This is a genomic window from Rhizobium sp. 10N414 (genome assembly GCF_056394785.1).
In genome coordinates, this window is sequence record NZ_JBFTIN010000021.1 from 1 (window position 1) to 56940 (window position 56940).

Annotated in this window: 53 protein-coding genes and 1 pseudogene (1 of these 54 only partly in view); 32 read left to right on the forward strand and 22 right to left on the reverse strand. The window is 60.3% G+C overall.

Annotated elements, in window-relative coordinates:
* Positions 1–127: 127 nt before the first annotated feature.
* Positions 128–430 carry a hypothetical protein gene (locus tag AC1DE4_RS18870; RefSeq protein ID WP_477882469.1) on the reverse strand — a complete coding sequence of 101 codons (303 nt, stop codon included), beginning with the start codon at positions 428–430 and terminating at the stop codon, positions 128–130.
* 5 nt (positions 431–435) lie between these two features.
* Positions 436–771, reverse strand: a complete 336-nt coding sequence (locus tag AC1DE4_RS18875; protein ID WP_477882471.1) for a Rap1a/Tai family immunity protein — start codon at positions 769–771, stop codon at positions 436–438.
* Positions 772–1362: 591 nt separating this feature from the next.
* On the opposite strand from AC1DE4_RS18875, the gene AC1DE4_RS18880 reads away from it, so the two are divergent.
* The 13 genes and pseudogenes from AC1DE4_RS18880 to AC1DE4_RS18940 all read left to right on the forward strand — a co-directional run bounded on the left by AC1DE4_RS18880 (position 1363) and on the right by AC1DE4_RS18940 (position 16416).
* Positions 1363–2010, forward strand: coding sequence for a hypothetical protein (locus AC1DE4_RS18880; protein WP_477882473.1), 648 nt, complete (start codon positions 1363–1365; stop codon positions 2008–2010).
* 202 nt (positions 2011–2212) lie between these two features.
* Positions 2213–2260 (forward strand): annotated as a pseudogene (locus AC1DE4_RS18885) (hypothetical protein); the annotation flags it as partial.
* Positions 2261–2293: 33 nt separating this feature from the next.
* Positions 2294–2488: a hypothetical protein gene (locus AC1DE4_RS18890; RefSeq protein ID WP_477882475.1), complete on the forward strand. Its 195-nt coding sequence runs from the start codon at positions 2294–2296 to the stop codon at positions 2486–2488.
* A gap of 193 nt (positions 2489–2681) precedes the next feature.
* The gene (locus AC1DE4_RS18895; protein ID WP_477882477.1) at positions 2682–3965 is read left to right on the forward strand and encodes an ATP-binding protein; all 1284 of its coding nucleotides are present in this window, start codon (positions 2682–2684) and stop codon (positions 3963–3965) included.
* 739 nt (positions 3966–4704) lie between these two features.
* Positions 4705–5733 (forward strand): substrate-binding domain-containing protein, encoded by a 1029-nt coding sequence (locus AC1DE4_RS18900; protein WP_025660625.1) that lies wholly within the window; start codon positions 4705–4707, stop codon positions 5731–5733.
* 187 nt (positions 5734–5920) lie between these two features.
* Positions 5921–7444 carry a sugar ABC transporter ATP-binding protein gene (locus tag AC1DE4_RS18905; RefSeq protein WP_477882590.1) on the forward strand — a complete coding sequence of 508 codons (1524 nt, stop codon included), beginning with the start codon at positions 5921–5923 and terminating at the stop codon, positions 7442–7444.
* Positions 7445–7460: 16 nt separating this feature from the next.
* Positions 7461–8450, forward strand: coding sequence for an ABC transporter permease (locus AC1DE4_RS18910; RefSeq protein WP_025660627.1), 990 nt, complete (start codon positions 7461–7463; stop codon positions 8448–8450).
* A 1-nt stretch (position 8451) separates the two neighbouring features.
* Entirely contained in the window at positions 8452–9459 is a 1008-nt protein-coding gene (locus AC1DE4_RS18915; protein ID WP_477882480.1) for a sugar-binding transcriptional regulator, read from the forward strand.
* Positions 9456–10451 (forward strand): aldo/keto reductase, encoded by a 996-nt coding sequence (locus AC1DE4_RS18920; protein ID WP_477882482.1) that lies wholly within the window; start codon positions 9456–9458, stop codon positions 10449–10451. Before AC1DE4_RS18915 ends, AC1DE4_RS18920 begins: the two co-directional genes overlap by 4 nt.
* Positions 10452–10463: 12 nt before the next feature.
* The gene (locus tag AC1DE4_RS18925) at positions 10464–12227 is read left to right on the forward strand and encodes a glycerol-3-phosphate dehydrogenase/oxidase (RefSeq protein ID WP_477882484.1); all 1764 of its coding nucleotides are present in this window, start codon (positions 10464–10466) and stop codon (positions 12225–12227) included.
* Positions 12200–13042 carry a class I fructose-bisphosphate aldolase gene (locus AC1DE4_RS18930; RefSeq protein ID WP_477882486.1) on the forward strand — a complete coding sequence of 281 codons (843 nt, stop codon included), beginning with the start codon at positions 12200–12202 and terminating at the stop codon, positions 13040–13042. The genes AC1DE4_RS18925 and AC1DE4_RS18930 overlap by 28 nt, the downstream gene beginning before the upstream one ends.
* Positions 13043–13249: 207 nt before the next feature.
* Entirely contained in the window at positions 13250–14779 is a 1530-nt protein-coding gene (locus tag AC1DE4_RS18935) for an FGGY-family carbohydrate kinase (protein ID WP_477882488.1), read from the forward strand.
* A gap of 38 nt (positions 14780–14817) precedes the next feature.
* Positions 14818–16416, forward strand: a complete 1599-nt coding sequence (locus AC1DE4_RS18940) for a GMC family oxidoreductase (RefSeq protein WP_477882592.1) — start codon at positions 14818–14820, stop codon at positions 16414–16416.
* A gap of 217 nt (positions 16417–16633) precedes the next feature.
* On the opposite strand, the gene AC1DE4_RS18945 is transcribed toward AC1DE4_RS18940, so the two are convergent.
* Genes AC1DE4_RS18945 through AC1DE4_RS18955 form a run of 3 tightly spaced genes read right to left on the reverse strand, consistent with a single transcriptional unit; the run spans position 16634 to position 19844 of the window.
* Entirely contained in the window at positions 16634–17500 is an 867-nt protein-coding gene (locus AC1DE4_RS18945; RefSeq protein ID WP_477882490.1) for a TIGR01459 family HAD-type hydrolase, read from the reverse strand.
* Positions 17497–18780: an FGGY-family carbohydrate kinase gene (locus AC1DE4_RS18950; RefSeq protein ID WP_477882492.1), complete on the reverse strand. Its 1284-nt coding sequence runs from the start codon at positions 18778–18780 to the stop codon at positions 17497–17499. Before AC1DE4_RS18950 ends, AC1DE4_RS18945 begins: the two co-directional genes overlap by 4 nt.
* Positions 18777–19844, reverse strand: a complete 1068-nt coding sequence (locus AC1DE4_RS18955) for a class II aldolase/adducin family protein (RefSeq protein WP_477882494.1) — start codon at positions 19842–19844, stop codon at positions 18777–18779. The genes AC1DE4_RS18950 and AC1DE4_RS18955 overlap by 4 nt, the downstream gene beginning before the upstream one ends.
* A gap of 175 nt (positions 19845–20019) precedes the next feature.
* On the opposite strand from AC1DE4_RS18955, the gene AC1DE4_RS18960 reads away from it, so the two are divergent.
* The 6 genes from AC1DE4_RS18960 (at position 20020) to AC1DE4_RS18985 (ending at position 26739) form a co-directional block, all read left to right on the forward strand.
* A complete protein-coding gene (locus AC1DE4_RS18960; RefSeq protein ID WP_025660637.1) occupies positions 20020–20793 on the forward strand; it encodes a DeoR/GlpR family DNA-binding transcription regulator in 774 nt (257 codons plus the stop codon).
* Complete coding sequence (locus AC1DE4_RS18965; protein WP_477882497.1) at positions 20790–22196, forward strand: FGGY-family carbohydrate kinase; 1407 nt, start codon at positions 20790–20792, stop codon at positions 22194–22196. Before AC1DE4_RS18960 ends, AC1DE4_RS18965 begins: the two co-directional genes overlap by 4 nt.
* Positions 22193–23755: a sugar ABC transporter ATP-binding protein gene (locus tag AC1DE4_RS18970; protein ID WP_477882499.1), complete on the forward strand. Its 1563-nt coding sequence runs from the start codon at positions 22193–22195 to the stop codon at positions 23753–23755. The genes AC1DE4_RS18965 and AC1DE4_RS18970 overlap by 4 nt, the downstream gene beginning before the upstream one ends.
* A 22-nt stretch (positions 23756–23777) precedes the next feature.
* Positions 23778–24752: an ABC transporter permease subunit gene (locus tag AC1DE4_RS18975; protein WP_037217105.1), complete on the forward strand. Its 975-nt coding sequence runs from the start codon at positions 23778–23780 to the stop codon at positions 24750–24752.
* A 65-nt stretch (positions 24753–24817) separates the two neighbouring features.
* Positions 24818–25756, forward strand: coding sequence for an ABC transporter substrate-binding protein (locus AC1DE4_RS18980; protein ID WP_018856007.1), 939 nt, complete (start codon positions 24818–24820; stop codon positions 25754–25756).
* An 83-nt stretch (positions 25757–25839) separates the two neighbouring features.
* Positions 25840–26739, forward strand: coding sequence for a sugar phosphate isomerase/epimerase family protein (locus AC1DE4_RS18985; RefSeq protein WP_025660641.1), 900 nt, complete (start codon positions 25840–25842; stop codon positions 26737–26739).
* 242 nt (positions 26740–26981) lie between these two features.
* Here AC1DE4_RS18985 and AC1DE4_RS18990 read toward each other — a convergent pair whose 3' ends face one another.
* The 6 genes from AC1DE4_RS18990 to AC1DE4_RS19015 all read right to left on the reverse strand — a co-directional run bounded on the left by AC1DE4_RS18990 (position 26982) and on the right by AC1DE4_RS19015 (position 33453).
* Complete coding sequence (locus AC1DE4_RS18990) at positions 26982–27728, reverse strand: ribonuclease activity regulator RraA (protein ID WP_025660642.1); 747 nt, start codon at positions 27726–27728, stop codon at positions 26982–26984.
* 22 nt (positions 27729–27750) lie between these two features.
* Positions 27751–28914, reverse strand: a complete 1164-nt coding sequence (locus AC1DE4_RS18995; protein WP_477882501.1) for a mandelate racemase/muconate lactonizing enzyme family protein — start codon at positions 28912–28914, stop codon at positions 27751–27753.
* Positions 28915–28947: 33 nt separating this feature from the next.
* On the reverse strand, positions 28948–30045 hold the full coding sequence (locus tag AC1DE4_RS19000) for an ABC transporter ATP-binding protein (RefSeq protein ID WP_477882503.1): 1098 nt from the start codon (positions 30043–30045) through the stop codon (positions 28948–28950).
* 11 nt (positions 30046–30056) lie between these two features.
* A complete protein-coding gene (locus AC1DE4_RS19005; protein WP_477882505.1) occupies positions 30057–30947 on the reverse strand; it encodes a carbohydrate ABC transporter permease in 891 nt (296 codons plus the stop codon).
* Positions 30944–31903: a carbohydrate ABC transporter permease gene (locus AC1DE4_RS19010; protein ID WP_477882508.1), complete on the reverse strand. Its 960-nt coding sequence runs from the start codon at positions 31901–31903 to the stop codon at positions 30944–30946. Before AC1DE4_RS19010 ends, AC1DE4_RS19005 begins: the two co-directional genes overlap by 4 nt.
* Positions 31904–31974: 71 nt before the next feature.
* Positions 31975–33453, reverse strand: a complete 1479-nt coding sequence (locus tag AC1DE4_RS19015) for an ABC transporter substrate-binding protein (protein WP_025660647.1) — start codon at positions 33451–33453, stop codon at positions 31975–31977.
* A gap of 210 nt (positions 33454–33663) precedes the next feature.
* Between AC1DE4_RS19015 and AC1DE4_RS19020 the strand changes: the two genes are divergently transcribed.
* The 4 genes from AC1DE4_RS19020 to AC1DE4_RS19035 all read left to right on the forward strand — a co-directional run bounded on the left by AC1DE4_RS19020 (position 33664) and on the right by AC1DE4_RS19035 (position 38238).
* Positions 33664–34374: a GntR family transcriptional regulator gene (locus tag AC1DE4_RS19020; protein WP_025660648.1), complete on the forward strand. Its 711-nt coding sequence runs from the start codon at positions 33664–33666 to the stop codon at positions 34372–34374.
* 54 nt (positions 34375–34428) lie between these two features.
* The gene (locus tag AC1DE4_RS19025; protein ID WP_025660649.1) at positions 34429–35595 is read left to right on the forward strand and encodes a mandelate racemase/muconate lactonizing enzyme family protein; all 1167 of its coding nucleotides are present in this window, start codon (positions 34429–34431) and stop codon (positions 35593–35595) included.
* 64 nt (positions 35596–35659) lie between these two features.
* Entirely contained in the window at positions 35660–37021 is a 1362-nt protein-coding gene (locus tag AC1DE4_RS19030) for a mandelate racemase/muconate lactonizing enzyme family protein (protein ID WP_477882511.1), read from the forward strand.
* Positions 37022–37038: 17 nt separating this feature from the next.
* A complete protein-coding gene (locus AC1DE4_RS19035; RefSeq protein WP_477882513.1) occupies positions 37039–38238 on the forward strand; it encodes a mandelate racemase/muconate lactonizing enzyme family protein in 1200 nt (399 codons plus the stop codon).
* Between the two features lie 115 nt (positions 38239–38353).
* Here the strand turns inward: AC1DE4_RS19035 and hutC are convergent, their stop codons facing one another.
* Entirely contained in the window at positions 38354–39100 is a 747-nt protein-coding gene (gene hutC, locus AC1DE4_RS19040) for a histidine utilization repressor (protein WP_025660652.1), read from the reverse strand.
* 189 nt (positions 39101–39289) lie between these two features.
* Here hutC and AC1DE4_RS19045 point away from each other — a divergent pair, with 189 nt between their 5' ends.
* The 6 genes from AC1DE4_RS19045 to solA all read left to right on the forward strand — a co-directional run bounded on the left by AC1DE4_RS19045 (position 39290) and on the right by solA (position 45137).
* Positions 39290–40132: a transporter substrate-binding domain-containing protein gene (locus AC1DE4_RS19045; protein WP_018856020.1), complete on the forward strand. Its 843-nt coding sequence runs from the start codon at positions 39290–39292 to the stop codon at positions 40130–40132.
* 100 nt (positions 40133–40232) lie between these two features.
* Positions 40233–40958: an ABC transporter permease gene (locus tag AC1DE4_RS19050; RefSeq protein ID WP_018856021.1), complete on the forward strand. Its 726-nt coding sequence runs from the start codon at positions 40233–40235 to the stop codon at positions 40956–40958.
* 9 nt (positions 40959–40967) lie between these two features.
* Positions 40968–41672 (forward strand): ABC transporter permease, encoded by a 705-nt coding sequence (locus AC1DE4_RS19055; protein WP_025660653.1) that lies wholly within the window; start codon positions 40968–40970, stop codon positions 41670–41672.
* A gap of 28 nt (positions 41673–41700) precedes the next feature.
* The gene (locus tag AC1DE4_RS19060) at positions 41701–42477 is read left to right on the forward strand and encodes an ABC transporter ATP-binding protein (protein WP_477882516.1); all 777 of its coding nucleotides are present in this window, start codon (positions 41701–41703) and stop codon (positions 42475–42477) included.
* Entirely contained in the window at positions 42474–43967 is a 1494-nt protein-coding gene (locus tag AC1DE4_RS19065) for an HAL/PAL/TAL family ammonia-lyase (RefSeq protein ID WP_477882518.1), read from the forward strand. Before AC1DE4_RS19060 ends, AC1DE4_RS19065 begins: the two co-directional genes overlap by 4 nt.
* A 9-nt stretch (positions 43968–43976) precedes the next feature.
* Positions 43977–45137 (forward strand): N-methyl-L-tryptophan oxidase, encoded by a 1161-nt coding sequence (solA, locus tag AC1DE4_RS19070; RefSeq protein WP_477882520.1) that lies wholly within the window; start codon positions 43977–43979, stop codon positions 45135–45137.
* A gap of 9 nt (positions 45138–45146) precedes the next feature.
* Here solA and AC1DE4_RS19075 read toward each other — a convergent pair whose 3' ends face one another.
* The 6 genes from AC1DE4_RS19075 to AC1DE4_RS19100 form a co-directional block, all read right to left on the reverse strand.
* Positions 45147–46217 carry an ABC transporter ATP-binding protein gene (locus AC1DE4_RS19075; RefSeq protein WP_477882522.1) on the reverse strand — a complete coding sequence of 357 codons (1071 nt, stop codon included), beginning with the start codon at positions 46215–46217 and terminating at the stop codon, positions 45147–45149.
* Positions 46214–47143: a carbohydrate kinase family protein gene (locus AC1DE4_RS19080; protein WP_477882524.1), complete on the reverse strand. Its 930-nt coding sequence runs from the start codon at positions 47141–47143 to the stop codon at positions 46214–46216. Before AC1DE4_RS19080 ends, AC1DE4_RS19075 begins: the two co-directional genes overlap by 4 nt.
* Positions 47143–48165 (reverse strand): SIS domain-containing protein, encoded by a 1023-nt coding sequence (locus AC1DE4_RS19085; RefSeq protein ID WP_477882526.1) that lies wholly within the window; start codon positions 48163–48165, stop codon positions 47143–47145. Before AC1DE4_RS19085 ends, AC1DE4_RS19080 begins: the two co-directional genes overlap by 1 nt.
* Positions 48162–49007, reverse strand: a complete 846-nt coding sequence (locus tag AC1DE4_RS19090; RefSeq protein WP_025660660.1) for a carbohydrate ABC transporter permease — start codon at positions 49005–49007, stop codon at positions 48162–48164. Before AC1DE4_RS19090 ends, AC1DE4_RS19085 begins: the two co-directional genes overlap by 4 nt.
* Positions 49007–49891, reverse strand: a complete 885-nt coding sequence (locus tag AC1DE4_RS19095) for a carbohydrate ABC transporter permease (protein WP_018856030.1) — start codon at positions 49889–49891, stop codon at positions 49007–49009. The genes AC1DE4_RS19090 and AC1DE4_RS19095 overlap by 1 nt, the downstream gene beginning before the upstream one ends.
* A 75-nt stretch (positions 49892–49966) precedes the next feature.
* Entirely contained in the window at positions 49967–51202 is a 1236-nt protein-coding gene (locus tag AC1DE4_RS19100) for an extracellular solute-binding protein (RefSeq protein ID WP_477882528.1), read from the reverse strand.
* Between the two features lie 224 nt (positions 51203–51426).
* On the opposite strand from AC1DE4_RS19100, the gene AC1DE4_RS19105 reads away from it, so the two are divergent.
* A complete protein-coding gene (locus AC1DE4_RS19105) occupies positions 51427–52632 on the forward strand; it encodes an ROK family transcriptional regulator (RefSeq protein WP_025660663.1) in 1206 nt (401 codons plus the stop codon).
* A gap of 6 nt (positions 52633–52638) precedes the next feature.
* Here the strand turns inward: AC1DE4_RS19105 and AC1DE4_RS19110 are convergent, their stop codons facing one another.
* The 4 genes from AC1DE4_RS19110 to AC1DE4_RS19125 all read right to left on the reverse strand — a co-directional run bounded on the left by AC1DE4_RS19110 (position 52639) and on the right by AC1DE4_RS19125 (position 55022).
* Positions 52639–53124, reverse strand: a complete 486-nt coding sequence (locus AC1DE4_RS19110) for a cupin domain-containing protein (RefSeq protein ID WP_025660664.1) — start codon at positions 53122–53124, stop codon at positions 52639–52641.
* 44 nt (positions 53125–53168) lie between these two features.
* Positions 53169–53501, reverse strand: a complete 333-nt coding sequence (locus tag AC1DE4_RS19115; RefSeq protein WP_025660665.1) for a chaperone modulator CbpM — start codon at positions 53499–53501, stop codon at positions 53169–53171.
* A 2-nt stretch (positions 53502–53503) separates the two neighbouring features.
* Positions 53504–54418 carry a DnaJ C-terminal domain-containing protein gene (locus AC1DE4_RS19120; protein ID WP_477882532.1) on the reverse strand — a complete coding sequence of 305 codons (915 nt, stop codon included), beginning with the start codon at positions 54416–54418 and terminating at the stop codon, positions 53504–53506.
* 97 nt (positions 54419–54515) lie between these two features.
* The gene (locus AC1DE4_RS19125) at positions 54516–55022 is read right to left on the reverse strand and encodes a hypothetical protein (protein WP_025660667.1); all 507 of its coding nucleotides are present in this window, start codon (positions 55020–55022) and stop codon (positions 54516–54518) included.
* A gap of 224 nt (positions 55023–55246) precedes the next feature.
* Between AC1DE4_RS19125 and AC1DE4_RS19130 the strand changes: the two genes are divergently transcribed.
* Entirely contained in the window at positions 55247–56332 is a 1086-nt protein-coding gene (locus AC1DE4_RS19130; protein ID WP_113161628.1) for a patatin-like phospholipase family protein, read from the forward strand.
* 23 nt (positions 56333–56355) lie between these two features.
* Positions 56356–56940 carry the beginning of a GntP family permease gene (locus AC1DE4_RS19135; RefSeq protein WP_025660669.1) on the forward strand. It continues 870 nt past the right edge of the window, so only the first 585 of its 1455 coding nucleotides appear in the window; it begins with the start codon at positions 56356–56358; the stop codon falls past the right edge of the window.

A 56940-nucleotide genomic window follows, 5' to 3' on the forward strand; every position in this document is an offset into this window, starting at 1 on the left:
TGACCGTCGAAGCCTTCAAATGCGAGCTGAGCGGAGATACAGTGTGTTTGCATCGGGCCTCCGTAACGAATCTGGTAAGCCTTTGTCGCAAAAGCAGTTTCTCAGATTCGCGGGCCCGATGCACCCTTTACTTTGAGAGATTCAGGCTAAGCCACGCGAGATTTTTAGCGTTACGACAGGCTTGCCCATTCGGCCAATCCAAAAGCCCATCGCATGTGGTAGCCACTGAGCCACTCGCCACCAACTCGTTGCGAAACAGAGCGGCATAGTACGCGTCTGCCCTGTCAGTAGCCCACATCGATGTGAGCGCGGCGACGGCCAGCATCGTGACGGCCCCCAACACCCATTTCCAGAAATGCCACGTCACATAGGCCACACCAGCGGCAGCAAACACCCCAAGCGCGGGCAAAAAGCCATCCCAGAACGTCATTTACTTCACCCCGGACAAAAGGCTTTCGTGATTGCCGCTATACTGCGGGTCGCCGCCAGTTTGTCCCGTTCTTCCGGGTGGTCGCGCAAGCTATTGGTCACAACATCGACCACCTGCTTCTCACTCACTCCCGCTCGCAAGCAACTGTCGCCCATTACATCGGCCACACCATCAACATAGGCGACGCATAACGCAGTGCGCTCATCACTTGCCGTGCACCAACCGTATAATTCGTTTCCGTTGATAAACCCGCCATAGATGTTCGTATTAGCGAAGGCAGGCGCAGTCGGAATGGCGCACGCCATGGCCAAGCCCACGGCAGCCGATAGATACTTTTTCATGACAATCCCCAGTGATGCGGTAGCGGTGTCAGCATTCGAATGCCAAGCCAACACCATCCGGCGACGTGAGGATACCACGAGGTATGGGTTTCGTGCCCCCTGCTGTGCCCCCTGCTGAAAAATCGGGATTTCTGCTTGAGGAAGGGAGATCTTCTTTTTATGAATGATTTCAAGATGGTGCGAGCGACAGGGATCGAACCCGTATACCTTGCGGTGAGGGATTGTAAGACCTTTGCCCTAGCACAGCGTTTCGAGCCGGCAGCGAGAGACGTCACGGTCGTAGGGTGGACGGCACGTCGCAAAGGCTTGCCGTACAATACCTCGAGACATACGCCAATCGAGTCGTCACCCTGCTGCAGGAGGCGCTCATCGGGCTCGGGTGGTGTCTTTCCTAGCCGCCAGGCGCTGACCAGGATCGCGGCGCTTCAAAGCCAGCTTCTCGGCTTCCGCTCCGTCAAATTGACACAGCACGGGATAAAAGGGACCCTAGTGCAAGCGATTCGGTTCGCTGCCAACTTGTATGCGGCGATCAGCGTTGCCCCAGCCCTTGTTTCTCGTTTGGTGTTTCAAGACTCTCAAAGGAGAAGTGCCGTGATCCCATCCGGTCTCTTTTACGACCTCGTTGATTCCCAAATTGCGTTCAAGATCGTGCAGAGGAATTTCAACAGTCCCAACTTCATCTTCAGCGTACCTCGCGTAAAGGACGGGCAGCTCCGCCTGACGATGCTCGGAAGTCAGCCCCTTGTCGGGTCCGCGGATGCCATACTGGCCCGCCTTAACGCCCTTCTGTGCGAACACCCTGTCCGCCAGCCGAACGCCCATGCCTTCAGGCCGGCCACCAGCAATGCGAAGATCGTTGGCTATTCGATCTTTCCCGAGGCCGAGAAAGGCAAGCAGCACGGGTTGCCGGAAGAGATGTCCGTCGAATGCCGCATCATGCCGGCCGACCGTTCAAGTCCCGGGCGGGAAATCTCGATGGTGAGCGTGATTGTCGATGGAAAACATAGCCTTCATCTGATGGAGACGGTCGGCAAGGATAATCTTCAGGAGATCAGCCGGCTTTCTCCGCATGCACTGCCGATGGAAATCCATGGGGGACTGGCGGCGAATGGCTACTATCAGGAGAGCTTCGTGACCTTATATGGTGAGGAGGCCCTCGAAGAGGCGAAAACGAAGTTGAGAGAGGCCGGCAACCGAGCGGGCTCCGCCGGTGCCGACGCCCGACACGCACATCACTGATATCGCTCTCTCCGTTGTGAGATTTCGGTCGGCTTGATCGTCAAATGTGCGGGTTCGTGTTCGCCTGATGACGTTGACTTGGTAGCGCCAACGGATGTGTGCGCGATTTTGCGGGTTCGGGTAGCAAATTCCACAAGGTTGGTGTCCGAAGGGAAAAGCAGCCCACGCCTACCAGACCGAGGACGGTACCGACACCAACAGGATCGAGAGTTTCTTCGCCCGCGCCGAGCGCTCGTACGACGGCATCCACCACCGCTTCTCGGTGAAGTACCTGGATTGGTACATGGCGATGGTCGCCTGGAAGGAAGACACCCGCCATATGAGTCTGCGCTGGCGGCTCGCCGACGTGCTGCGTACGGTCACCCACCGCACGCCGTCTGATCACCTCTGCGGATACTGGCAAGGTGCGTCAGAGCGTATCGAAGATCAGGTGCAGACTGAGGACACGACGGTCGAGAAGCAGCGCTACCTGCGGTGACCGATCTGGGCTTCGTCATCTCTCCGACGTCTACTGTCAGTTTCACCGGGACCCTATTGACGGTTTCACCGGATTCCTATTGAAGGTTTCCCCCGCATTCTATTGATACTTTCCCCCAAATTCTATTGACACTTTCCCCGCAACTCTATTACAACTTTCCCCATATCGAATTGCGTAGAAATCAGGTGACCTCATGGACGAGAGTCTCCTCCCGCGTCATCTGCAGCCCCAACTAAAGGCTGCACTTACATCAGCGCGAGTGGTTAACATTATTGGACCGCGCCAGGTCGGGAAGACGACACTGGTACGCGATCTATTGAGCGCTGGAAAATTCATCACCTTGGATGACGAGGGTGTGCTTGCAGCTATTGAGGCCGATCCGAAAGGACAGCTGGATTCCCTGTTGGCTGAGACGAAAGCGGGTCCCCTCATTATCGACGAAGCCCAACGATCAACGAAATTAGCTTTGGCGTTAAAGAGAATCGTGGACGAGAACCGAGCAATGGGTCAGTTCGTCCTGACAGGCTCATCCAACGTTTTCATTTCCGCGCACGTGGCGGACTCGTTGGCAGGTCGGGTTCATACGATGACGATGCTTCCAATGAGTGTCGCCGAAACAAAACGCATGGGGCCTGCGAAAATTCTCGACTGGGCATCGGCGAATGACCGTCCCGATCCGCTAGACCTGCCTCAAGCAGAAACGTTGTCCCGGGCACAATACATCGCCTTGATAGTCGCAGGCGGTTTCCCCGAGATACGAACTCTGGAAGAGCGCTGGAGGCAAAATCGATACAGAGACTACGTTGACAGTGTCGTGGAACGCGACGTCGCGTACATCTTAAAAATAAGAAAATCAGACGCCATGAGGCGAATGATCGATCAGCTAGCTACGCGTGTCGGAAACGAGCTGAATATAGACGAACTGTGTTCAAACATCAGTTTGCAACGGAATACGGCCGATACCTACCTCGATATTCTGACCAAGCTCTCACTATTGCGACGATTGCCTGCGTGGACCTCTGGAGAGACCGGGCGCGACATACGCCAGCCAAAAATACATCTTGTGGATACTGGGATCGTCGCAGCTTTGAGGAGCATGAACACCCAGAGCTTCAATATTGGCGCGAATCCCACAGCGCTTGGCGGCCTGTTCGAAAATTTCGTTTTCAATGAAATGTGGAAATCCGTCCCCCATCAAATGCGTCAGTGGCGACTTTATCATTGGAGGCATCAACGAGGACGCGAGATAGACATTCTTGCTGAGTCAGACAGAACGATAATCGGCTTCGAGATGAAGACATCGACTACGGTTGAAGCAAAGGACTTCCAACATCTGCGATGGTTTCGAGATGAAGGCCCAGGGGTGAACCGTCCCTTCGTCGGCATCGTCGTCTACATGGGGGAGCGCGTACTCAGTTTCGGCGAAAACATATTCGCGCTCCCTCTGTCGATATTTTGGTCATTTGAAGACAGTTAGCCTGAGCGGGCAGCCCAGATTAATCCTCAAATGCTTTCCTGGCGATCCCCCACAATCTACGACGACCATCGGGAGCACCTGACAAGCGAACCTGGCCCGTCTGCTCCATGCGTTCGAGCAGGCCAGAAAACCTTCCAGCCAGATTAGAACCGATCCCGTCAATCTGGCCCCAAAGCCTTCGCGTTCGGCAAACTGTTTCGACAGATCACCTGCAAGGACCGGTTCTTCGGCATCTCGGAGTAGTTCGAGGACGCCGCGGCGGACATTACGACCTTTGAGGAGGTCGGTGACGCGGCGGCCAGGGCTCGGACGCTACTCTTGGATCGAAGACCTTGATCACGGTCACGAAAGCGACCTTGTGCGCTTCCGAGGCGAGCGCTTCCGCCTTGATCTCCTCAAGTCTGGCTTCCAGTTCAGCCAGCTCGGCCTCAGTTCCTCGACGACCAACACAATACAATCCAACTCCATCGACAGAGCTGGAGGTAACAATTCTTGTGCCTGGAATCTTGTGGCATTTGCTCCCTAACCATTCGCGGGTCGGGGTTTTGTCGATTGCCCCGCTGCCTTCCGTGCGGATGTGAAATATATTTCATTACGTGAATTATATTGACACGCATTAGATCTTCGCCTTTATTGCTCTCATCGGACTTCGAGGAGGAAGTTCGATTTCAACGCGATCAGCGGCGTCAACGTGACGCCCTCAGGCTTTTGGGAGGGGCTTCGGCCTCGAGGAGGAATCTTGCGCAAATTTATCAGCTCGACCGCCATGGCGGTCCTTGCAGCAACGCTTTTTGCGGGCACGGCATCCGCGGAAACGGACAGTCCGTTCCGCTGCAAGCCGGGTGAAAAATACGTCATGAACGTCATGGTCTCGGGTGTGGAATACTGGTTCCCGGTCTACGAGATGTTCAAGCAGGCCGGTCAGCAGCTCGGCTGCGAAACCGCATATACCGGTACACCGGAATATGACGTCAACAAGCAGATCGCCACCTTCGATCAGGCGCTGGCCCAGAACCCGGCCGGCATCCTTGTCCATCCGATGAACTCCGATCCGTTCATCGAGCCGATCAACCGCGCCACCGAGCAGGGTACGGCCGTCGTCACCTTTGCCGCCGACTCGCCGCTTTCCAAGCGCGTCTCGTTCATCACTTCGGACAACACCCGCGAAGGCATCTATGCTGCCGACGCAATCGCCGAGAAGCTGGGTGGCAAGGGCGAATATGCGGTTCTGGAAAATCCGGGCCAGGACAATCATGACAAGCGCATCGCCGCCTTCATCGGCCGTATGGAGGAAAAGTGGCCCGACATGAAGCTGGTCGGTCGCGCCGCTTCTAACCAGGACCCGACCAAGGCCTATCAAGGGCTTTCGAGCATCATCCAGGCCAATCCGAATCTCGGCGCGGTCTTCATGCCGGAAGCGAACTCCGCTATCGGCGCCTCACAGGCGTCCAAGGAAAATGGCGGCAAGGTTCTTGTCATGTGCGCCGACGTCAACGCCAACATTCTCGACATGATCAAGGCCGGTGAAGTCTTCGGCTCGATCAACCCGAACCAGGGCATGCAGGGCTACATGGGCTTCATGCTGTTGTGGCTTGCCAAGCATCCGGAGCTGATCGACCCGATGAACGACGCCAAGCGATCGGGCTTCAATCCGATGAGCATCCCAGTGGTCGACAATGGTCTTTCGATCGTCACTGCCGAAAATGCCGACGACTTTTATTGGGACAAGTACCTGAAGCGCCGCGGCACGAAGGGTATCGAGGAGTAAGTGCATCGGCCCTTGTCACCTTCGGAAAGAAGGTGCGCCCGGAGGGCCAAATGAGGGGGATGGTTGGGCCAGAACTTGCCGCACTATCCCCTCAACGCCTTGTAAGCTCGGCTTTTTCCGTGCTTGGCAGAAAGCAGATTATCGCAGCCGTCTCGATCGGGGACCGGTCATGAACAAGGAAATGACGATGGCGGAGCCGGTGCTCACCATTCATGGCATAAGCAAGCATTTCGGGGCGATCCGGGCGCTGACGGATGTCAACTTCACGCTCGAGCGCGGCGAAGTCCATGCGCTCTGCGGCGAAAATGGCGCCGGCAAATCAACGCTGATGAACATCATCGCTGGCGTGCTGCAGCCGACCGAAGGCGAAATCCGCGTCGATGGAAAGCCCGTCCGCATCGCTTCACCGGCTGCCGCGCAGGCGCTTGGAATTGGTCTGGTGCATCAGGAAATCGCCCTCTGCCCTGATGCCACGGTGGCCGAGAACATGTTCATGGCCGCGACCAACCGCCGGCGTGCCCCTTTCATGAATTACCGCACTTTGGAGCGCGATGCCCAAAAGGTGATGAACCGGCTCGCCGCCATCGACGTCAGCCAGAAGGTCGCGGACCTGCCGATTTCCAGTCAGCAGCTTGTCGAGATCGCCAAGGCGCTGACGCTCGACTGCCGCGTGCTCATCCTGGACGAGCCGACCGCAGCGCTTACCGAAACCGAGGCACAGCAGCTCTTCGCCATCATCCGCGACCTCAAGGCGAACGGCATCTCGATCATCTATATCAGCCACCGCATGGCCGAGATCTTCAGCCTCTGCGACCGCGTGACCGTTTTTCGTGACGGTCGGTATGTCTGCACCGACAAGATCGACGATGTCACGGCCGATGATGTGGTACGCCGCATGGTTGGCCGCGAGATCACCCAGCTCTATCCGGAAAAGCTCGGGGCCGAAGTCGCCTCTCGCGAAACCATCCTCGAAGTGGATGGCCTCGGTGATGGTGCTCGATTCCATGATATCAGCTTCGATCTGCGCCGGGGTGAAATCCTCGGCATCGGGGGCCTGATCGGCTCCGGCCGCACGGAGATCGCCGAAGGCATTTGCGGGCTACGCCATGCCGACGGCGAAGTCCGCCTGCATCGCAGGCCGCAGGCAATCCGCGCCTATGCGGATGCGGTCAAGGCGGGCATCGTCTATCTGTCGGAAGACCGCAAGGGCTCCGGGGTGTTCCTGGAGATGTCGATCGCCCAGAATATCTCGGTGCTGAACTTGAAGGCACTCACCAACCATGCCGGCCTTCTCAACGGTCGCGCCGAGGCGGCGCTGGCGGAGGATTTAGCGCGGCGGCTTGCGGTGCGCATGGGCGGCGTCGAGGCGCCGGTCAAATCGCTGTCCGGCGGCAACCAGCAGAAAGTGGCGATTGCCAAGCAGCTTGCCGTCAAACCCAAGGTGATCCTGATGGACGAGCCGACACGCGGCATCGATGTCGGCGCGAAGACCGAAATCCATCGGCTGCTGCGCGATCTCGCGGGCTCGGGCATCGGCATCGTCGTTATTTCATCGGAAATGCCGGAACTGCTCGGGCTCTGCGACCGCGTTCTGGTCGTGCGCGAAGGGCGCATTGCCGGCGAAGTGGGCGCGGACGATATGACGGAAGAAACGGTGATCCGCCTTGCATCGGGGGTCAGTGCGGCAAGGACGGCTGATCATGCCGCGTAAGGAGAAAGAGACGGGAATGGCAATCGACACGATAACGGCGGATATCCCGAAAACGGGGCACTTCAAACGCATCGGCAGCATGCGCGAAGCGGGACTGATCGCGATCATCCTGGCGCTTTGCCTCGCCATGAGCTTCGCCTCGCCACACTTCCTGACGCTCGGCAATTTCCGCGCCATGCTGATGAGCTTTTCGGTGGAAGGCATCGTTGTCGTCGGCATGACGATCCTGCTCATCGTCGGTGGCATCGATCTCGCCGTCGGCTCGGTCGTCTGCTTCGCCATGGTCCTCTCCGGCTCGCTGTTTCTTGCCGGGCTCGATCCATGGACGGCCTCGCTGATCGGCATTCTTGCCAGCGGCGTCATCGGCGCGATCATGGGTTTCTTCGTGACCGTGGTGGGGCTCAACCATTTCATCACCTCGCTCGCCGGCATGGTGATCGTGCGCGGGCTGTGCCTCATCATCACCAAGGGCACGCCGCTCTCGCTCTTTACCCTGCCGGCAGGCTTCAAGGCGGTTGGACAGGGCACCTTCCACGGCATTCCCTACGTCATCCTGATCTTCGTCGCCGTCGTCGTCCTGTTCGATTTCCTGCTGCGCCGGGCCACCGCCTTCCGCAAGGTGTTCTATACCGGCAGCAACGAGAAGGCGGCGCTCTATTCCGGCATCAGGACCAACCAGGTGAAGTTCTGGGTGACGGTTCTCTGCTCGACCCTCGCGGGCGTCGCAGGGGTGATCTACATGTCCCGCTTCGGCGCTGCGACCCCGACATTCGGCGTGGGAATGGAACTCAACATCATCGCGGCGGCGGTCATCGGCGGTGCCTCGCTCAATGGCGGCTCCGGCACGATCTTCGGCGCCATCCTCGGCATCGCGCTGCTCTCGGTCGTCACGTCGTCGTTGATCCTGCTCGACGTCTCCGTCTATTGGCAAGACATGATCAAAGGCTGCATTCTGCTCGCCGCCGTTTCCATCGACCATTTCCTGCACAAGCGGAAGGCCGCCTGATATGCCAATCGCCAAACTGAAACAAAAGACGACAGCACCGCGCGAGGAAATCGTCATCGCGCGCCAGATGCACCAGGCGCTCGTGCTGCATTTTCTGGAGGGCCTGACGCAGGCACAGATCGCCGACCAGCTCGGCATCTCGCATGCCACCGTCAATCGGCTGATCAAGCGCGGCCGCCAGCTCGGCCTCGTCGAGATCAAGATCAAATCGCCGGTCGAGCCGCTGGTGGATATGGAAGAGCGGTTACTGGCGCTCGGCGGCATCAGCCGCGCCGTGGTGGTGCCGACGGTATCCGACAATCCCCAGACGGCGCTGCAGGCTGTGGGCGAGGCGGCGGCTCGCCTGCTGATCGAGGAGATCGCCGATGGCGACACCATCTGCATCACCGGGGGCAAGGGTGTCGGCGCCGTCGTCGCTGGCCTGCAGCCCGCTCGTCGCTTCGATGTCGAGGTGATCCCCGCGACCGGCTGCGTGCAGGGCAAGCACTATACCGACGTCAACCACGTCGCTACCCTGATGGCGGATCGGCTCGGCGGACGTTCCTACCAGATCCACGCGCCGCTCTTTGCCGATGATGCCGAGCAGCGGGGCATGCTGATCAACATGCGCGCCGTCGCCGATGTCTTCCAGCGGGCGCGGGAAGCCAAGGTCGCCGTCGTCGGCATCGGCTCGATCCTGAGCTCGGATTCGACCTATTACGACCTGCACCCCTCTTCCAGCGAGGACCGCAAGGCCATCGAACATTCCGGCGCAAGGGCGGAACTGCTCGCCCATCTGCTCGATGGCGAAGGCCGGGTCTGCGACTACAGTCTCAACCGCGCACTGGTTTCGCTGACGCTTGAGGAATTCGCGGCGATCCCGACCAAGATCGGCGTGGCAAGCGGCCTCAACAAGGCCAGCTCCATCCTGAGCGTGCTACGCGGCCACCATCTCGATACGCTCGTCACCGACGAGGCGACCGGGGCGTGTATCCTTGAAATAGCATCCGGCGAAGGGTTTTCGGCATGAGCGGCGAACAGTTGATCCGCGAGATCGGGCGCTCCGGCGTCGCGGCGTCGGCCGTAGGGCTCGGCACCTGGGCGATCGGCGGCTGGATGTGGGGCGGCACCGACGAAGCGCAATCGATCGCCGCCATCCAGGCCTCGCTTGATGCCGGCGTGACCCTCATCGACACGGCGCCGGCTTACGGCCTCGGCCGCTCTGAGGAGATCGTCGGCAAGGCCATCGCCGGCCGCCGCGACAAGGCCGTCATCGCCACCAAATGCGGCCTTGTCTGGCATACGCAGAACGGCAAGCATTTCTTCGATCAGGATGGCAAGCCGGTTCACCGCTATCTCGGGCGCGACTCGATCATCCATGAGGTCGAGCAAAGCCTGCGCCGGCTCGGCACGGATTATATCGACCTCTACATCACTCACTGGCAGGACGTAACGACACCGATCGAGGAGACGGTGCGGGCGCTTGAAGAGTTGAAGGCGGCCGGCAAGATCCGTGCCATCGGCGCCAGCAATGTCGATCGCTCTGAGCTTCGGCAATACATTCAAACCGGATCACTCGATGCGATCCAAGAGCGGTTCAGCATGATCGATCGCGGGATCGAGGCGGACCTGCTGCCGCTCACTGTTCAAAACGGCGTGTCGACGCTCAGCTATTCCTCGCTGGCACTCGGCCTGCTCTCCGGTACCATCGGACCGGATCGCATTTTCTCGGGTGACGACCAACGCAAGGACAATCCGCGCTTCTCCGTCGCCAACCGGCAGAAGGCGAAGGATTTCTCGGAGGTGATCCGACCCGTCGCCGAGCTGCATGGCGCGAGCGTCGCCCAGGTGGTGATTGCCTGGACGCTGGCGCAGCCGGGCGTGACTTTTGCCCTCTGTGGTGCGCGCAACCCGGCACAGGCATTCGACAATGCAAGGGCCGGCACGCTCCGGCTTTCGGCTGACGATCTCAAGGCCATCGACGCGGCGCTGGTGGCGAAACTGGCCCACATGGACGGATAACAGGCTGTCATCATGAACCGTGAAGAGACATGGAACGGGTTTCGCAATAGCCCGAAGGTGGATGTCTGCGTCCTCGGCGGCGGCATCAATGGGCTCAGCGTCTTCCGCGAGCTGGCGCTGCAGGGCGTGAACGTGCTGCTGGTCGAGAAGGGCGACTATTGCTCCGGCGCGAGTGCCGCGCTGTCGCGCATGGTGCATGGCGGCCTGCGTTACCTCGAAAACGGCGAGTTCGACCTCGTGCGGGAATCGCTGGTCGAGCGCGACCGGCTGTTACGCAACGCGCAGCATTACGTCGCACCGCTGCCGACCACAGTACCTATCTTCGACATTTTCTCCGGCCTCGGCAACGGCATCGTGCGGTTTCTCGGCCTCACCCGCCGCCCGAGCCGCCGCGGTGCCATCGCCATCAAGACGGGCCTTGCCATCTATGATTTCCTGACCCGCAAACGGGCCTTGATGCCGAAACACCAGTTTCGCGGCCGCCGCGGCACGCTTGCCAAATGGCCGGCGCTCAACCCGGCAATCCGGAGCGCCGCGACCTATTACGATGCCTGGGTAAGCCACCCGGAACGCATCGGCATCGAGCTTCTGCGCGACGGGCTTTCGGCTGGTCCGAACGCGCAGGCCCTCAACTATGCGACGCTCGAACACGCCCCCGCCGGCCACTTTCTGCTGCACGATGCCATCTCCGGACAATCGCTGCCGATCAGGCCCGCGCTGATCGTCAACGCCACCGGCGGCTGGATCGACATCGCCAATGGCTCTCTCTTCCCCGAGGATGCCCGTCCCGCGCCGTTGATGGGCGGCACCAAGGGCTCGCACCTGATCATCGATCATCCGGGCCTGCGCGACCTGCTCGATGGCCACATGATCTATTACGAGAATGAGGATGGTCGCATCTGCATCCTCTTTCCCTATCTCGGCAAGGTGCTGGTCGGCTCCACCGATATCCGCGTCGATGATCCCGGCACGGTGCGCTGCGAGGATGACGAGCGCGATTATATTCTGCAATCGCTGGCCTTCGTGCTGCCGGGCATCGTCATCCGCCCGGAAGAGATCGTCTTCCAGTTCGCGGGTGTTCGGCCGCTGCCGGCCAGCAACGACAGCTTCACCGGCCGCATCCCGCGCGATCATTTCTGCACGGTCGTCGAGGGCCGCGATCTCGGCCCGCCGGTGCTCTGCATGATCGGCGGCAAGTGGACCACCTTCCGGTCCTTCGGCGAACTCGCCGCCGACATGGCGCTCGACCGGCTCGGCCGCAAGCGCCGCATCGATACCGCCGATCGCACCTTCGGCGGCGGGCGCAGCTTTCCCAAGGATCGCAGCGATTGGCTTCGGCAGCTTTCCGGCGCGACCGGCCTTAAGGAGGATCGCATCGCCACCCTCTTCACGCGCTATGGTACCGACGCTGCCGAAATCGCCCGCTTCCTCGTCGCGGCGGATCATGCCCTGCCTCCCGATCACGCCCTGCCGCATGCCGGCTACAGCGCCCGCGAGCTCATCCATCTCATCCGCTCGGAAGCGGTGGAGCATCTGGACGATCTTCTTTTGCGCCGCACGACGCTCGCCATCACCGGCGAACTTTCGCTCGACATGGCCGATGCCACCCTCGCCATTCTCGCCGCCGAAAAAGGCTGGCCGCCGCAGCGCGCGACCGAGGAGCGCACCCGTTTTCTGACCCTCCTGAACGACCGTCACGGTGTTTCGGAGCAAACCCTTTCCGCAAGGAACGAACAAAGGAGTAAACAATGCGAGACGTCAGCAAGGTCCGGATGAACCGGCTGTTCGGCAACGGCCGTTGCCTCGATGTGGCGATCGATCATGGCGTCTGCAACGAGCCGTCCTTCCTTGACGGCCTGGCGAACATGCCGGCCGTCGTGAAGGCGCTGGTCGACGCGAGGCCCGACGCGATCCAGATGAATTACGGCCAGGCCGACCTGCTGCAGGACCTGCCCGGCAAGGACAAACCGGCGCTCGTCATGCGTCTCGACATGGGCAACCCCTACAACCGCATCCGCCATCGCGATATGTGGGCCGTGTTGCAAAACGAGGCCGAGCCGCTGATCGGCGCGCTGCAGATGGATGCGGCCTGCGTCGTCGTCAATCTGTTCATGCTGCCGGACGAGCCCGATCTCTTCCGCCAGTGCGTCCAGAATATTTCGCGCGTGCGTGCCGATTGCGAGAAATACGGCATGCCGCTGATGATCGAGCCGCTGGTGATGCAGCCTGTGGCGGAGCGCGGCGGTTACATGGTCGATGGCGATGCCGACAAGATCGTGACGCTGACGCGGCTTGCCCGCGAAATGGGCGCCGATATCGTCAAGGCCGATCCCACGACCAACCCGGAGGATTTTCATCGCGTCATCGAGGCGGCGCGTTGCCCGGTTCTGGTCCGCGGCGGCGGCAAGGAGGATCTGTCCGCGGTCTTCGCGAAGTCCGCGGCCTTGATGCGGCAGGGTGCGATGGGCATGGTCTACGGGCGCAACATCTATCAGCACGCCAATCCAGGCGCCGTCGTGCGCGGTCTGATGGCGATCATCCACGAGGATGCAAGCGGCCAAGAGGCGTTTGCAGTTTATCAGCAAGGGTGAGGTTTTGTGGTTCCCTTGATCCCAGCGGCGAGAAGTGCCGAGCGCATACGAGGCGATGAGGGCGTGCTGCGGCAAATCCTGAGCATGCAGCGAGCCCTTCATCCGGCCCTTCGGGCCGCCTTCTCCCAGATGGGGAGAATTGGGGATCGGCGCTAGGCTTTCGGCTAAAACCACGCAAGACTGACAGAACCTTGGGAGGGGTTCGCAATGGCAAAATATCTGTTGGGGCTCGATGCCGGAAACACCGTCATCAAGGCGGTGATCTTCGATCTCGAAGGCCGGGAGCTGGCGCATGCCGGGGAGGAGGGCCATAGCCGCATGCCGTGCCCCGGCCATGTCGAGCGCGATCTCGGCGAACTCTGGGCCAATGCCAAACGGGTGATCCGCACGTGCCTCGACAAGGCAGACATTGCTGCCTCCGATATTGCCGCCATCGGCTGTGCCGGCCATGGCAACGGCCTCTATGCCCTTGATCGCGATGGCCAGCCGCTGATCGCAATCCAGTCCCTCGATACGCGTGCAACCGGACTTGTCGAGGAATGGGCGGCTGAAGGGGTCGGCGACCGCACCGCACCGATCGCCCGCCAGCGCCCCTGGCCATCCCAGACGCCGACGCTGCTTGCCTGGCTGAAACGCCATCGTCCCGACCTCTTCCAGCGTATTGGTACGGTTTTCTTCTCCAAGGATTTCGTCGTCAACCGGCTGACGGGCAGCCGCGTCAGCGAGGTCTCCGATATGTCCGGCGCCGGCCTGCTCGATCTCGCCGCCCGTCGCTACGACGAGGCGCTGATGGCCGCTTACGGCCTTGCCGAGAGCATGCACATGCTGCCGCCGCTGATCGAAAGCGCCGATATCGCCGGCCATGTGACGCAAGAGGTCGCGACTGAGACCGGGCTTGCGGCCGGCACACCGGTCGTCGGCGGGCTGTTCGATGTCGTCGCCTCGGCGCTCGGCTCGGGCGTGTCGCGCACCGGCAGCGCCTCGATCATCGCCGGCACCTGGAGCATCAATCAGGTGATCATCGATGGTCCCGACCTTGATGGCCCGGTTTTCATGTCCTCTACCTTCGACCGCAGCCGCTACATGGCGATGGAAAACAGCGCCACGTCGGCCGCCAATCTTGAATGGCTGGTTCGGGAATTCTTCGAGGACGAGCATCCAGAAGGCGTCTCGCCCTTCGATGCGGCTTGCGCGCTCGCGGCTGCGGTCGCGCCGGCTGCGGATGATCCGCTCTATCACCCCTTTCTTTATGGCGCCCAGCAGAACGGCCATGCGCGGGCCGGTTTCTATGGCATGGCTGGCTGGCACACCAAGGGACATCTGATCCGGGCACTTCTCGAAGGTGTCGCCTTCGGTCATCGCCAACATATCGAGACCATCCGCAAGGCGGGTGCGAACTTCGAGGAGGCGGTGCTCTCTGGCGGTGGCTCGCGCAGCAGGCTCTGGCCGCAGATATTTGCGGATGTATTGGGTGTTCCCGTGACTGTTGCCGTGTCGCGGGAGACAGGGGCGCTCGGGGCTGCGATTGCGGCCGGCACGGGTGTCGGGCTGTTTGCCGATTTCACCGAAGGCGCCACCGCCATGGTGCGGACCGATCGGCACTATCAGCCCAATGCTGTGCTATCGACCCACTACGCCACCCGTTACAGGCTTTACACGGATATTAACGAGGCGATGACGCCGCTGTGGCGGCGGCTTTCGGAGGCCCGAAGCCTCGCAACAGGAGTTGCAGCGTGACCATGCCCATGAATGAAGCGCCCATGAAACAAGCGCCAATGGATGAAGGCGTTTACGATTTCATCGTCGTCGGTGCGGGGTCGGCCGGCTGCGTGCTGGCAAACCGGCTCTCGGCTGATCCGAGTAACCGGGTGCTGCTGATCGAGGCCGGCGGCTCGGATCGGTATCACTGGGTGCATGTGCCAATCGGTTACCTCTATTGCATGGGCAATCCGCGCACCGACTGGATGATGAAGACGGCGGCCGAGGCCGGCCTCAACGGCCGGGCGCTCAACTATCCGCGCGGAAAGGTGCTCGGCGGCTGCTCCTCGATCAACGGCATGATCTACATGCGCGGGCAGGCGGCGGATTATGACGGCTGGCGGCAGGCAGGCAATGCCGGTTGGGGCTGGGATGACGTGCTGCCCTGGTTCCTGAAATCGGAGGACAATTATCGCGGCAAATCGGCCTTGCACGGAGCGGGGGGCGAGTGGCGCGTCGAACGACAGCGGCTGTCCTGGCCGATCCTCGATGCCTTTCGCGATGCGGCCGAGGAACTCGGCATTCGCAAGACCGGAGATTTCAACGGCGGGGACAATGAAGGGTCCGGCTATTTCGAGGTCAATCAGAAGGGCGGCCTGCGCTGGAACACGACGAAAGCCTTCCTGCGCCCGGCGATGAAGCGGGTAAACTTGCGCGTGCTGACAGGCGCGGAAACCGAGTGGCTGGAATTTGACGGCAAAGCTGTATCCGGCGTGCGCTTTCGCCTCAATGGCCGCTCCTGCGTCGCCCGCGCGTCGCGCGAGGTCATTCTATCTGCGGGTTCGATCAACTCTCCAAAAATTCTGGAGCTTTCGGGCGTCGGGCGGCCGGATGTGTTGTCGAGCCTCGGCATTCCCGTGCATCATGAGCTCCAGGGTGTCGGCGAAAACCTGCAGGACCATCTGCAGATCCGAACCGTCTTCAGGATCGAGGGTGCGCGCACGCTGAACCAACTTTACCACAACCTGTTCACCCGAGCCGGCATGGCCTTGCAATATGCGATCAGCCGTTCCGGTCCGCTCTCGATGGCTCCAAGCCAGCTCGGGATCTTCGCCAAGAGCGATCCGTCCGTCGCTACCGCCGATCTCGAATATCACGTCCAGCCTCTCAGCACCGACCGGCTCGGCGAGCCGCTGCATCGTTATCCTGCCGTGACTGTCTCCGTCTGCAACCTCCGGCCGGAAAGTCGCGGCACCGTGCATATTACGACACGTGATGCCTCGGTCGCCCCTGAAATTCGTCCCAATTATCTTTCGACCACGGGCGACAGGCTGCTCGCGGCAAATTCAATTCGCCATGCGCGCAGCTTGATGGAAACGACGGCTATCTCCCGTTTTCGACCGCAGGAGATGCTGCCGGGCCGGGAATATCAGAGCGATGACGAGTTGATCCGTCGTGCAGGTGATATCGCCACCACGATCTTTCATCCTGTCGGCACCTGCAGGATGGGAAGCGATCCAATGGCGGTGGTGGATGCCAAGTTGCGCGTGCATGGGCTTGAGAAGCTGCGCGTTGTCGATGCCTCGATCATGCCGACGATCGTGTCCGGCAATACGAATTCCCCGGTGATCATGATCGCGGAAAAGGCAGCGGAGATGGCGCTGAGCATGCAATAGCTGGACGATGTCTTCTTTGATCCCACTATCTCGCCGCCTGACGATCACGCCTCGCCTCGGCATGCATCAATAAGAGCTCTCGAAAGTGCCTTGCCCGTACACCTTCGGATACCAGAGATCTTCGAAATCGACACAGTTCACGGTGATTTGGAGCATTGTGTCGGCAGTCTGTGTACGGCCGAATTCGTCAAACACCTAACGTCATTCGCGGTGGCTGTCAGCGGCCGCCTGGCTGACGGCACCTTCCTGCCGGGGCAAATTCGTGCATGAGATAGGTTGGAACCGCTTCGCAGCTTTTCATGAGCGCGGATAATTCCTTGTCGGACTTGCTTGCCAGTATTCCGGTGCGCACAAGTACCGATGCGAGGCCGACATTGGCTGCGCCTTTGATATCGTGCTCGATACTGTCGCCGATGCAGACGACCTTTGCTCGATCGAGACTCCCCCATACTGACATGGCGTGGCTGTAAATTTGATGATACGGCTTGCCGATCCACTGGACCTTGCCGCCGAGTTCCTCATAGATCCTCGCGATTGCTCCCGCGCCAGGTGCGTTCTTGCCGCCCGCCAGCTTGTGAATGTCAGGATTTGTGCAGATGCAAGGCGTGTGATTGGCCGCTGCGGGTTCCAGCATGCGCCGGTATACATCGAGCGCTATGCGTTCCGCCTCGCTGCCCGAGATGATAACGAGATCGGCATCATTCGATCGAGGCACAGTCGTCAGATGAAGACGGTCCGCGAGGTTTTGGTCATCACCGCTGGAAATTGTGAAAGCGCGCATCCCGCGCCGAATGTCCTCAGAATGGGACAGAATATCAAAGGCGACGTCGCCCGACGTCACGAACCGCTCAAACAGGCCACGCTCGAAACCGAGGCGAACGAAGCGTTCGGCATTATAGTCGCCACTTCGCCCGGAGTTGGAAAGGACGATCACCCGTTTGCCATTCTCTTTCAGCCTCTGCAACGCTGCAGCGGCGCCTTCATAGGCGCCCTCGTCATCACGCAGCACGCCAAACTGATCGATCAGGAAATAGTCGTATTGATTGATCAGGTTTGCGAGCGATGTCTCGGGAACAGAGCTCACTGGTTCTTCCTTTGCCATTGAAGAATGAGCGCTGCGGTGCCGATTGCAGCCTCCGTCGACTTCGAAGGCTTAAAAGCGATACCAAGCGCGGCTTGCCGCATGCGTGTCCACGTCGGATTCTTCGAGCCGCCGCCAACGGTTCGGATCGATTTCAGCTGCGCGGCACCAAGCTCCGCCAGCCTGTCATATCCCAACCGTTCAATTTCCGAGATTCCTTCAAGCACTGCCTGGAAGAAAATTGCGTCATCCTCCGGGCGAGGCTCCAGACGAGGGGCATAATCCGGATCGCTGAAGGGGAAGCGTTCCCCGCGTTTAAGTAACGGATAGAAGTTCAAACCCGTGGGTCGCGAGAGATCAAGGCGAGCGGTCAACTCGGCGAGGCGGTCATCTCCGAACAGTGATTTGATGACGGCACCACCCGTGTTGGAGGCGCCGCCGGGGAGCCAGAAATCGAGTACCCTGTGCGAGTAGATACCATATTGCGGTGCGTTGATCGGCCGTTCGGAAGCGAGCTTGAGGACGAGCGTGGAGCCAAGAGCGGTAACGCCATCGCCGATCTGCGAGGCGCCGGTTGCCAGAAACGAGGCGCAGCCGTCGGTCGTGCCGGCGTGAAAGCGGCAAGTCTTTGCAAAGCCAAGCTTGGCAGCGAAACCTTTGACGCGCGAGAGCGCAGCACCGGCACGGTAGACATTGGGAAGCAGGTCGCGATTAAGGCCGGCCATCTCAATCCAGTCCGGCCATTTTTCCCGTTGCAGGTCGTAACCGGTCTTCAAGGCATTGTTTTCGTCTGTTGCTGCTTCGCGCAGACCGAGCTTCAGCAACAGCCAGTCGGCCTGATGGACGACCTTGGATACACCTGGCTGACGGGCAAGAAAGATTGCTCGCGCAAGAGCCGAGCTCGCGCCTTTCGCTGGGCTGTCGGCCGGCGCATGCCGGGATATCTGTTCGACAATATCGCCATCGGGGCAGTTATCATTGTACATCAACGGCGCGCCCACCGGTTCGCCCACGCGATCGAGCGCGAGAACGGTTCCGGATGTTCCGTCGATACCGATTGCTCCGACGGATGCAAGGCTTGTTTTTGCCGCAAGTTGCGTGAGCGCGGTTGACGTTCTTTCCCACCATATGGAAGGGGCGCGACCTTCCTCAGCGGTGAAAAACGGAGTGCTGGCGAGAGCAACAACCTCACCGTTGTCGGAAATTGCGGCCGCGCGGACGCCGGACGTGCCGATGTCGATTCCTATGACAGTTGCGGGCAATGGATTGGGCGAGCTTGTCACGAGGTCACGGCTCCGCGGTCAAGCGCCTGCCTGTACTGCTCAGCCTCCCAGTTTGTCAGCTCGTTTTCGTCCGCTTCGGAAAGATAGTTAACATCGGAATCGTCGGGGATGCGTGCTACGACTTCTGCAAGACATCGAGCCATCGCCTGGCCGCCAGCCGTCAACTCGTTCGACAAGAGTACGCCGGAGCCAGGCACGATGATCATTTTCGGCGGGCTTTCTCCTGTCAGTGCCAAGCTTTCGAGGTAAGCGCTCAAGGATTGGTCTGCGTCCAGGAGGCCGATCTTCACGCCGAGGAAAATCACGTGATCCGGATACATCGAACCGGCTGTCGCCAGCCGGACGCTTTCCTGTGAGAGTGCTAGCTGATGGCTCTCGATGTCGTTTGCTGGAGAGTAACTGCTTTCCCGGCTCAGCCGCTCGAGTGTCTCGATGGACGGGGAGGGAACTTGCCGCTCAGGCATTTCCAGTGCAGCGGAGACCTGCTCGATGCGGCGCGCAACCTCGTCAATGGTGGCCCCGGCAATGATGATGCCGTGATTGTAGAGGACTAAAACGTCGGGACGCGTTGTGGCCGCCAAGTCGACCTCGCGGGCAAGCGGCGTGCCGGGGCGCCTGTAGGGAACCGTCACCCAATTCAACCCGGTCACTTCCAGCCTTGCTTTCAGGAGCCGATCGCGATCTCTCAGAACCGAGAGCGCGATCGAGTTGACGCAGTGGTAATGGGCGACGACTGCCTGGGGCAAGGCCGCGTGAAAGCTGGTCTCGATGGATGGTCGCAGGCCGCTGGTATTCAGTGACGCAATAACGAAATCGGTGGCCTTTTCGGCGCGTTGGTCGCCTTTGCGAAGGGCTTGGACGAGCGGCGCGACACGGACCGGCACCATGATATCGCGATCCCCGGCCTGAGCGAGCCAGGTGCCGGATGCTTTGACCCACATGGTATCGCCATCCTTAAGCGAGGTATTCCCGCCTGCTCCCTGAGTTTTGAGGATGTCGGTTCCGATCTGCTTCGACAGCGCCAGAAACCGGTTGAACTCGCCCTCCGAGCTACCTACCGCCATCGAGACCTCCGCGTTTGAGATGTTCACTCACAATAATGAGCGAATTTTTCACCGATCGTATGTAAGCGATTGAATATCGTCAATGATGAAGTTTTTACGTCACATTGACTTGCGGATGAGGTTTCGTTGTGATTATCTTTAATCATCGGCAGGGAGCGGCCGGGAGGAAAACACAGTGAACGATGCCAGCCGGCATAAACTCATCACCGACCTTCTTCGCGAAACACCGTTCGCTTCGGTTCGCGACCTGCAAGTCCGCCTCGGCGTTTCCCCGGCAACCATCAGACGCGATATCGACAAGTTGCACGAAACAGGGCGAGCCAAGAAGGTCTACGGAGGGATCTCGGCTTTCGAAGTCGGCGGCCGGCTTGCGGCCCGACCATACGACGAGAACCGCGATATTGCGGTCGAGGCCAAGCGCGCGATAGCGCAAAAGGCCGCCTCGCTGGTGCGGGACGGTGACTCCATTATCGTTCATGCCGGTTCTACCTGCTTTCAACTGGGCGTGCTTCTGGCTCGCCGCAACTTGCGCATCTATACCAATTCGATGCCGCTTGCTGCCTACCTCGGCGAGCACGGCAGCTGCCATCTCAGCCTTTCAGGCGGCGAACTCTATCGCGAGCCGGGGATCATTCATGATCCGGCTTCGGGTGCGCCCGATTACTTCGCTTCGCGATTCTTCGTTGGCACGCAAGGCATCGATTCACAGGGGCTTTTGGAGTCACACCCGCTGCTCGTCAAGGCGATCGGCGAGCTCAGCACCTGTGCTGATGAAGTGGTGCTGTTGGCAGACAGCCGAAAGTTTTCCATTCAGCCACGTAACCTGGCTTTGACGCTGTCGCGCGTCGGAACGATCGTGACGGACGACGGTTTGTCCGATGCAAACGCCAAGATGCTTGAGAATGCCGGTGTGACGATCCTCATCGCAGATGTCGGAGGCGTCGTTTGACAGAGCATTGTCCAGTTGCGGTCTTTGACCTCGGAAAGACCAATTCGAAGCTGTTCGTCATCGACGGCAAGGGCGATGTCGTAGCGGAGCGACGCGCCAAGCCGGTGTGGCGCGAGCACGGCGACATTCATGTCCTCGATGACGAAGCTCTTTTTTCCTGGATGCAGGACGAGCTCGGCCAGGCCGTCGAAGCGCATGGCGTTCGCCATGTGACGTTTTCCGCGCATGGCTGCACGTTCGCGCTGATCGGAAAAGGCGAACTTTGCCATCCGATACTTGATTACGAACAGGAGCCTCCGGCATCGGTCGCAGCCAGGATTGATCCGCTCATTCCACCGTTTTCTGAAACCTACTCACCCCGTCTGCCGCTCGGGTTGAACTACGGCCGCCACATTCTGTGGCTTCAGGACAGGGATCCGAGCACGCTCGACGCTACCGATGCGATCCTTGCCTACCCTCAATTCTGGTCATGGAAATTCTCCGGCCGCGCCGCCTCCGAAGTGTCCTATCTCGCTTGCCATTCCCATCTCTGGGCACCGTTGGCCGATGACTTCAGCAGCCTCGTCGACCAAGAGGGTTGGCGCGCGAAAATGCCTGATCTTGTGTCGGCAGGTTCGTCACTTGGGACATACCCCGTCACGGCAACAGGCGAAACTGTGGACGTTATGGTCCACAATGGTGTCCATGATAGCAATTCCGCACTGTTCTACTACAGGTCCGTCGGCTTTGACGATTTCACGCTGATCTCGACTGGCACCTGGGTGATTATCTTCAATCAGGCGTGCCCTTTGAATGCCCTCGATCGTGAGCGCGACATGCTCGCCAATGTCACGGTAGACCATGCACCTGCCGCAACGATCCGGTTCATGGGTGGTCGCGAATACGACGTGGCAAGCCAAGGCTGGACAAAGCCGATCAGTATCGAAGCGGTAGAAGCGGTCATCGCCAAGGGCAGCTTCGCCCTGCCGTCTTTCGCCGCCGGTGGGCCGTTTCCGGGTTCAGAAGGTCATTTCCTCGGACCAGCCGTTGACGGCGAGGAGCGGGCGGCCGTGGCGTTGCTCTACGTGATCCTGATGACGGATCTGTCACTCGATCTTATCCATTCGCAAAACGACATTGTGATCGATGGCGGCTTGGTCAAGGCCGACCTCTATGCACCATTGCTTGCGGCCTTGCGGGATCAGACCGTCTTTACCAGTGCAAATCCCGAAGGCAGCGCCTTCGGGGCGGCTGCGCTCGTATTTCGCCAGTCCAATGTCCGGCCCTTCAAAAATGAGTGTGAGCGTATCCGTGCCGTCGAGATCGCCGGCCTTGGCGACTACAGGCGGGAATGGAGGCGACGTGCGATAGAGCCGAGGCGTGACGTGTCGCCGCCGGCCATGCTGAGCGAGGGGATCCGATGAACCCAGTTGTAGCATCGTCCCCGGAAATTACTCCCGTTCTCGAAATGCGGAACATCAGCAAGACCTTCGGCAATACGCGCGCACTGACGAAAGTCTCCTTGACTGTGTATCCCGGTGAAATTCATGCGTTGATGGGGGAGAATGGCGCCGGCAAGTCGACGCTGATGAAGGTTCTCTCCGGTGCTTACCTCGCGGATCCCGGCGGTACGATTCTGGTCAGCGGCCGGCCGGCGGTCACCGGCGACCCGATCAAGGCAAGAGCCAACGGCATTGCGGTGATCTATCAAGAACTGTCGCTCGCTCCCAATCTGACTGTCGCCCAGAACATGTTTCTCGGGGAAGAGCCGTCACGTCTTGGGTTCGTCGACCGCGCGGATATCAGGAAGCGCGCCGAGCCCATTCTGAAGCGCCTCGGCATCGGCTTTTCTCCCAATCAGCTTGTGTCGTCCCTTTCCTTGGGCGAGCGTCAAATGGTCGAAATTGCCCGCGCTCTTACCACGGACGCGCGCATCATCGTCATGGACGAACCGACGACATCGCTGACGAGCCGGGAAACCGAAAAGCTTTTCGAGGTGATCGCCAGCCTCAAGGCACATGGAATTGCGATCATCTACATCAGCCATCGCATGGAAGAAATCTACGCGCTTGCAGACCGCGTCAGCGTGCTTCGCGACAGTGCCTATGTTGGAACGCTGAAGCGCAGCGAACTGTCGGCCGAGCGGCTCGTCTCCATGATGGTCGGCCGCGACCTGTCGTCGTTCTATAAAAAGGAGCACCGCGCTGCCGCGCACGATCGCCAGGTCGTGCTTGCCGTCAAGAATGTGGGAGACGGGCGGCGCGTGCACGATTGCTCTTTCGATGCCTGTTCCGGAGAGGTGCTGGCCATCGCAGGCCTTGTCGGTTCAGGCCGCACGGAGCTTGCGCGACTGATCTTCGGTGCGGACCACAAGGCCACCGGCGTCGTAACCTTGAACGGTCAGGAGCTTTCGCTGCGCGGCCCCCACGATGCGCTTAATGCCGGGATTGCCTACCTCACCGAGGATCGCAAGGCACTTGGCCTGTTCCTCGACATGACGATCAACGAGAACATCAATGTCGGTGTGATCGCCAGGGATGCGCGACCAGGCGGGTTCCTCGATTTCGGCAAGGCGAAGAAGCGTGCCGATGACGCCGTTTCGTCCCTGTCGATCCGAACGAAGAGCACGTCCATCAATGCCGGGGCCCTGTCGGGCGGCAACCAGCAGAAGGTGTTGCTGGCGCGCCTTCTGGAGACCAAGCCGCGGGTCGTCATCCTTGATGAGCCGACGCGCGGCGTCGACGTCGGTGCGAAGTCGGAAATCTATCGGATCATCGACGAGCTTGCCGAAAGCGGCATCGCCATCATCGTGATCTCAAGCGATCTGCCCGAGGTGATTGGTATCGCCGACCGCGTGTTGGTGATGCGCGAGGGACACATCGCCGGCGAGGTCGTCGCATCGCCGGACCGACCGATCGAGCAGGAGACCATCATGGCCCTTTCGACCGGTCCGGTCGGTCGAGACACAATGAGCGCGACATAAGAGAGAACCTGAAATGAGCGCAATGCAGAGCGGACAGACAGCAACAGACAGGATGAGGCTGAGGTCGACCTTGACGGCCCTCGGTATGCTACCCGTCCTCATTCTTTTGGCCGTCGGCTTTCATCTTCTCAGCGGTCGCTTCCTCAGCGTCAACAATCTGTCGATCGTCATGCAGCAGGCGTCGATCAACACCGTGCTTGCGGCCGGCATGACATTCGTGATCCTGACGGGCGGCATCGATCTTTCCGTCGGATCGATCCTTGCCGCCTCAGCCATGGTCGGTGTCATCGTTTCGCTGTGGCCGGATGTCGGCATGCTTGGGATTCCCGCAGCAATCGCTGTCGGACTGGCATGCGGCCTCATCAATGGAGTTATCATCGCGTTCTTGAAACTCCCGCCCTTCATCGTCACGCTGGGTTCGCTAACGGCAATGCGCGGTATTGCCCGTCTTCTCGGCAACGACACGACCGTCTTCAATCCCGATCTGCCCTTCGACTTCATCGGCAACGGCAATCTGTTCGGCGTGCCATGGCTGGCGATCATCGCATTGGTGACGATCCTGGTATCCTGGGTGATCCTCAAGCGGACGGTCCTCGGAACCTGGATCTACGCTGTTGGCGGCAATGTCGAGGCTGCACGCCTCACGGGCATCAAAGTGCCGCTGGTGCTTTTGTTCGTCTATTCGATGTCGGGCCTGCTATCGGGCCTGGGTGGTGTCATGTCGGCGGCCCGCCTGTACGCGGCAAACGGATTGCAGCTTGGCCAGGCTTATGAGCTCGACGCGATTGCAGCCGTCATTCTCGGCGGTACCAGTTTCGTCGGCGGCGTCGGGTCGATCTGGGGCACGCTGATAGGGGCTTTGATCATCGCTGTCCTGTCGAACGGTCTCATCCTCGTCGGGGTTTCCGACATCTGGCAGTACATCATCAAGGGACTTGTCATCATCGTTGCCGTCGGGCTCGACCGCTACAGGCTGAGAGGGCTTAGCCGCACCTGAGCTGCGGCTGAAGGAACCGGGTTACCGGATAACAAAGGCGCAGGAGGCGCCATAAGGAGGAAAGCATGCGCATGATCTCTAAACTGCTCACCGCCACCGCGCTCGCCGCGGCAATTGCAATGCCGGCCGCGGCAAAGGATCTTCAAAAGATCGGCATTTCGGTCGGCCTTCTGGGCAATCCATTCTTTGTCGCGACCATCAAGGGCATTGAAGACCGAGCCAAGGAAATCAATCCGAATGTTCAGGTGACCTCCGTTTCTGCCGATTACGACCTCAACAAGCAGGTTTCGCAGATCGACAGCTTCATTGCCGCAGGCGTTGACATCATCATGCTCAACGCGGTCGACGCCAAGGCAATTGCACCGGCCGTCAAGAAGGCTCAGGCCGCCGGCGTTATCGTCGCCGCCTTTGACGTGTCCGCACCCGGTGCAGACGTCACTGTCATGACGAACAACGTCAAGGCAGGCGAAGAAGCCTGCCAGTACATCGTCGACAAGCTCAGCGGCAAGGGCAATGTTGTCATCATTAACGGCCCGGCCTCGTCCTCGATCCTCGATCGCGTCCAGGGTTGCAAGAACGTCCTGTCGAAGAGCCCTGACATCAAGATCCTCTCTGACGACCAGAACGGCCAGGGATCGCGCGATGGTGGTCTTGCGATCATGCAGGGATTGCTGACGCGCTTCGACAAGATAGACGCCGTTTTTGCAATCAACGATCCGACCGGCATTGGCGCAGAGCTTGCCGCAAAGCAGTTGAACCGGAACGAGTTTTTCATCACCGCAGTCGATGGCGCTCCTGATATCGAAAAGTCGCTCGCCAGCGGCAACTCGATGATCAAGGCCTCCGCTTCGCAGGATCCCTACGTCATGGCCGGCGACTCGCTGAAGATGGCCGTCGACGTCCTGAATGGCAAGAAGCCGGCCGAAACGACGGTGCTTCTCGACCCGAAGTTGATCACGGCTGAAAACCTCAAGGACTACAAGGGCTGGACGGCAGCCCGCTAAGGTCTCCTCCCGAGTGGCCCGCCGTTGCCGCGTGCACGGCGGGTCGCCTTCCCTCAATGAAAATCTCAGGAAGCGGTTTGCCCATGTCCAAGATCGGTGTCCACTCATTTGTCTGGAGTGCCGGCTCGTCGAAGGATGAGCTCGATAAAGCTCTATCGAGGTCCCACGAACTTCAGTTCAAGCTTATCGAGTTTTCGTACCTCGATCCGAAACAGGTGGACGTGAAGTGGCTGGCGTCTCGCATCGAGGAACTTGGCCTTGATGTCGCAATCAGCATGGGGCTGCCCTCAGAGGGTGACATCTCCAGTCATGATCCGGCAGTTGTTGCCAAGGGCGAGGATATTCTCGACCGCGCTGTGGCACTCGTGCGCGATCTGGGCGGTACCAAGCTTGCCGGCATACTGAGCTCGGCCCACGGCAAGCAGGAACATGCGCTGACAAAGAAGGGATGGGATACGAGCGTCGCCACCCTGTCGAGAGTGGCAGATCGAGCCAAGGCTGCCGGCGTTACGCTAAACCTCGAAATCGTCAATCGCTTCGAGAGCAATATGCTCAATACGGCGGCGCAGGGGATGGCCTATATTTCAGATACAGGCGCTGCGAACGTCTTTCTGCATCTCGATACCTTCCACATGAACATCGAAGAGGCCGACGTCGGCCTTGCAATCCGTCACGCCGCGGACAAGATCGGCTATGTCCATATCGGGGAAAGCCACCGCGGTTACCTCGGTACCGGAAATATCGATTTCGCCACCATCTTCGACGCTCTCGTGGCGATCGGGTGGGATGACTATGTAACCTTTGAATCCTTCTCCACTACGATCGTCGACAAGGACCTTTCATTGAAGACTGCCATCTGGCGCAATCTCTGGGACGACAATGTTGCGCTTGCCAGGCATGCCCGTCAATTTGTCGAACTTGGGCTGGAAACCGCCAAGCGCAGGGCCGAACTGGTCAAGCAGACGCACTTGACGTGGTCATAGGAAGGGGCCGCTTAACCGCATACCCGTAGGCGCATGGAGTGACGGCTTTTCAATCGCACGGACCGTCCCCGGAACGGCTGGCTTCGCGCATAGCCGTTCGTCAGGAGGTGCGGCGCCAGACAGACCGGTTGTCCTTTCGCCGTCTGGGCGGCTCGGTCAGGCGAGATTTGGTTCCATGCTTTTTGTGTAGACGCCGGCGATATCCGGACAAAGTTCGCCGCCCGCCTTGGGTAATCCATTGGCTAGGTCGTTCCCAAGCGATTTGTTTTGCGCCACTCTTCGTACTCTCCGCGGGCATCGTCATGCAGCGGATAGTAGCGCTGCAACGACCCGCCCTCCATGAGTTTCATTCGCGAAAACTCCTCCCAATCGTGATGCTTTTGCGATTCTTCGATGACGCTCGCAGCCATTGCGACTGGAAGCACGACCACCCCGTCATCGTCGGCGACGATGATGTCTCCGGGGATTACCGTGACACCGCCGCAGGCAATCGGAACGTTGACGGCGTTGGGATAGATGCCGGTCTGCACATGATAGTTGGGCGTCCAGCCGCGCAGCCATAGAGGCAGATCCAGCTTCTCGACATTGGGCCGGTCGCGCATGCACCCATCGATCACGATGCCAGCGCCGCCTCTCCCTTTGAAATAGGTCGACATCATATCGCCGAAGACCCCCGAGCTCATGTCGCCGCGCGCATCGACGACGACCACATCGCCCTCCTGCACGTGATAAAGCACATGGCGGTGCAACTGCGTCTCCGGATCTGCATATTCTCCCTCGGTGAAGAGGTCGGGCCGCTGCGGCATGAATTGAAGCGTCAGGGCCGGCCCGACGATCGACTTGCCGTGATTTTGCGGCACGGGACCGACCATGTGCGGATTGCGGAAGCCCATGTGGCCTAGCGTGCCGGAGATCGTCGCGGCACCGATTTCCTTCAATGCGTCGATCATCTCTCTGGGCGGTCGCGTAATCTCGGGCATATGTGTCATTCCAGGCTCCCGTTGGATGAAACTACCAGTTTGTGACAGAACCGTCGCGGCGCTTCAGGTGAGGCGCTTCCCAGAAACGAAAGCTCTCTGCCTTGACTGCCTCTTCGTTGACCTCGACGCCGAGCCCTGGCAGATCGCTGACCGGATAGTCGGAGCCGTCGAGCCTTGGTTGCACGGGGAAGAAGTCGGAATTGTCGAAGCCCAGCTTTGCTTCGGGCGCCCTGGTCTCGAGCCAGGCGAAATTCGGTACCGCGGCGGCGAGATGGATGGTCGCGGCGGTGCAGACTGGGCCGAGGGGATTGTGCGGCATCAGGTCCACATAGTGCGCCTCGCTCCAGCCGGCGACCTTCATCGCCTCGGTGAGCCCGCCAACATTGCAAACATCGAGCCGGTTGAACTGATGGATGCCACGCTCGATGTAGGGCAGGAATTGCCACTTGCTGGCAAATTCCTCGCCGATGGCGAACGGGATGTCGGTCATCCTGCGCAGGGACTCGTAGGCTTCCGGTGTCTCGTCGCGTATCGGCTCCTCGAGGAAATCAAGCACGCCACGGCCGAGCTTGTTACAGAAGCTCGCAGCCTCTGCCACCGACAGCCGATGGTGATAGTCGATGCCGAGGACGACCTCGTCGCCCAGCGCCTCGCGCGCCTTGTTTAGCATAGTTGCGGTCGCGGCGATCGACTCCCGCGGCTCAAAGATGTCCTTGCTGTTTTGCCCGACAGGGAAGAAGCGGATCGCCTGCCACCCTTGTGCGCGCAGTTCGCGGGCCCGTTCGATGGCAACATCGCCCTCGGCCTCGTCGCCGGTCGAGGCGAAGGTCGGAATCCGGTCGCGCTGCTTGCCGCCCAGCAGTTCGTATGCCGGCACCCCCAGCGCCTTGCCCTTGATGTCGTGAAGGGCAATGTCGATGGCGGAAATCGCCGCCTGCAGAACGCGCCCGCCTTCGAAGTATTGGCTGCGATAGACTTCTTGCCATATCCGACCGATCTGCATCGGGTCGCGGCCGATGAGAAACTCGCGATAGTGCTCGATCGCGCCGGCCACGGCCTTCTCGCGACCGCTCAAGCCGCTCTCGCCCCAGCCGAAGATGCCGTTGTCGGTCTCGACCTTGACCAGCATCTGGTTGCGCGTTCCGACCCACACCGGATAGGGCTTGATCGCCGTGATCTTAAACTTCGTGGTCATCCACGCCCTCGGTTCACACGCATCCGCTTGGTCTCAGTCGGCCTTGAGGGCCATTTCCGTTTCGCCGTCGAACAGATGCATTCGCTCCTGATCGAACTCGAGCCAGATCTGTTCGTCGGGCGCCACGGCAATGGTCGGCGGCACGCTGACATTGACGATGGCTCCAGACAGAAACGCCTGTACGAAGGTGACGTCCCCGGTCGGCTCCACCGTGTAGGCCTTGGCAGGGACGCTGCCAGGCATCGCACTCTTGTGCAGCCTGATCGTCGAGTGACGTGCGCCGAGCACGACTTTCCTGGTTGTTGCCCTTGCGACCTTCTGGGCGTTGATTGGCGAGAGCTCGAGGTACCACCCCTCCGGGCTGGTCAGCACAGTATTGCCGCTTGCCGTTGATGCCTCCAGCGGAACAAGGCTCATTGCCGGGCTGCCGACGAAGCTCGCGACGAACATGTTCACCGGATGGGCAAAGACCTCTGCCGGTGAATCGTATTGCTGCAGGTAGCCGCCATTCATCACCGCCATCCTGTCGGCCATCGTCACCGCTTCGAGTTGGTCGTGCGTCACGTAGATGACCGTCGCCTTGAGGTCCTGGTGGAAGCGCTTGATCTCCGAGCGCATCTGCACGCGCAGCTTTGCATCGAGGTTGGAGAGTGGCTCATCCATCAGGAATACCGCCGGATCTCGAACAAGGGCGCGGCCCAGCGCCACGCGCTGCTGTTGCCCGCCCGAAAGTTCGCGTGGCTTGCGCTCGAGCAGCTGCGTCATGTCGAGCACTCGCGCTGCTTCCCTGACCTTCTTGTCGATTTCGTTCCTTGGCAATTTGCGCATCTGCAGCGGGAACGCCAGATTTTTATAGACCGATTTCTGCGGATAGAGTGCGTAGTTCTGGAACACCATTGCGATGTCCCGGTCCTTGGGGTCGAGATCGTTGACCACCCGGTCGCCGATGACGATGTCGCCGGAGGTGATGGGGATGAGCCCCGCCACGAGATTGAGTGTGGTTGTCTTGCCGCAGCCTGAAGGGCCGACAAGCGCAACGAATTCGCCGTCGTTGACCGTCAGCGAAACATTGTTGACAGCTTTGAAGCTGCCATAGGTCTTGACCAGATTCTTGAGGACCACGTGGGCCACCGGCAACTCCCCTAGTGCTTGACTGCGCCTTCCGTGAGTGCGCGTACGAAGTATCGTTGCAGGACGAGGAACAGGACCACGACGGGCACGCTCATCATGAAGCTGGCCGCCATCAGGCCCGGAAAGTCCGTTGTATTTTCCGAAAAGAAGCGCTGGATGCCGACGGGCAGTGTCAACTGCTCGTTCTTGGATAGGAAGGTGTAGGCGTAGATGTACTCGTTCCACGCGCCAATGAAGGAGTAGATCGCCGTGGCGATGATGCCTGGCGCCGAGAGCGGCATCACGATGAGGATAAATGCCTGGAACCGCGTGGCCCCGTCGATGCGCGCCGCCTGCTCGAGTTGCACCGGGATGTTGTCGTAGAAGCCCTTGAGGAGCCAGATTGCCAGCGGCAGGCCGAATGTGAGGTAGGTGAGGATGAGCGACCCATGCGTGTTCACGAGTCCGATCGCGCGCATCAGGATGAAGAGCGGTACGAGAAAGATCACTGCCGGAAACATGTTCCGAAGCAAGACGGTGAAGAACAGAAAGTTCCGGCCCGGGAAGGTGAAGCGTGAAAAGGCGTAGGCCGCAGGAACTGCCACGATCACAGAAAGGATGGTTGTGGCGGTGGCGACGAAAAGGCTGTTCCAGAAGAAGCGCAGGAAGTCCTGGCCGACGCTGTTTTGCGGGTCGAGCAGCTTCTGGTAGCTGGCGAGCGTGGGTTGGTCCGGCCACCATTGCGGCGGGAATTGCATGGCCGCGAAACCTGACTTGATCGAGGTGATCAGCATCCAGATCATCGGCAATGCGGTGTAAAGCAGCATGAACACAAGGAAGATGCGTCCGCCCCACCGCCATCCATCAATGCGCCTACGGCGACGCGCCTGGCTTCGATGAGCAGTTTCGGCAATCGTGCTCATTCATTTCCATCCTTCTGCTCGTTGCCGCTCAGTGCGCGGACGTAGAAGTAGCCGAGCGACATCAGGATCAGGAACAGCAGCACAGAATAGGCCGATGCCACCCCCCAACGCTGGCGGCCGAAGGCGAGTTCATAGATGTGGGTGATCCAGATATGCGATGCATTCGACGGCCCGCCGCCGGTCATGATCCAGGGGATGATGAAGGAATTGAAGTTGGCCACAGCCAGCAGAAGGATCGTCACCGTCGAAACGTTTCTCAGGTGCGGAAAGGTGACGTGCCAGAACCGCTGCCATGCATTGGCCCCGTCGACTTTTGCGGCGCGCAGCAACTGGTCGGGAACCGTCTGCAGGCCGGCCATCATCATGATCATCGCAAATGGAAACTCTCGCCAGATATTGACGACGATCAGCGAGGGCAGCACCGTGCTGACGCTGTCGATGAAATTCGGCGGCCGGTCGGCCAGTCCGAGGCCGACAAGCACCGCGCCAATGATCCCGAAGTCCGAATGGTAGATCCACTTCCAGATATAGGACGCGGCAACCGCGCTGATGACCCAGGGAATGATCAGGATGGCACGCAGGATGCCCCGGCCGACAAAGTCGCGATGGAGCGCCAGGGCACAGGCAAATCCAAGGACAAATGAGATGAAGGTCGATCCCAGTGTCCAGATGAGAGTGTTCGAGGTGACCTTCCAGAATACCGGACTTGTGAGGATGGCGATGTAGTTGTCGAGGCCGACGAAGATCTTGTCCCGAAGCTGCAGGCCAGGCGGTGTATTGAAGAACGACAGCTCGATCGTGTAGTAGATCGGGTAGGCTATGACGACAAGCATCACGGCAATCGCGGGAAGCACGTAGGCGTAGTCGGCGCGATGCTCCCACATCTTTCGCAGCACGCCGGGCCTGTCGGGGTGCAGTCTTCGGCTAACCTCGGCCTTGCCAGTCAAGATCGTCACTGTGCCGCACCCTTGTTCTTTTGAGCAAACCGGCTGCGATCAGCGCAGCCGGTCAGATCGTCAGGCCCGGACTAGAGTCCGCCATCCGTCAGGTCTTTTACCTTCTTGGCTGCGTCGTCCGCTGCTTGGTCGACGGTCATGGCCCCGGTCAGGGCATTCTGCAGCATGTCCGGGACGATGATGTTCATGATCTCGGGGGACTGCGGCAGCGCCGGGAACGGGATGCCGTATGGCAGCATCGAGGTCGTGACATCGAGGAACTTGATGCTGTCCAGACGTTCCTTCATCCATTTGGTCTTGAAGCCGTTAAGATTTCCCGGGTTCGAGCCGGCATAGGCCATCTTCAGCGACCATTCGGGGCTCGTCCACATGCAGATGATAGCCTTTGCAGCCGGCTCGTCTACCTTGCCGCCCTCCACATATTCGGGCTTCAGGATATGAATGTTGGAGCCGCCAAACACGACGGCACGCTTGCCGTCCGGGCCGGTGGGAATGAGGCCATAGCGCATGTTGTCGATTACCGTCTGCGCCTTGACCTTGTCGGTATCCGTCGCCTTTTTCTGCAGGTCGAGCATGACGTTGTAGTCGGACGGGTGCGAGATCATCATGCCGAGCTGGCCGGCGAGGAAGAGGGGCTGGTTGTCGGCCTGCTGGTTGGTAAGTGCCGAAACCGGAACCGACTTGTCGCGCACGTACATATCGTAGGAAGCTTGCAGGGCCGCCTTGCTCTGCGGTGAGTTCAGCTCGACCACCTTATACGTCGGGTTGGCCGTCGCTTCGTCGAAGACGCCGCCGCCATAGGCCCACAGCTGAGGCATGAAGCGGTACGGTGTATTTCCGGCATTCTTGCGCGCCACGAGGCCATAACCGGCAATGCCGAGCTTGTCGTGGATCTGCTTGGAATACTTGACGACGTCGTCCCAGGTTGCTGGAGCCTTGTCCGGATCAAGGCCTGCACGCTTGAAGATGTCGGCGTTCCAGATGAACGCCATCGTTTCGTTGTTGGTGGGAATGCCGTAGGTCACCCCATCCCAGGTTACAGCCTTCATTGCGCCCGGCCAGAAATCCTCGGTCGAATACCCTACATCCTCGGGTTTGAGCGGCTGCAAATATCCCTTTGCGGCGAACTCCGTGCCGCCGAGGATTTGCAGGCGGACCGCCATCGGTGCTGCATTGCCAAGGAGTGCGGTCCGGAACTTGTCCAGCAGGTCGTTATAGGTGAGAGCCTGTTCCTCAAGCTGGATGTTTGGATAGGTTTTGCGGAAGGTCTGGAAGAAGTCCTTGTAATATTCGCGCAGGAGGTCGGGGTCGCCCTCGAACACGCCCTGATACCAGAAAGTCAGTCGCCCCTTGTAGTCGAGCGGGGTGACCTTGGCGCAATCGCCCGCCGTGTCAAAATCCTGAGTGCCGGCAATGGAGCGCACATATTGCGGCGACCACTTGCTCAAATCGATCGACGCACCGAGCGCCGACGCAGACATCAACGATATCATCAAGGCGGTTGAGACAGTGCCGCGCAGGACGGCACCTCCGAGTGAAATCCTCGTCATAGGTATCCTCCGGGTTCGCTCCCATGCCGCCCTGCCTCAAGGCGAGCGGTCTTTTGCTCCTCGGCCCCAGGACGTTTGTATCCAGTGTATGCCTTAAAGCTAATCATACGTTTTCAGATCGTCGATTGCCTGTCAACCGGCGAAATCGTACATTGTTTGGAGGAGCTTCGCGTGATACTTAAGAAATGCGTGTATTAATTGGGGACAGTCTTGGCCGATACGAGCGCTTTCAAAGCACAGCCACCCGAAGGGATCGACGCGATCGGGGCCTCCAGCGAGGGTGCCTCGCTCTATCAGCTGATCAGGGAAGACATCATCGAAGGGCGGCTCGCCGCCAACGAACGGCTCGTGGTCACCGATCTCGCCCGACGTCACGGCACCTCGACCAACCCCGTGCGCGAGGCTCTGCAATTGCTGCGCGGGGAGGGCTTTGTGACCCTTGTTCCCAATCGCGGAGCGCGCGTCCGGCCGATTGATCAGGATTTTGTTCGGGACATCTACGAGATCGGCGTCTTGATCGAGCCGGCACTGACACGATGGTTCGTCAGCATGGCGACTGTCGAAGACATTGCTGAACTCGAACGCATCCAGGCGCTGATTGAAGAGAACGACTTCGCCGATACGCTCAGGCACAGTGAGCTCGACACCGCCTTTCACACCGTAATGTACCAGAGGCACTATAACCGCCATGCCGCCGAGCTTTGGTGGAAGCATCGCGAAGTGCTTCGGGCCGTGAGCCGGCGTTTCAACTTCACACTCGCCCGGCGCGCGGCGATCCTTAGCGAGCATCGAGAGCTCATCGAGCACGTAAAGGCGGGCAACGCGAACGAGGCAGCCGAGCTTATTGCGCGCCATGTGGAGGGCTCCGGCCGACACATCCTCGAACACATGCGTGCACGCAACGCCGCTCGGGCAGGATAGAAAAGATCGCCTGGAATATCGTTATCCCGACCACTTCGGATAAAGGCAGTTGAGATGAAAATCACCAGCGTGCGGCCGTGGCTGATCAAGTCCGAGGCTTCTTATTGGGGAGAGTTTCTGTTCGTCGAGGTGACGACAGATGAGGGGGTGAGCGGCTGGGGAGAGATCACCACCACGACAAGGCTTGCCAATCGCGCCCTCTGCACGATCCTGCGGCAGATCGGTGCCGCAGTGACGGGCGAGGACCCGGCGCGTATCGAGTATCTCTGGCACAAGATATTCCGCAGCTTCACCTATATGGGCAGTCGCGGGGCCGCGGTCGAATGCGTGAGCGCCATTGACATTGCTCTCTGGGACATACGAGGCAAGGTACTCGGCAAGCCGATTTACGAGCTGTTGGGCGGATCGGTACGCGATGAAATCGCGCTCTACACCCACCCCAACCAGGCCAAATTTACCAGCAAGGAGGCTGTCGTCCGCGAAATTCGCGACATCGTCGAATCCGGCCACACTGCGCTCAAGTTCGATCCTTTCCCCTACCAAGGCCGCAATTCCGAGGGGCAGCCTCGCGAACAGCGGGACGGATACCTCGATGGCAGCATGTCCCGCAAGGACGAGCGCGAAGCCGCCGAACTCACGGCTCTGATCCGGGAAACGGCAGGCTCTGATGTCGACATTCTCATCGATGCGCATGGCCGGTTCGACGTTCCGACCGCCATTCGCCTTTGTCGAAGCCTCGAGGAAGCTGGTCAGATCGACTGGTTCGAGGAGCCCTGTCCGCCGGAGAGCCTCAACGCTCTCCGACAGGTCCGTGAGAAGGTCAGCGCCGCCATCTCCTGGGGCGAGCGCGGCCACACCAAGTGGGATTTCGTGCCGGTGCTCGAAAACAGGCTCGCTGACTACATCATGCCTGATGTCACCTGGACCGGCGGCATTACTGAACTCAAGAAGATTTCTGCCCTGTGCGAAGCCTACTACATCCCGGTCTCGCCGCATGACGCCGCAGGGCCGATCAACGTGGTTGCGGGAGCGCAGGTGATGATGACCGTTCCCAACTTCTACAAACTCGAAACGTCGGAGTGGAACCTCGGCAAATACGATCACCTCATCGACAGACCGCTCGATGTTTCGAACGGTAGCCTCAAGCTTTCGCCGAGGCCCGGTCTCGGCGTTGAAATGAACCGCGACTATCTTCAAGACCACGAGATAGAGTTGGCCTAGCAACGCTCTACGCCGCCCCCGCAAGCGCGGCGACGAGCCCCACCCACCAGAACGAGGACAAGTCATGCCAGAGGCAGATGGAGCCGACGAGGCGCTCAATCGGGTGAACATGCATTCCAAGCCGTCCGACCTTCGCATCACCGACATGCGGGTAGCCGAAATTGTCGGCGCGCCGTTCACCTCGGTGCTGCTCAAGATTTACACCAACCAGGGCATCGTCGGGCTTGGCGAGGTGCGTGACGGTGCCAGCGCCACCTATGCCCTGATGCTGAAGAGCCGGTTGCTTGGCGAGAACCCTTGCAACATCGATCGACTGTTTCGCCGGATCAAGCAGTTCGGCGGGCACGGCCGGCAGGGCGGTGGCGTATCGGCGGTTGAAATCGCGTTGTGGGATCTGGCCGGCAAGGCCTATGGCGTCCCCATCTACCAGATGCTCGGCGGCCGGTTTCGGGAAAAAGTGCGCGTCTACTGCGATACCGACGCCACCGTGCCGAGCGGCACCGAGACAGGAAAGCGCCTCAAGCAGCGCATGGAGCTCGGCTTCACCTTCCTCAAGATGGATCTTGGGCTGATGCAGATCGCGGATGTGCCCGGTGCGGTCGTGTTTCCGGCCGGCTCACTGGAAGGCTACCGCCACAGTCCCACTCGCGGGCCGCTGAAGACCAATGACGAGCGGCGCATCCGCAACGCTGCGTACGATTTGCATAACGTCCAGCACCCGTTTACCGGCCTTCACTTTTCCGACAAGGGCCTCGACCTGCTTGAGCAATACATCGCCGAGGTTCGGGAGGTCATCGGCATGGACGTGCCGCTCGCGATCGACCATATCGGCCATATCTCGTTGCAGAACGGCATTCGCCTCGCCAGGCGAATTGAAAAATACGTGCCAGCCTGGCTCGAGGATGTGATCCCTTGGCAATACACCGAGCAGTACCAGCGACTGCAGGACGCCACCACGGTGCCGATCTGCACCGGCGAGGATATCTATCTCAAGGAGGGCTTCGAGCCTCTGCTCAAGAGCGGCGGCGTCTCCGTTATCCACCCGGACCTGCTCACCAGCGGGGGCATCCTCGAGACCAAGAAGATTGGCGATATGGCGCAGGACGATGGTGTCGCCATGGCCATCCATATGGCAGAAAGTCCAATCGCCGCAATGGCTGCGGCACATGTCGCGATCGCGACCGAAAATTTCATGGCGCTCGAATACCACTCCGCCGATGTCGACTGGTGGGACGATATCGTCACGGGCCTTCCCAAACCGCTGGTGAAGAACGGCTTCATCACTGTTCCGGACAAGCCGGGGCTGGGGATTGACGACGTCGTCGACGAGGTGATCTCGCGGCATCTGCAGCCGGGTGTCACCGGCATTTGGCAGCCTACGGATCACTGGGACAATGAGTATTCCTGGGATCGCACCTGGAGCTGAGGAAAAAAGGAACGAAGATGAAGATCACCGATCTGCGCTGCGCCGTTATCGGCAAGCACCCGATCGTCCGCATCGTTACGGACGAGGGCCTCTATGGCCTGGGCGAAGTCGAATTCACCAAGTCCTACCTCAAGCCCTTTGTGCTGCATTTCCGCGAGGCGCTGGTCGGCGAGGACCCGACCGACGTCGAGAGAATAATGCTGAAGATCCGCCAACGCGGCTCTTTCAAGCCGTACGGCGCCGCGGTGAGCGCTATTGAACATGCGTTGTGGGATATTGCTGGCAAGGCCGCGGGCGTGCCCGCCTATAAGCTGCTCGGCGGCAAGGTGCGGGACAAGGTGCGCGTCTACAACGGCTCGGTTCGCCAAAAACGCACGGGCGACCGGCCGGAGGATTACGCCGCTGACGTCAAGTGGATGATGGAGCAGCCGCAGAACTTCTTCATGATCAAGCAAGGGATCTCGTTCCACTCCAACATGAAGGACACGATCGAGGGCTTCCACTACGGCGTGACGCAGAAGAAGGCCGGCTATCACGGCGCCATGGATCAGGGTATGATCAGCGAGCGCGGTTTCAATCACATGATCGACTGCGTGATCGCAATGAAGGAAGTGCTGGGCGACAAGGTCAGCCTGGCGCTCGACTGCGGCCCCGGCTGGATGCTGCCCGATGCGATCAAGTTCGCCCGCGCGGTCGAAAAGTACAATTTGATGTGGCTCGAGGACATGCTGACTGGCGACTACGTGCCATGGGTCAATCCGCAGGCCTATCGGGAGCTGACAACCTCCACCTCGACGCCAATCCACACTGGTGAGCAGATCTACCTGCGACACAATTTCAAGGAGCTGATCGAAACGCAGGCGGTACGCGTCATCGGCCCCGATCCAGCCGATGTCGGAGGCATTGCCGAGCTCAAATGGATCGCCGAGCACGCCTACATGCACTCGATCCTGATGGCACCACACGGCACTGCCAACGGTCTGCTTGGCCTCGGCGCGTTGATCAATGTCTGCGCCACCTTGCCGGCAAATTACATCGCTTTCGAATATCCCACCGCCTCCGATCCCTGGTGGGAGGACCTGGTAATCGGCCTGCCGTCGCAGATCGTAAAGGACAGCATGGTGGACCTGCTGGAAGCGCCGGGGCTCGGCCTCGATATCGACGCTGAAGCGGCCAGGAGATATCTGAGGGAAGAGGATGCGGGCTTTTTCGACTGAAGCGTTGTCCACTTGCCCGCAGCAGCGATAGGAGCGGCGAAACCGGTCCGCGTCTTCTATATTCCCGCGTCCTCAGGGGCGGCTTCTCGAATCGTGTTCCATATACAACTGACCACTATTCCTCGAATACCTTGCCGGTGCGAGCCTCGAGCCGGTAGCGGTTGCCGGGATAGATGAGCCGGGCGGTGGAGACGACGTGCCGCCCCGACCAGGTGCGGCGGCGGATGGCCAGGCAAGGCTCGCTCTTCAGGATCGTCAGGAGCTTGCACTCCCAGGACTGCGGCATGGCCGCCTCGACGATGTGCTCGGATCCGCTCAGCGGGGCGGCAGCCGTCAGATAGGCGTTTGGGGTCAGGGAGGCAAAGTCCTGCGCCAGATAGTCGGGGGCTGCTGCCGGATTGACAAACCGGTCTTCGATCTGCACCGGCACGCCGTTTTCGCTGTGCACGATCAGGGAGTGAAAGACGGGTGCTCCGATGTCGAGCTCCAGTGCGTCGGCCGTCTCGGGAGATGCTGTCTCTTGCGCCAGAACCACCACCGAGGCCTCATGCGCGTTGCCGCGCTCAGCAATCTCTTCGGCAATATTGCGCACCTCGAACAGGGCCGAATACCCCTTGCGCTCCGCGACAAAGGAGCCGACGCCCTGGATGCGAACCAGCTCGCCTTCGTTTGCGAGTTCACGCAATGCCCTGTTGGCGGTCATCTTGCTGACGCCGAGTTCGTTCACCAGTTCGTTTTCGGAAGGCACGCGATGTTTCGGAGGCCACTCGCCGCTATGGATGCGGTCGAGTATCATCTGCTTGACGCCGGCGTAGAGCGGTGCGGTATCGTTATCCCTCATCATCTCGCTTGGACGCTTCATTGCCTATTCCCTTTGCAATCGCGGAATCCGCTCGATAAGTCGACTTTCCTCTTGCATAACACAAAATATCTCATATGGTACCATATACAACCTCTCGAAAGATCGATCAACAAGATCGGCGTCGAGCAAGCCGGCGAAGACCGGTGTCGGACCGCAAGGTCAATCGTCACTTCAGAGGAGATAGAACCAATGAAATTCAGCGCGCTTCTTCTTTCCAGCGCCTTTGCGCTCTCGGCCTTCGTCGCGCCCGTCGCCGCCAAGGACTGGAAGACGGCCACCATTACGCTTGAGGGGGCCTATGCGCCCTGGAACATGACCAATGCCGATGGCACTCTCGGTGGCTTCGAGCCCGAACTTGCCAAGGTTTTGTGCGAACGTGCCAAGATCGACTGCAAGCTCGTCGCATCCGACTGGGATGGCATGATCCCGGCACTCAATGCCGGCAAATTCGACGTCATCATGGATGCGCTGTCGATCACCGATGACCGCAAGAAGGTCATCGGCTTCACCATCCCTTATGCTGCGACGCCGGCCGCTTTCGCGACCGCCAAGGACAGCCCGCTTGCCAATGCAGCCGGTACCGGTGCGACGATCAAGATGACGCCCGGCCAGACCGGCGTTAAGGAAGTCGATGCGCTGAAGGAGGCCTTCAAGGGCAAGACGATCGGAATTCAGGCCGCGACCGTTTACGCGAAGTTCGTTTACGACAATTTCGGCGATATCGCCGAGATCCGCGAGTACAAGACCGGCGCCGACCGCGATCTCGATCTGCAGAACGGCCGTATTGATCTTGGCTTCGACGATGCCGTGTATTTCGCCAATGCCTTCCAGTCCGCAAACGACACGCTGGCCTTTACCGGCCCCGAGATCGTTGGCCCGATCTGGGGCGAGGGCGAGGGTCTCGGCATCCGCCAGGCCGATACCGACCTTCGTGACAAGTTCAACGAAGCGATCAAGTCCGCACTCGCCGACGGTACCGTGAAGAACCTCTCGATGAAGTGGTTCAAGGTCGACGTCAGCCCGCAGAACTGATTTCCGGCTAAGGCCGGAGGTCCCGGTCTCCGGCTTCAAGGCCGGGGACCGCATGCTATTCTGACACCGCCGGGACAGCGGCGGGCGCGGGGAACATGATATGGCTACACTGGAACTGATTGGGTTCGGCTCGACCGGATGGGGGGCGCTGCTTCTGCTCGCCGCGTTGATGACGCTTGCCGTGACCGCAAGCGCGCTTGCGATCGGCGCGGTGCTCGGCGCGATAATCTCTGCTGCCAAGCTCTCCGGCAAGGCTTGGCTTGTTGCGCTCGGCAACGTCTACACGACGGTCTTTCGCGGTGTGCCGGAATTGCTGATCATCTACCTGATCTATTTCGGAGGGTCCTCCGCAGTCACCTCGATCGGCAAGGCGATGGGCTATGAGGGCTTCCTCGGGCTGCCGTCGTTTCTGGCCGGTGCTTTGGCTGTGGGGATCATCTCCGGTGCCTATCAGGCGGAAGTATTCCGCGGGGCGTACCTTGCCATTTCCAAGGGTGAATTGGAGGCGGCATCAGCGATCGGCATGCATCGCGGTCTGCGCTTTCGCCGGATCATCATTCCGCAGGTGCTGCGCTTCGCAATCCCCGGTCTCGGCAACGTCTGGCAGCTCAGCCTCAAGGATTCCGCACTGATCTCGGTGACCGGTTTGGCGGAACTTATGCGCACCAGCCAGGTCGCCGCCGGTTCGACACGACAGTATTTCCTGTTCTTCATCGTCGGCGGCATCCTCTACCTGATCCTGACAAGCCTCTCCGACCGGGTTTTCAATGGCGCAGAGCGGCGCGCCAATCGCAGCATGCCGACAGCGGCCATGGGAAAGGCGTGAGGTAACACGATGGATTTCGCTTTTCTCGCCCAAACGATGACGACCCTGCTCAAAGCCGTCCCGATGACCTTGGCTCTGTTCTCCCTCTCGGTCTTCTTCGGTGGTCTTCTGGCCCTGCTGATCGTCTGGATGCGTGTCGCCGGCAATCCGGTGCTGTCGTCGATTGCCAAGGGATATATCTTCATCTTTCGCGGCTCGCCGCTGCTGATCCAGATGTTCCTCGTCTTTTATGGCCTCGGCCAGTTCGGCTTCATCCGCTATTCCTTCCTTTGGCCGTTCCTGCGTGAACCGTTCGTTTGTGCGGTACTGTCACTGGCACTCTGCACCGCCGGCTATTCTGCCGAGATCTTCCGTGGTGGCATTCGCGCCGTCTCGCCGCGCGAGATCGAGGCCGCTCGCTCGATCGGCATGTCCGGTGCTCTTCTCGTGCGCCGCATCCTGGCGCCGATCGCATTCCGGCACGCGCTTCCGGCCTACTCCACCGAGATCGTCCTGATGATGAAATCGACGGCACTCGCAAGCCTGGTCACCGTATGGGAAGTGACCGGCGTGGCACAGCGGCTGATCTCGCAAACATACCGCACGATGGAAGTGTTCCTCTGTGCGGCGATCATCTATCTCGTTCTCAACTTCATCATCCTGCAGGCGATGTCCCTGCTTGAATATTCGCTCTCGCGACACCGCCGTGCGATCCCGCCGGCGCTGAAAGCCTGAGAGCCCTCCGGACACGATTGGAGCTTCCATGCCAGGCGTTACCCGACTTTCCGTCCGCAACATCCGCAAAAGCTTCGGCACGCACGAGGTCTTGCGTGGCATCTCGCTCGATGCCGAGGATGGCGACGTCATTTCCCTGCTCGGTGCCTCGGGTTCGGGCAAGTCCACCTTCCTGCGCTGCATCAACCTGTTGGAAACGGCAACCGACGGCGAGATCTGGGTGGATGGCGAGCAGATCCGCATGATCCACAAGGGCGGCACGAGCCGGCCGGCGAGCCAGAAGCAGGTCGACCATATCCGCTCGGAACTGGGCATGGTCTTCCAGTCCTTCAATCTGTGGTCACACATGACGATCCTGCAGAATGTAATCGAGGGACCGGTCCACGTGCTCAAGCGTCCGCGTTCCGAATGCGTCGCCGAGGCAGAGGCGCTTCTCGAAAAGGTCGGCATTGCCGACAAGCGCCACGCCTATCCAGCGCACCTGTCGGGCGGCCAGCAGCAGCGCGCAGCGATCGCCCGGGCACTCGCGATGAAACCGAAAGTCATGCTCTTCGACGAGCCGACGTCGGCGCTTGACCCGGAGCTCGTCGGCGAGGTGTTGCGTGTCATGCGCGCGCTTGCCGAGGAGGGGATGACGATGCTGGTCGTCACGCACGAGATGAGCTTTGCGCGCAATGTTTCCAATCGCGTTGTCTTCATGAAGGAAGGCCTGGTCGAGAGCATCGGCGCACCGGACGATATGTTCGGGGGAGGCGCGTCACCGGCCTTCCGGCAGTTCATCGGTCATTTCGGAAGCGGGCAATGACGGTCACCATCGACACGCTGATCGGCTGGCGTGACATCGCACGCGTTGCGGCCGGCGAGACACTTGCGCTATCACCCGCAGCCTGGGGTCGCGTCGACAATGCCAGCCGGATCATTGAACGCATTGTCGAGACAGGGATACGTGCCTACGGCATCAATACAGGCGTCGGCGCGCTTTCAGATACGGTCGTCGATCGCAACTCCCAAAGCCGGCTGTCGCGCAACATCGTCCTCAGTCACGCCTGTGGCGTCGGCGAACTCCTGGCGGGCCGCGAGGTCCGGGCAATCATCGCGGCGCAAGTCGCCAATTTTGCGCATGGCCATTCCGGCGTACGGGCGGACATCATCCGCCACCTCACGGCATTTTTGGAGCACGATTGCGTGCCTGATGTCCCGTCGAGGGGCTCAGCCGGTTACCTCACGCACAATGCCCATACTGCGCTCGTCCTCATCGGGGAAGGAAGCGCATCGGTGGCGGGCAAGCGCATGAACGGCCGGGAGGCTCTCGATGCCCTTGGTCTTGCTCCACTCGTGCTCGGTGCAAAAGAGGGGTTAAGCCTCGTCAACGGAACGGCCTGTGCAACGGGTTTAGCCAGCGTCGCGCTAGCACGCGCGAACCATCTGCTCGACTGGGCCGATGCTGTGGCGGCCCTGACGCTGGAAGCTTGCGGGTGTCAGATGGCGGCCTTCGACGAGACGGTGCTAGCGCTTCGTCCGTCGCGCGGCATCGCGCATGTCGGCGCTTCCTTGAGGCGGCGCCTGAAAGGCAGCGGGCTGATCGCAGCCGCGCTCGCAAAACGCACGCAGGATGCGCTCAGCCTGCGCTCGGTCCCGCACGCCCATGGAGCAGCTCGCGACGTCTTTGACAATGCATCCGACGTTGTCGATCGCGAACTTGCCTCAGTCACCGACAATCCGGCGGTCTCGGGAACACCTGAAAATCCTGTCGTGTCGTCGGAGGCTCATGCCGTGGCGCCAGCCCTCGCGCAGGCGTCCGACGGCCTGGCGATCGCCCTTGCGCAGATATCGGCCATGAGCGAGCGCCGTATGGATCGGCTCGTCAATCCGCTGATCAGCAACCTCCCGCCTTTTCTGGCGAGCGATGCCGGCAGTAATTCCGGCTTCATGATCGCGCAATATACCGCTGCCGCGCTCAGCAACGAGAACCGCAGGCTGGCCGCACCCGCTTCCACCGATGGCGGCGTTACCTCCGGCCTGCAGGAGGATTTTCTCGCGCATCCAACGGCTGCGGCAAATAAGCTCCTTTCGGTCATCGACAACGCCGAATACATTGTCGCCATCGAGTTGATGGCGGCAGCCCAGGCGCATGACTTCCTGGCGTCGACAGCAAAGCGCGCCGACGCGACGGACGCAATCCACCGTGCGGTACGTCAGGCCGTCCCGCATTACGCCGACGATCGCCCGTTGGCTGCCGACATCGAAGCGCTTCGTAGCTTTATCCGGCAAGAAGCACCGCCCGAATTGATCTGAGGAGCAGAAATGACAGCTGATTTCGACGTTGCCGTGATCGGCCTCGGCGCCATGGGAAGCGCTGCCATCTCCTTCCTTGCGGCGCGCGGCGCCAGGACGATTGGCATCGACGCCTATTTTCCTGCCCATGCGCTCAGCTCTTCGCATGGGGATAGCCGGCTGATCCGGATGGGCTACTTCGAAGATCCGTCCTATGTGCCGCTGCTGCAGCGCGCCTATAGCAACTGGCGCGCTTTGGAGGCGCGGCTTCGCACGGAAATTCTGACGATCACCGGTGTTCTCCAGATCGGGGCTGAAGACAGCAAGATCGTTACGGGCACACGCGCGTCCTGCAAGATGCACGGCCTGCCGCATGAGGTCCTCGACAAGATGGACGTGGCGCGTCGGTTTCCCGCCTTCCAACTGGATGACGAGGACGTTGCTGTCCTCGATCCGGAGGGGGGCTATCTCAGGCCCGAGGCGGCTGTCATGGGTTATCTCAAACTTGCAGCGCAGGATGGTGCGGTTCTTCACTTCGGCGAACGGGTAACTGCGATCGAGCCGGGCGACGGCGGGGTCACGATCCGATCGGCTGAGGGCCACTATCGTGCCAAAAAGGTGGTGGTTGCCACCGGCTCGTGGATCGCCGAACTCATTCCCGATTTGAAGGAACATGCGGTGCCGATCCGACAGGTCGTCGCCTGGTATCAGCCGCAGGACGGATTTGCGACGGAACCACAGCGCATGCCGTGCTTCCTTCGGGACGAGGGGGCAGACGGCTCTTACTTCGGTTTTCCGGCGATCGGCATGGACAGCGTCAAAGTCGGGAGGCACGCGCATTTCCGCGAGCCGATCGATCCCAACCAGCCCAATCCGCCCGTCAACGACAGAGATACGGCACTCCTCGATAGCTTTATCGCCAGGCGGGTGCCGGCCGCTGCCGGACCCCGGGTCAGCGCCGTGACATGCCGCTACACGATGCTGCCGAGTGAGGATTTTCTGCTCGACGTTGCCCCTGGCAACCCGAACGTCGTCGTCGCGTCGCCCTGCTCCGGCCATGGCTTCAAGTTCACGAGCGTCGTCGGCGAGATTCTCGCCGACCTGGCACTTCAAGGTGGAACCAGCTTGCCGGTTGCAGCCTTCTCGTTCGATGCGATGAACCGCTTCGTCTCGGTCCGTAAATCGGCGTAACGCTCCAGGCTAGCTGCAGCGCAATCCGGTGTCCGCATTGAATAGGTGGATTGCTTGCGGATCGAAGGTAAGCGTCAGCATCTGACCATTCTCCAAAGTCGTGCGCGGCGGCAGGCAGGCCATCATCCGCTGCGTGCCCGCAAAAGCGGTGACGACAAGCTCCGGTCCGGTCAGTTCGGCAACCTCGCATTTCGCGGGTATCGTGAGGCCGGACGAACCAAGCCGAAGTGCTTCCGGCCGTATTCCGACAATCAGCTTCTGGCCATCTCTGGGCTCGGCTTTAAGTCCGCCCGGAAAAGGTAGCACGATGTCGCTGTCCTCGATCTGAAGTTCGCTGCCGCGAACCGTAGCGTTCAAAAGGTTCATTGGCGGCGCCCCGACAAACGTGGCGACATAAAGAGTTGCCGGCCGATCGTAAATCTCCGACGGGCTGCCGAGCTGCTCGATCCGCCCGTCGCGCATAACCGCAATGCGGGTGGCGAGCGTCATGGCCTCGATCTGGTCGTGCGTCACGTAGACGACCGTGGTCTTGAGCATCTGATGCAGACGCTTGAGTTCGGTGCGCATCTCCATGCGCAATTTTGCGTCCAGGTTGGATAGCGGCTCGTCGAACAGGAAGACTTCCGGCTTGCGCACAAGGGCGCGGCCGATCGCGACGCGCTGGCGCTGGCCACCCGACAGTTGACTTGGCCTGCGGTCGAGCAGGCTTTCGATCTGCAGCAATTTCGCCGCATCGCGTACCGCCGTGTCGCGCTCGGCGCTCGGAACTTTGCGCATCTCCAAGCCGAAGCCGATATTGCGGTGGACAGTCAGGTTTGGATAGAGCGCATAGGACTGGAAGACCATGGCGATGTCACGATCCTTCGGATGCACGCCGAGGACCGAGCGTCCGCCGATACGCACGTCGCCGCTTGTTGCTTCCGCCAGCCCCGCGATGATGTTGAGCAGGGTCGATTTTCCGCAGCCGGAAGAGCCGAGCAGAACGAGAAACTCGCCGCTCTCGAGCGCGATGTCGATGCCCTTCAGGGTTTCGACATCGCCGTATGTCTTGCGGATGTTGGCAATTTCAAGAGCACTCATCGAGCGGGCTCCTCAGATGTGGATGGTCCGCCGTAGTTGCGGGGAAGGGTCGAAATTGCCCGTGATGCCACCGCGGTTCCGGCCCGCAGGCAGTCAGCGAGAGGTTTTTCTTGCGCCAGCGCTGCCAGAAAACCGGCGTTGAAGACATCGCCGGCGCCGATCGTATCGACAACCGTGACGCAGGGAGCCGCAGCGGCGATGCACTGCCCGTCCGCACCAATTGCGAGCGCTCCGTCCGGTCCGCGCTTGACGACGACGATGGCACCCTCCGGCATGTGGGATCGGATTTCGGTCCCCGCTTCGACAGGGTCGTCGAGGCCGGTGAGGGTGGTGGACTCCACTTCGTTGAGCAGCGCAATCGCGCAGCGGGAAAGCCAGTGTCGCGTGGCCTCGCAATTCTCGTTCGTCCAGCCGTCGAGCGGCCAGCCAGTGTCAAGCGCAATCGCAATCTGGTGCTTGTCGGCCCAGTCGAAGAAAGCATCGTACTCGCGGGTCAGATCTTCCGTCAGGAATGAGCCGCAGAGCAACACGAAGCCCCCCGACAGCGTCGTGCCATCCAGGACGGCAAAGACATCGGAAAGGCTGAGGCGGGGCAGGTGACCGCGGGTGGTGAAGAACGTGCGCTCTCCATCGGGATGGGTGATGCCAACCGACAGTGTCGTCTGCTCAGGGCGCACCGGCCACTTCGCGGACCGCTTGCCGAAAGCCTCGGTCAACCAGCGACCGAACTGGTCGTTGCCAACATTGGCGGCGATCTCGAATTCGACGCCAAGACCTTCCCAGGCGAGGGCGCTGTTGCCCGCTGCCCCGCCGACGCGCAGTTCGTCGTGGTCGACGATGATCTCGGTGCCAGCCTTCGGCCAGGGAGCAGCAGGGCCGAGGATGAGGTCGATATTCACGTTCCCGATGACGGCAAGCGGGCGCATCATTCGCTCCGGGTGATCTTTGTCGAGCGCACAGGCGTGCCGGCGTTCTCGACACGCGCATCGGCGAAGGCGACCATGAAGCGCTGTGCCACGGGCAGCATTGCGAAGACTGCAGCCAGGCCCGAAGCCGGCTTGAAGCCGATGGTCACCGCGCCCGCAACCGGGGCTTCACCCGATGCATCGAAGATGATGACCGGAGCGCCGGTTTCGACGGCTGATACGGCCATGGCCGTGACCAGACCGGCGGTGCTGTCCTGTCCCCGGAAAAGAACGACACCGACGGCCGGGCCGAGCATCTCCATCGGTCCATGCCGCAACTGCCCGCCTTCGAGCGAAAAGCAGGGAAGGCGGGAGAGTTCCGTCAGGCCAAGGGCCAGCGCTTCGGCAAGACCCTGCAGGCGCCTGCCCGAGGTAACGACCGTCGCCACGTTATCGAGAGCTGCAAGAGCGATGTCGATGACTGGTGTTTCCGGGGCGGTGAGTGCGGCAAGGGCTGCCGCGGGATCCTCGCCAAGGGCTGCCAGCACCGCAAGATGCAGGGCAAAGGAGACGGTCAGGCTGCGCGTTGCAGCAAACGCCAATTCCGTGCCGCCCGCTCCGATGAGGGAAGGCGCCGTGCGCGCCAGGAATGATCCTTGCTCCAGCGTCAGCCCGAATGTGTCACCACTGCCTCCTGTTTCAAAGAACCAGCGCACCACCTCGGCACTTTCGCCAGATTGCGAGGTGATGATAACTGTTCGGCCGTCGAGCGCGAGCGGTTGTCCGAGTTGCTCGGAAAGCGGTAGAGCGATCGCGTCGATACCGCAGGCACGGTAGAGCGGCTCGACGGCCCGGCCGACGGCATGCGATCCGCCCATGCCGAGAAGAAGAAGCCTGGCGTTTTTCTTCAGCGATTCCGCAATGGCCTGAGCGGTTTGCTTTGCGTTGTCATAGGATGTGAGCGCATCCGCATGCTGACGCGCCATTTCGCGATCAATTGCAATCAGGCCGGCTGGTCGTGTGTTTTCCATGGTCATTGTCATCCCTTGACGCCGCCGCTTGTCAGCCCTGATATCAGGGCGCGTTGCATGACGAGACCAACCAGCACCGGTGGCAGAGCGGCGAGAACACCGGCAGTCGCGATCAGTCCGTAATCGGAGACACGGCCACCGGCCAGATCGGCGATGGCAACCGTGAGTGTCTTGGCGCGCTGATCGGAGGTGAAGAGCAGCGCATAGAAGAACTCGTCCCAGCCGAGCAGGAAAGCAAACAGCGCCGAGGTGGCGACAACAGGCATGGCCAGCGGCAGGGTAATGATCTTCCAGGTCTGGAACAGGCCGGCACCGTCAATCATTGCCGCGGCTTCGATCTCCTTCGGAATGGAATCGAAGCCGGATTTCATCAGCCATGTCGTGAAGGGGGCGAGGATCGTCAGATAGACGAGGGCGAGGCCGAAGACGTTGTTCAGCATGCCGAGATAGGCCAGGCCCATGTAGAGCGGCACGGCAAGCGCAACCGGTGGCAGCATGTAGGTGGCGATGACCATTGAAAGCGACCAACCGACGGAAGGTGTTCGCGACACGGCCCAACCGGCCGGAATCGCCAGCGCGATAGCGGCGATCGTCGCCATGCCGGCAACCTCGATGCTGTTTCTGAGCGACGAGGTGAAGGCGGCGCCAGCGCTGTTCTCGATCGTCGACAGCAAGGCGGTGTACCGGGAGAAGTCTGCCGTTTGCGGCCACCAGCGGAGCGGCTTGGCGGCCAGATCGGCGGCCGGCGAGATGCTCATGATGAACAGCCAGAGAACCGGTGCCAGGATGACGGCCGCAAGCAGCAAGGCGCAGACGTAGATGAAGGCTGTAAAGAATGGGCTCTTGCGTTCCATCAGGCGGCACTCCCTGCGGTCTTGCGCACCAGCGTGGCATAGGCGAGAGCCAGCACCGTTACCAGCAATGTGACGATCAAGGCCAATGAGGCGCCGGAGCCGGCCCGCTGGAAGGAAAACGCTTCCTGATAGACGAGGATCGACAGCGTCCTCGTACTGTTGGCCGGGCCGCCGCGGGTCATGACCCAGATGATGTCGAACACCTTGAAGGCCTCGATGGTGCGCAGCACAAGGGCCACCATCAGCGGACCCGCGAGATAGGGCAGGATCACGAAGCGGAAGCGGGCGAAGGGACCGGCGCCGTCGACCAGTGAGGCGGCAGTGACGTCACGCGGCACCGCTTGTAGGGCAGCAAGCGCAATGAGCGCGACCAGCGGGAAGTTCTTCCAGCAATCGGCGACGATCAGGGCGGCAAGTGCTGTGCCCGGTTCGCCAAGCCAGGAGCGATAGGCGTCGATCAGCCCGACCTGCATCAGCGCGGCGTTGAGCGCGCCGTATTCCGGATTGTAGATCAATCGCCAGAGCGTGGCGTTGACGACGGTTGGCAGTGCCCAGGGAAGGATCATCAGGGCGCGCAGCACCGCGCGGCCCCGGAAATCCTGGTTGAGGAGAAGTGCTGCAAGCACGCCGATCACCATCTCGGCAGCAACCGAGATGACCGCGAACCAGGTGGTCGTGATCAGGGTCCGCTGAAAATTCGAACCGGAGATCATCTTCACGTAGTTGTCGATGCCGACGAAATTGCCTGATGTGCCGACAAGCTTGGCGTCTGTGAAAGACAGGCCGACGGTGTCGACCAATGGCCATCCGATGACGGCGATCATCACGACAAGCAGCGGCAACATCAAAAGCCACGCGCGGGTTGTCATCCAGGTGCCGGACATGAGGCGCCCTCTCAATTCATCGGATTGGTAGAGTGGAAACCAGGCGGCACGGGGCCGCCTGGACGGTTACATCGCTTAGAGACCGCTGTTGTCGGCAGCCGACTTCAGGGCGTCCTCCGGCGAAGACTGGCCGAGCAGGGATTCCTGGATGGCCTGCTGCAGAGCCGTGGAAAGCTCCTGATACTTCGGCGTGGTCGGGCGCGGATACATCGCGGCAAGACCGACCTTGGCCGCAGCGATCAGTTCTTCCTGGCCCTTCGTCACGGCCGGATCCTGATAAGACGATGCCCAGATCGGAAGGCTGAGCTTGGCATACTGGTTCTGCGTCGGCTGCGAGGTCATGAAGGTGACGTACTTCCAGGCCTCATCAGGATGCTTGCTGGCTGTGGTGACACCGAGGCCCATCGAGCCGTTGACGGCCGACGCTTCGCTCTTGCCCGCGACGCCCGGAGCCGGGACAACGCCGACCTTGCCCGCGACCTTGCTGTCCTTCGGGTCGTTCGCCATGTTGTACATGTAGGTCCAGTTCAGCGCAAAAGCAGCATCGCCGTTCTGGAAGACCTTTCGCACATCCTCTTCCAGGAATTCCTTGGAGTTCGGATTGGTCAGGCCGGATTTGTAGCTGGAAACCATATAATTAAGCGCGTCGAGACCGCCGCCACTCTGGAAGGCCGGCTTGCCGTCCTTCAGGAAATCGCCCTTGTAGGCGCTGACGAGCGTCGTGTAATCGCAGATCGCGGCTTCGGCCTGCGACCAGCTCCAGGCGATCGGCGTTGCGAGAAGGCCCTTGTCCTTGATCGTCTTTGCCTGCTCGGCCAGTTCGTCCCAGGTCTTCGGCGGTGCCTTTATGCCGGCCTTCTCGAGGATTTCCTTGTTGTAGAACAAATACTTGGTGTCTAGGATCCATGGCATCCCGTAGTACTTGCCGTCATACTGAACGGTCGTCCATGCACCAGGAAGGACACCCTTCTTCATATCGTCTGTGATGCGCGCGGTGACGTCGACGAGGACATTGTTGGTCGCGTATTCTGCCGGCCAGATCACGTCGAAGAGGACGACGTCGTAACCGCCAGACCCCTGGGCGAGCACCGTCTTGTCGTGCAGGCCTTCGTAAGGCACGAATTCGAGATTGACCTTGACGTCGTGGTTTGCCTTGGAAAATGCATCCGTCATGGCACGGACGTCAGCCTCGCTATAGGCCGCTTGTGCCATAAACAGCGCATTGATCGTCGTTTCGGCAAAGGCGTGCGGCGCGAAAGATGCGCCGATCAGTGCTGCGCCAAGCAGCGTCTTGTTCAGGGATTTCAACATTCCAGCCTCCATTTTTTTGACATTCACCCGTTTGTCCGAAGGCGGCTGTCGTCGCCATCGGTTGTTGAAAAGGCGCCGGTTAGGCGGCTGCCGGATTCGGAGCGTCGTCAGAGCCGCTTTCGGACCCTTTTGCGTTCCCTGGAACTCTTTTGGTTCCTCATTAAGTCAATTGTCTTGACTTATTTCTTCTTCAATATTCTACTGCTGTCAAGAGGGAATTCGGAATGAACGAAGCGCGCCCGATACGGGCAAAAGCAGGCACCAATCATGAAGGCACAAGCGCCCATAACCGGCGGGTGATGATGGATGCCCTGAGAGTGAATGGAGCACTCTCGAGAGCAGACCTGGCGCGCGCCACCAAGCTCACCAAACAGACCGTGTCGAACATCATCGACGAACTCGAACAGGAAGGGCTGGTCACCGCGCAGGAAGCTGTTCGCAAGGGCAGGGGACAACCGTCGACACCCTATCGCCTGGTGCCGGAAGGGGCTTTTGCGATCGGGCTGCAGATCGATCGTCACATAACCAGGGCCATAGCTGTCGACCTTGTCGGCAACATACGCACGCGGGCCGAGGCGAACCTGCCTCCCGACGGGCCGTCGCGCGGTGCAACCGTAATTCTCGAACTTGTCGAGAAGGTTCGCCGTGACCTTGCCGGCCTCGTTGCTCAATCGGAGCGGCGGCTCGTTGGCTTGGGCGCGGCGATGCCTGGCCCGTTCGGGATCGAGGCGACGGGTGACGATCCCTGGATGATGGCCGCCTGGCAAAAGTTTCCGCTGTTGGAAACGCTGGCGGCAGGCACGGGTCTTGGCGTTCGTCTGCAAAACGATGCGGCCGCATGCGCGACGGCAGAGCGGATGGTTGGCGCCGCCCATGGGCTCGACCATGCCGTTTGCCTCTATCTCGGCTACGGTATCGGTGCTGGTCTGATCCTCGGCGGGGAACTTTACAGCGGTGCAAACGGCAATGCGGGCGAAATCGGCATGGCGCTGCTTTCGGCAAGCGGCAGCCCGACGCCACTCGAGCATCGTGCCTCGCTCGCCTCGCTCTACCAGCACCTGGCGATCGACCCGGCGGATCCCGGCGTCTATGCGATGGTGAACGAACTGGCGCTGAAGAATGATGCGAGAATACAGAGCTGGATCGAAGAAGCCGTGATGGATCTTCGCTGGAGCGTACATCTGATCGAATCGATCTTCGATCCGCAAACCGTGATTCTCTGCGGCGGTGCGCCTGAGGCCCTGGCGCGACGTCTGGTCGAGGCGATGTACCCTCTGCCGCCATCGATCGCCGATCGCCGTGGCCGGGTCATTCCTCGCTTCCAGCTTGGAATGACCGATCCCTGGGCCGTCGCACTTGGCGCTGCCGCCGACCCGATCAGCCGCGCTTTCGACCCGAGCTTTGCGGCTATTCTCAAGGGTTCGCTGTAAAAACGCTCATGCGCGATGGATCGGGTCGATCCATAAAACATCTTCCGGCTGTTCGACCGGTTCGATATCGAGATTGACGACGACCGGTTCCTGGCCGGAGCGCACAAGAACACATTCGAGCGTCTCGTCGCGGCTGGCGTTGATCTCTTGATGGGGAACGTAAGGCGGCACGTAGATGAAATCACCGGGACAGGCCTCTGCCGTGAATTCGAGGTGGTCGCCCCAGCGCATGCGTGCCTTCCCTTTCACCACATAGATGATGCTTTCGAGATCCCCGTGGTGATGGGCGCCGGTCTTTGCATTCGCATGGATGGTAACGGTGCCGGCCCATATTTTCTCCGCCCCGGCGCGCGCATGGTCGATCGCCGTCGCCCGGTTCATCCCTGGGGTCTGGGCGGTATTGGGATCGAGTGAATTGCCCGGAATGACCTTCACGCCATGTTCGCGCCAGTCGATCGGATGGTGGTCGTGATCATGCGGAACCTCGGTCATTGCATCTCCTTCCTTCAATCAGGTCGTTGTTTCCTGGCCATGTCCTAAAGGCGGTGGATGCCGGAGAGCTCATCGAGCTTGCCGCGCAGTCTGCGCTTTACCTCCTCGTCCTGCCCTTCCATGGCGGCGAGCATTTCGCGAAGCGTTCCGCGCAGTCCATGGATCTGATCGATGAGATCCATGATCAGATCGACGCCGGCATCGTTGACACCCATGTCACGCGTCAGGTCGAGGATGAGCTGCGCCCGCGCGACATCGGTGTCGCGAAAATCGCGAGCGCCGTCACGTGTCTGAGGCAGCAGCCATCCCTGCTCGACCCACACCTCTAACACCCTCACGTCGATTTTAAGAAAACGGCGGAATTCAAGATCATCCATGGCTATTCTCCCATGCCCTTTCTCGGATCCTGCTCGTCGCCAGCTGTCCAGCCGGTCATGAAATCGGTCAGCTGCTGATCCGGTCCGTTCGGCAGCACGATTTTCAGAGAGATGTAGATGTCTCCAGCACTGCCGTCTTTCTTCGGAACGCCCTTGCCCTTCAGGCGCAAGACCTTCCCGGTGTTGGAGTGCGGCGGCAATGTGAGGCTGACCGGACCTGACGGCGTCGGCGCGCGCACCTTGCCGCCGAGCACGGCCTCGCGCAGCGTAATCGGCAGGTCGAAGCGAATGTCGTCGCCGTCACGAACATAGAAGCGATGCGGACGCACGCGAATTTCGACAAGCGCATCTCCCGGCCGGCCGCCGCCAATGCCGGCCTCGCCCTTGCCGCGCAGTCTGAGCGTCTGGCCGTCGCGCGTGCCAGGCGGTATCTGCAGGTCGAGCGCTGGCCCGTCCGGCAAACGGATCTGGGTCTTCGTGCCGTTGACGGCATCGAGGAAATCGACCTCCATCGAATACTGCCGGTTCTGGCCCTGTGCATGGAAATCGCCTCCGCGTGTTCGTCGCGAAAAGAAGCTCGAGAAAATATCGTCGCTGTCGCCGAAGTCGGCATAGCCCGCGCTGTTGTGATAAGGGTTGCCGGCGTTTCCTGCAGAGGCATAGTCGCGATAGTAGTGGCGCGGCGCCTGCTCGGCACCGGTCATGTCGATCTCGCCGCGGTCAAAGCGCCCGCGCTTTTCTTCATCGCTCAGCAGCTCGTAAGCAGCGGAAATTTCCTTGAAGCGGTCCTCTGCCTTCTTGTCGCCGGGATTGAGATCGGGGTGAAGTTTCTTGGCAAGTTTTCGAAATGCGCTTTGAATGTCTTTCTGCGTGGCGTCCTTCTTCACGCCGAGAAGCTCGTATGGATCGCGGCTCATACATATCTCCGGTTCAGCCGGCGGACATCACCGGCATTTTGCCATCTATATAGGTTCGCGCGGCTGCTCCGACGAGAGGTTGTATCGGCCTCGGCACCTAATCGCGCTGCAGGCTGATCTCACTGGTCACCACCTGCTGGCCGGACGCAGGATCCTTGTCGACAGTTCGGATGCGGATCGCATTGGCGTCGATCCGCTGGATGGTCATGTTGGCGCTGCGATCACCGTTTATCACCTTTGACCAGCGCACCGCGAGATTGATGGCGTCGCCGCGGCGGCTTCCCTGAAGACCGGATACGCCACCGGACGGACCGACGTAACGACCGGCATACTGTGTTCCGGTGACCGTGATATTGGCCGACACCGGTCGCGTGATAACGATCATCCCGCGGCAGGTCCCCTTCATCGATAGCGCCTCGCCACTCGCTTGGGATGTGAAATTGCAACTCAGGTTGATCGGGGACGAGGAGGTCGTGCGTTTCATCATGCCTCCGCCGGTCCAATCGCCAGCAAGCGACTGGAGGAAAGGCGCCTCGTCGGCATATGCGAAGCCCGTGACCAGCCAGAACAGCGCGGCCACAGCAGCATGTCGGCAGCACTTCATGACGTCCTCCCCTTGGAGATGATCAGGAATGCCTCAGAATGCTTGAAAGTTCCTCTCACTGCAGGAACTCGGCCAAAATGTCCCAACGCGGTGGGGAAACGCAAGCGAATTCCTCTTGGTCTGGAGGTTCGACCTCATCGAGCGAAATTTCTGTCAGTTGAGAACTGCTATTGCTGCACTGCAATAATCGCCATAAGGTAGAGACGCTGAACTCGGAGGTCCGAATGCCGCCAAGACCGTACAGCAATGCCCGTGCCACGCGATCCGATCGCGATCCGATCGCAATTGATCTGGCGCTCCAGGGAGGTGGCGCGCACGGCGCTTTCACCTGGGGTGTGATCGAACGGCTCATCGATGAACCCTGGCTGGAGATTTCAAGCATAACCGGCACCTCGGCCGGTGCAATGAACGCGGTGGTACTTGCGCATGGTTATGCGCTGGATGGTCGAGAGGGCGCGAAGGTGGCTCTCGAGGCATTTTGGGCCCGGGTCAGCGACGTGGCGCGGTTCAGCCCGTTTCAGCGAACGGCGTTTGACGTGATGACCGGTAACTGGTCGCTTGACCACTCGCCCGCCTATCTCTTCTTCGACCTTATGAGCCGCTTGTTTTCGCCCTATGAGATCAATCCGGCCAACATCAATCCGCTCCGCGACATCCTCGAGGAAAGCGTGGACTTCGAGGCCTTGAAGCGCTCTGAGATCAAGCTGTTTGTCAATGCCACGAACGTGCGAACCGGGCTGCCGAGGGTGTTTCGCAACGACGAACTGAGTGCCGACGCCGTGCTGGCTTCGGCATGCCTGCCGATGCTGCACCAGGCGATCGAAATAGACGGTGATCCCTACTGGGACGGTGGGTTTTCGGGAAATCCGCTGCTTACGCCGGTCGTCCGGGAGAGTGCGGCACGCGACATTTTGCTTGTTCAGGTCAATCCCGTGGAGCGCGCGGGCGTTCCGAGGACTGCACGTGAAATTCTCAATCGCATCAACGAGATCTCCTTTAACTCCAGCCTGAAGAAGGAATTGCGAGCGATGGCCATACTCCAGCGGATGCTTTCGGAAAGCGGCGTTGCGCCGGATGAAATCGCCTGGGCGAAGGAATGGTCAAGCATACGTCTCCATCGAATTGCAACGCCACCGCGCATGGTGGAACTCAGCGCATCATCCAAGATGAACGGCGAGTGGGAGTTTCTTTCGATGCTGCGGCAGGAAGGGCGCGAGACCGCGCAAGAATTTCTCGCCAGCCATGGCACGGATATTGGAAAGCGGGCGAGCTTTGACATCGAAAGCCTGCTCGATACCGTCCTGCAATAGACGTCAGAGCGCAAAGCCCCGTCATGGATATTGTTGGCGTCCTTATCGCACTTGGTGTTCTCGTCGCGCTCGCTTACCGCGGCTGGAGCATCCTTCTTCTCGCACCCCTTTGTGCCCTGCTTGCCGCACTGTTGGCTGGCCAGCCCTTGCTTGCCAGCTGGACGCAGACTTTCATGCGCAACGCGGCGGATTTCATTGCCCAGTTCTTCCCGATTTTTCTGCTTGGCGCTCTTTTCGGCAAGCTCATGGAAGCCAGTGGTTCTGTTGAGGCAATTGCCGTGAAGATGACCGAGAAGCTCGGGGCAGGACGAGCCATATTCGCCGTCGTGCTTGCTGGCGCCTTCGTCACATATGGCGGCGTCAGCCTGTTTGTCGCTTTCTTCGTCCTTGCTCCAATGGGGCATGCTCTCTTCAAGGCGGCCGACATTCCGCACCGGCTCATGCCGGCAGCAATCGCCCTTGGAACATCCACCTTCACCATGTCTGCCATGCCGGGCACGCCGGCGATCCAGAATGCGATCCCGATGCCATTTTTTGGCACCAATCCGTTTGCTGCTCCAGGGCTCGGCGTCATTGCCTCGGCGGTCATGCTTGGTTTCGGCATGTGG

Bases quoted from the DNA above. Each gene is read 5' to 3' on its own strand.
- AC1DE4_RS18870 (WP_477882469.1), bottom strand. From the start codon at position 430: ATGACGTTCTGGGATGGCTTTTTGCCCGCGCTTGGGGTGTTTGCTGCC.
- AC1DE4_RS18875 (WP_477882471.1), bottom strand. From the start codon at position 771: ATGAAAAAGTATCTATCGGCTGCCGTGGGCTTGGCCATGGCGTGCGCC.
- AC1DE4_RS18890 (WP_477882475.1), top strand. From the start codon at position 2,294: ATGGCGATGGTCGCCTGGAAGGAAGACACCCGCCATATGAGTCTGCGC.
- AC1DE4_RS18895 (WP_477882477.1), top strand. From the start codon at position 2,682: ATGGACGAGAGTCTCCTCCCGCGTCATCTGCAGCCCCAACTAAAGGCT.
- AC1DE4_RS18905 (WP_477882590.1), top strand. From the start codon at position 5,921: ATGGCGGAGCCGGTGCTCACCATTCATGGCATAAGCAAGCATTTCGGG.
- AC1DE4_RS18910 (WP_025660627.1), top strand. From the start codon at position 7,461: ATGGCAATCGACACGATAACGGCGGATATCCCGAAAACGGGGCACTTC.
- AC1DE4_RS18915 (WP_477882480.1), top strand. From the start codon at position 8,452: ATGCCAATCGCCAAACTGAAACAAAAGACGACAGCACCGCGCGAGGAA.
- AC1DE4_RS18920 (WP_477882482.1), top strand. From the start codon at position 9,456: ATGAGCGGCGAACAGTTGATCCGCGAGATCGGGCGCTCCGGCGTCGCG.
- AC1DE4_RS18925 (WP_477882484.1), top strand. From the start codon at position 10,464: ATGAACCGTGAAGAGACATGGAACGGGTTTCGCAATAGCCCGAAGGTG.
- AC1DE4_RS18930 (WP_477882486.1), top strand. From the start codon at position 12,200: ATGCGAGACGTCAGCAAGGTCCGGATGAACCGGCTGTTCGGCAACGGC.
- AC1DE4_RS18935 (WP_477882488.1), top strand. From the start codon at position 13,250: ATGGCAAAATATCTGTTGGGGCTCGATGCCGGAAACACCGTCATCAAG.
- AC1DE4_RS18940 (WP_477882592.1), top strand. From the start codon at position 14,818: ATGGATGAAGGCGTTTACGATTTCATCGTCGTCGGTGCGGGGTCGGCC.
- AC1DE4_RS18955 (WP_477882494.1), bottom strand. From the start codon at position 19,844: ATGGCGGTAGGTAGCTCGGAGGGCGAGTTCAACCGGTTTCTGGCGCTG.
- AC1DE4_RS18970 (WP_477882499.1), top strand. From the start codon at position 22,193: ATGAACCCAGTTGTAGCATCGTCCCCGGAAATTACTCCCGTTCTCGAA.
- AC1DE4_RS18975 (WP_037217105.1), top strand. From the start codon at position 23,778: ATGCAGAGCGGACAGACAGCAACAGACAGGATGAGGCTGAGGTCGACC.
- AC1DE4_RS18980 (WP_018856007.1), top strand. From the start codon at position 24,818: ATGCGCATGATCTCTAAACTGCTCACCGCCACCGCGCTCGCCGCGGCA.
- AC1DE4_RS18985 (WP_025660641.1), top strand. From the start codon at position 25,840: ATGTCCAAGATCGGTGTCCACTCATTTGTCTGGAGTGCCGGCTCGTCG.
- AC1DE4_RS18990 (WP_025660642.1), bottom strand. From the start codon at position 27,728: ATGACACATATGCCCGAGATTACGCGACCGCCCAGAGAGATGATCGAC.
- AC1DE4_RS18995 (WP_477882501.1), bottom strand. From the start codon at position 28,914: ATGACCACGAAGTTTAAGATCACGGCGATCAAGCCCTATCCGGTGTGG.
- AC1DE4_RS19005 (WP_477882505.1), bottom strand. From the start codon at position 30,947: ATGAGCACGATTGCCGAAACTGCTCATCGAAGCCAGGCGCGTCGCCGT.
- AC1DE4_RS19015 (WP_025660647.1), bottom strand. From the start codon at position 33,453: ATGACGAGGATTTCACTCGGAGGTGCCGTCCTGCGCGGCACTGTCTCA.
- AC1DE4_RS19025 (WP_025660649.1), top strand. From the start codon at position 34,429: ATGAAAATCACCAGCGTGCGGCCGTGGCTGATCAAGTCCGAGGCTTCT.
- AC1DE4_RS19030 (WP_477882511.1), top strand. From the start codon at position 35,660: ATGCCAGAGGCAGATGGAGCCGACGAGGCGCTCAATCGGGTGAACATG.
- AC1DE4_RS19035 (WP_477882513.1), top strand. From the start codon at position 37,039: ATGAAGATCACCGATCTGCGCTGCGCCGTTATCGGCAAGCACCCGATC.
- hutC (WP_025660652.1), bottom strand. From the start codon at position 39,100: ATGAAGCGTCCAAGCGAGATGATGAGGGATAACGATACCGCACCGCTC.
- AC1DE4_RS19045 (WP_018856020.1), top strand. From the start codon at position 39,290: ATGAAATTCAGCGCGCTTCTTCTTTCCAGCGCCTTTGCGCTCTCGGCC.
- AC1DE4_RS19050 (WP_018856021.1), top strand. From the start codon at position 40,233: ATGGCTACACTGGAACTGATTGGGTTCGGCTCGACCGGATGGGGGGCG.
- AC1DE4_RS19055 (WP_025660653.1), top strand. From the start codon at position 40,968: ATGGATTTCGCTTTTCTCGCCCAAACGATGACGACCCTGCTCAAAGCC.
- AC1DE4_RS19060 (WP_477882516.1), top strand. From the start codon at position 41,701: ATGCCAGGCGTTACCCGACTTTCCGTCCGCAACATCCGCAAAAGCTTC.
- AC1DE4_RS19065 (WP_477882518.1), top strand. From the start codon at position 42,474: ATGACGGTCACCATCGACACGCTGATCGGCTGGCGTGACATCGCACGC.
- solA (WP_477882520.1), top strand. From the start codon at position 43,977: ATGACAGCTGATTTCGACGTTGCCGTGATCGGCCTCGGCGCCATGGGA.
- AC1DE4_RS19075 (WP_477882522.1), bottom strand. From the start codon at position 46,217: ATGAGTGCTCTTGAAATTGCCAACATCCGCAAGACATACGGCGATGTC.
- AC1DE4_RS19080 (WP_477882524.1), bottom strand. From the start codon at position 47,143: ATGCGCCCGCTTGCCGTCATCGGGAACGTGAATATCGACCTCATCCTC.
- AC1DE4_RS19085 (WP_477882526.1), bottom strand. From the start codon at position 48,165: ATGACAATGACCATGGAAAACACACGACCAGCCGGCCTGATTGCAATT.
- AC1DE4_RS19090 (WP_025660660.1), bottom strand. From the start codon at position 49,007: ATGGAACGCAAGAGCCCATTCTTTACAGCCTTCATCTACGTCTGCGCC.
- AC1DE4_RS19095 (WP_018856030.1), bottom strand. From the start codon at position 49,891: ATGTCCGGCACCTGGATGACAACCCGCGCGTGGCTTTTGATGTTGCCG.
- AC1DE4_RS19100 (WP_477882528.1), bottom strand. From the start codon at position 51,202: ATGTTGAAATCCCTGAACAAGACGCTGCTTGGCGCAGCACTGATCGGC.
- AC1DE4_RS19105 (WP_025660663.1), top strand. From the start codon at position 51,427: ATGAACGAAGCGCGCCCGATACGGGCAAAAGCAGGCACCAATCATGAA.
- AC1DE4_RS19110 (WP_025660664.1), bottom strand. From the start codon at position 53,124: ATGACCGAGGTTCCGCATGATCACGACCACCATCCGATCGACTGGCGC.
- AC1DE4_RS19115 (WP_025660665.1), bottom strand. From the start codon at position 53,501: ATGGATGATCTTGAATTCCGCCGTTTTCTTAAAATCGACGTGAGGGTG.
- AC1DE4_RS19120 (WP_477882532.1), bottom strand. From the start codon at position 54,418: ATGAGCCGCGATCCATACGAGCTTCTCGGCGTGAAGAAGGACGCCACG.
- AC1DE4_RS19125 (WP_025660667.1), bottom strand. From the start codon at position 55,022: ATGAAGTGCTGCCGACATGCTGCTGTGGCCGCGCTGTTCTGGCTGGTC.
- AC1DE4_RS19130 (WP_113161628.1), top strand. From the start codon at position 55,247: ATGCCGCCAAGACCGTACAGCAATGCCCGTGCCACGCGATCCGATCGC.